Annotated in this window: 55 protein-coding genes and 1 tRNA gene (1 of these 56 only partly in view); 25 read left to right on the top strand and 31 right to left on the bottom strand. The window is 71.6% G+C overall.

What is annotated here, in order from left to right; all coding sequences use genetic code 11:
* The 4 genes in view from H8B08_RS13185 to H8B08_RS13170 are tightly spaced (at most 46 nt apart) and all read left to right on the top strand, a layout consistent with a single transcriptional unit that may run on beyond the window.
* Positions 1 to 143, top strand: the end of a protein-coding gene (locus H8B08_RS13185) for a class I adenylate-forming enzyme family protein (protein ID WP_255500828.1). 1576 nt of this gene lie to the left of the window's left edge; only the last 143 of its 1719 coding nucleotides appear in the window; its start codon lies off the left edge, out of view; it ends in the stop codon at positions 141 to 143.
* Entirely contained in the window at positions 140 to 1315 is a 1176-nt protein-coding gene (locus H8B08_RS13180) for a TetR/AcrR family transcriptional regulator (RefSeq protein WP_255500827.1), read from the top strand. Before H8B08_RS13185 ends, H8B08_RS13180 begins: the two co-directional genes overlap by 4 nt.
* 28 nt (positions 1316 to 1343) lie before the next feature.
* The gene (locus H8B08_RS13175) at positions 1344 to 2360 is read left to right on the top strand and encodes an LLM class flavin-dependent oxidoreductase (RefSeq protein ID WP_370545473.1); all 1017 of its coding nucleotides are present in this window, start codon (positions 1344 to 1346) and stop codon (positions 2358 to 2360) included.
* Positions 2361 to 2406: 46 nt separating this feature from the next.
* Positions 2407 to 3246 (top strand): aldo/keto reductase, encoded by an 840-nt coding sequence (locus H8B08_RS13170; RefSeq protein ID WP_187450655.1) that lies wholly within the window; start codon positions 2407 to 2409, stop codon positions 3244 to 3246.
* Here H8B08_RS13170 and H8B08_RS13165 read toward each other — a convergent pair.
* Complete coding sequence (locus H8B08_RS13165) at positions 3243 to 3530, bottom strand: UvrB/UvrC motif-containing protein (protein WP_187450654.1); 288 nt, start codon at positions 3528 to 3530, stop codon at positions 3243 to 3245. The genes H8B08_RS13170 and H8B08_RS13165 overlap by 4 nt on opposite strands.
* 64 nt (positions 3531 to 3594) lie before the next feature.
* On the opposite strand from H8B08_RS13165, the gene H8B08_RS13160 reads away from it, so the two are divergent.
* Positions 3595 to 4044 carry an SRPBCC domain-containing protein gene (locus tag H8B08_RS13160; protein ID WP_187450653.1) on the top strand — a complete coding sequence of 150 codons (450 nt, stop codon included), beginning with the start codon at positions 3595 to 3597 and terminating at the stop codon, positions 4042 to 4044.
* A 34-nt stretch (positions 4045 to 4078) separates the two neighbouring features.
* Here H8B08_RS13160 and H8B08_RS19275 read toward each other — a convergent pair whose 3' ends face one another.
* From H8B08_RS19275 to H8B08_RS13135, 6 genes are all read right to left on the bottom strand, one after another.
* Positions 4079 to 4213 carry a hypothetical protein gene (locus tag H8B08_RS19275; protein WP_255500826.1) on the bottom strand — a complete coding sequence of 45 codons (135 nt, stop codon included), beginning with the start codon at positions 4211 to 4213 and terminating at the stop codon, positions 4079 to 4081.
* An 89-nt stretch (positions 4214 to 4302) separates the two neighbouring features.
* Complete coding sequence (locus tag H8B08_RS13155; protein WP_187450652.1) at positions 4303 to 6153, bottom strand: hypothetical protein; 1851 nt, start codon at positions 6151 to 6153, stop codon at positions 4303 to 4305.
* A gap of 4 nt (positions 6154 to 6157) precedes the next feature.
* Entirely contained in the window at positions 6158 to 7072 is a 915-nt protein-coding gene (locus H8B08_RS13150) for a beta-xylosidase (RefSeq protein ID WP_187450651.1), read from the bottom strand.
* Positions 7069 to 7833: a TIGR04290 family methyltransferase gene (locus tag H8B08_RS13145; protein WP_187450650.1), complete on the bottom strand. Its 765-nt coding sequence runs from the start codon at positions 7831 to 7833 to the stop codon at positions 7069 to 7071. The genes H8B08_RS13150 and H8B08_RS13145 overlap by 4 nt, the downstream gene beginning before the upstream one ends.
* Positions 7830 to 8423, bottom strand: coding sequence for a histidine phosphatase family protein (locus H8B08_RS13140; protein ID WP_187450649.1), 594 nt, complete (start codon positions 8421 to 8423; stop codon positions 7830 to 7832). Before H8B08_RS13140 ends, H8B08_RS13145 begins: the two co-directional genes overlap by 4 nt.
* Positions 8420 to 9523 carry an inositol-3-phosphate synthase gene (locus tag H8B08_RS13135; protein ID WP_187450648.1) on the bottom strand — a complete coding sequence of 368 codons (1104 nt, stop codon included), beginning with the start codon at positions 9521 to 9523 and terminating at the stop codon, positions 8420 to 8422. Before H8B08_RS13135 ends, H8B08_RS13140 begins: the two co-directional genes overlap by 4 nt.
* A gap of 283 nt (positions 9524 to 9806) precedes the next feature.
* Between H8B08_RS13135 and H8B08_RS13130 the strand changes: the two genes are divergently transcribed.
* The 8 genes from H8B08_RS13130 (at position 9807) to H8B08_RS13095 (ending at position 17319) form a co-directional block, all read left to right on the top strand.
* Positions 9807 to 10880: an SDR family NAD(P)-dependent oxidoreductase gene (locus tag H8B08_RS13130; RefSeq protein WP_187450647.1), complete on the top strand. Its 1074-nt coding sequence runs from the start codon at positions 9807 to 9809 to the stop codon at positions 10878 to 10880.
* A gap of 47 nt (positions 10881 to 10927) precedes the next feature.
* The gene (locus H8B08_RS13125) at positions 10928 to 12031 is read left to right on the top strand and encodes a glycosyltransferase family 4 protein (RefSeq protein WP_370545472.1); all 1104 of its coding nucleotides are present in this window, start codon (positions 10928 to 10930) and stop codon (positions 12029 to 12031) included.
* Positions 12028 to 13140, top strand: a complete 1113-nt coding sequence (locus H8B08_RS13120; RefSeq protein ID WP_187450646.1) for a glycosyltransferase — start codon at positions 12028 to 12030, stop codon at positions 13138 to 13140. The genes H8B08_RS13125 and H8B08_RS13120 overlap by 4 nt, the downstream gene beginning before the upstream one ends.
* A complete protein-coding gene (locus tag H8B08_RS13115) occupies positions 13141 to 14238 on the top strand; it encodes a glycosyltransferase (protein ID WP_187450645.1) in 1098 nt (365 codons plus the stop codon).
* Entirely contained in the window at positions 14235 to 15344 is a 1110-nt protein-coding gene (locus tag H8B08_RS13110) for a glycosyltransferase (RefSeq protein WP_187450644.1), read from the top strand. The genes H8B08_RS13115 and H8B08_RS13110 overlap by 4 nt, the downstream gene beginning before the upstream one ends.
* Positions 15345 to 15402: 58 nt before the next feature.
* Positions 15403 to 15993 carry a DUF1003 domain-containing protein gene (locus H8B08_RS13105; protein ID WP_187450643.1) on the top strand — a complete coding sequence of 197 codons (591 nt, stop codon included), beginning with the start codon at positions 15403 to 15405 and terminating at the stop codon, positions 15991 to 15993.
* A 152-nt stretch (positions 15994 to 16145) separates the two neighbouring features.
* Complete coding sequence (locus tag H8B08_RS13100) at positions 16146 to 16331, top strand: hypothetical protein (RefSeq protein WP_187450642.1); 186 nt, start codon at positions 16146 to 16148, stop codon at positions 16329 to 16331.
* Between the two features lies 1 nt (position 16332).
* On the top strand, positions 16333 to 17319 hold the full coding sequence (locus H8B08_RS13095; RefSeq protein WP_187450641.1) for a GNAT family N-acetyltransferase: 987 nt from the start codon (positions 16333 to 16335) through the stop codon (positions 17317 to 17319).
* On the opposite strand, the gene H8B08_RS13090 is transcribed toward H8B08_RS13095, so the two are convergent.
* Genes H8B08_RS13090 through H8B08_RS13080 form a run of 3 tightly spaced genes read right to left on the bottom strand, consistent with a single transcriptional unit; the run spans position 17306 to position 19984 of the window.
* Positions 17306 to 18115: a hypothetical protein gene (locus tag H8B08_RS13090; RefSeq protein WP_187450640.1), complete on the bottom strand. Its 810-nt coding sequence runs from the start codon at positions 18113 to 18115 to the stop codon at positions 17306 to 17308. The genes H8B08_RS13095 and H8B08_RS13090 overlap by 14 nt on opposite strands.
* Entirely contained in the window at positions 18105 to 19151 is a 1047-nt protein-coding gene (locus H8B08_RS13085; protein WP_187450639.1) for a glycosyltransferase, read from the bottom strand. Before H8B08_RS13085 ends, H8B08_RS13090 begins: the two co-directional genes overlap by 11 nt.
* Complete coding sequence (locus H8B08_RS13080; RefSeq protein WP_187450638.1) at positions 19148 to 19984, bottom strand: PIG-L family deacetylase; 837 nt, start codon at positions 19982 to 19984, stop codon at positions 19148 to 19150. Before H8B08_RS13080 ends, H8B08_RS13085 begins: the two co-directional genes overlap by 4 nt.
* A 144-nt stretch (positions 19985 to 20128) precedes the next feature.
* Here H8B08_RS13080 and H8B08_RS13075 point away from each other — a divergent pair, with 144 nt between their 5' ends.
* Complete coding sequence (locus H8B08_RS13075) at positions 20129 to 21520, top strand: phosphomannomutase/phosphoglucomutase (RefSeq protein WP_187450637.1); 1392 nt, start codon at positions 20129 to 20131, stop codon at positions 21518 to 21520.
* On the opposite strand, the gene H8B08_RS13070 is transcribed toward H8B08_RS13075, so the two are convergent.
* Positions 21517 to 22248, bottom strand: a complete 732-nt coding sequence (locus H8B08_RS13070; protein ID WP_187450636.1) for a sugar phosphate nucleotidyltransferase — start codon at positions 22246 to 22248, stop codon at positions 21517 to 21519. The two genes, H8B08_RS13075 and H8B08_RS13070, sit on opposite strands and share 4 nt — an antisense overlap.
* Before the next feature lie 3 nt (positions 22249 to 22251).
* On the bottom strand, positions 22252 to 23352 hold the full coding sequence (locus H8B08_RS13065; RefSeq protein WP_187450635.1) for a glycosyltransferase: 1101 nt from the start codon (positions 23350 to 23352) through the stop codon (positions 22252 to 22254).
* A gap of 123 nt (positions 23353 to 23475) precedes the next feature.
* Between H8B08_RS13065 and H8B08_RS13060 the strand changes: the two genes are divergently transcribed.
* Entirely contained in the window at positions 23476 to 24363 is an 888-nt protein-coding gene (locus H8B08_RS13060; RefSeq protein WP_187450634.1) for a DUF6807 family protein, read from the top strand.
* Positions 24364 to 24379: 16 nt separating this feature from the next.
* Here the strand turns inward: H8B08_RS13060 and map are convergent, their stop codons facing one another.
* The 9 genes from map to uxaC all read right to left on the bottom strand — a co-directional run bounded on the left by map (position 24380) and on the right by uxaC (position 35876).
* The gene (gene map / locus H8B08_RS13055; RefSeq protein WP_187450633.1) at positions 24380 to 25150 is read right to left on the bottom strand and encodes a type I methionyl aminopeptidase; all 771 of its coding nucleotides are present in this window, start codon (positions 25148 to 25150) and stop codon (positions 24380 to 24382) included.
* Positions 25147 to 25359: a ParD-like family protein gene (locus H8B08_RS13050; RefSeq protein ID WP_187450632.1), complete on the bottom strand. Its 213-nt coding sequence runs from the start codon at positions 25357 to 25359 to the stop codon at positions 25147 to 25149. Before H8B08_RS13050 ends, map begins: the two co-directional genes overlap by 4 nt.
* Before the next feature lie 113 nt (positions 25360 to 25472).
* Positions 25473 to 25730, bottom strand: a complete 258-nt coding sequence (locus tag H8B08_RS13045; protein WP_163260607.1) for a helix-turn-helix domain-containing protein — start codon at positions 25728 to 25730, stop codon at positions 25473 to 25475.
* 10 nt (positions 25731 to 25740) lie between these two features.
* The gene (locus H8B08_RS13040; protein ID WP_187450631.1) at positions 25741 to 26766 is read right to left on the bottom strand and encodes a sugar kinase; all 1026 of its coding nucleotides are present in this window, start codon (positions 26764 to 26766) and stop codon (positions 25741 to 25743) included.
* Positions 26767 to 26876: 110 nt separating this feature from the next.
* On the bottom strand, positions 26877 to 29876 hold the full coding sequence (locus tag H8B08_RS13035; protein WP_187450630.1) for a TonB-dependent receptor: 3000 nt from the start codon (positions 29874 to 29876) through the stop codon (positions 26877 to 26879).
* A gap of 243 nt (positions 29877 to 30119) precedes the next feature.
* Complete coding sequence (gene ppc / locus H8B08_RS13030; RefSeq protein ID WP_370545470.1) at positions 30120 to 32735, bottom strand: phosphoenolpyruvate carboxylase; 2616 nt, start codon at positions 32733 to 32735, stop codon at positions 30120 to 30122.
* A 65-nt stretch (positions 32736 to 32800) separates the two neighbouring features.
* The gene (gene kduD / locus H8B08_RS13025; RefSeq protein ID WP_187450628.1) at positions 32801 to 33556 is read right to left on the bottom strand and encodes a 2-dehydro-3-deoxy-D-gluconate 5-dehydrogenase KduD; all 756 of its coding nucleotides are present in this window, start codon (positions 33554 to 33556) and stop codon (positions 32801 to 32803) included.
* 8 nt (positions 33557 to 33564) lie between these two features.
* Positions 33565 to 34413 (bottom strand): 5-dehydro-4-deoxy-D-glucuronate isomerase, encoded by an 849-nt coding sequence (kduI, locus tag H8B08_RS13020; RefSeq protein WP_187450627.1) that lies wholly within the window; start codon positions 34411 to 34413, stop codon positions 33565 to 33567.
* Between the two features lie 11 nt (positions 34414 to 34424).
* Positions 34425 to 35876, bottom strand: coding sequence for a glucuronate isomerase (gene uxaC, locus H8B08_RS13015; protein ID WP_187450626.1), 1452 nt, complete (start codon positions 35874 to 35876; stop codon positions 34425 to 34427).
* A gap of 153 nt (positions 35877 to 36029) precedes the next feature.
* On the opposite strand from uxaC, the gene H8B08_RS13010 reads away from it, so the two are divergent.
* Positions 36030 to 36422 carry a hypothetical protein gene (locus H8B08_RS13010; RefSeq protein WP_187450625.1) on the top strand — a complete coding sequence of 131 codons (393 nt, stop codon included), beginning with the start codon at positions 36030 to 36032 and terminating at the stop codon, positions 36420 to 36422.
* A gap of 2 nt (positions 36423 to 36424) precedes the next feature.
* Here the strand turns inward: H8B08_RS13010 and H8B08_RS13005 are convergent, their stop codons facing one another.
* Positions 36425 to 37498 (bottom strand): LacI family DNA-binding transcriptional regulator, encoded by a 1074-nt coding sequence (locus H8B08_RS13005; protein ID WP_187450708.1) that lies wholly within the window; start codon positions 37496 to 37498, stop codon positions 36425 to 36427.
* 116 nt (positions 37499 to 37614) lie between these two features.
* On the opposite strand from H8B08_RS13005, the gene H8B08_RS13000 reads away from it, so the two are divergent.
* Genes H8B08_RS13000 through H8B08_RS12985 form a run of 4 tightly spaced genes read left to right on the top strand, consistent with a single transcriptional unit; the run spans position 37615 to position 42823 of the window.
* Positions 37615 to 39108, top strand: a complete 1494-nt coding sequence (locus tag H8B08_RS13000; protein ID WP_187450624.1) for a UxaA family hydrolase — start codon at positions 37615 to 37617, stop codon at positions 39106 to 39108.
* A complete protein-coding gene (locus tag H8B08_RS12995; protein WP_370545469.1) occupies positions 39105 to 40541 on the top strand; it encodes a mannitol dehydrogenase family protein in 1437 nt (478 codons plus the stop codon). The genes H8B08_RS13000 and H8B08_RS12995 overlap by 4 nt, the downstream gene beginning before the upstream one ends.
* Before the next feature lie 12 nt (positions 40542 to 40553).
* The gene (locus tag H8B08_RS12990; protein ID WP_187450623.1) at positions 40554 to 42149 is read left to right on the top strand and encodes a family 43 glycosylhydrolase; all 1596 of its coding nucleotides are present in this window, start codon (positions 40554 to 40556) and stop codon (positions 42147 to 42149) included.
* Positions 42150 to 42205: 56 nt separating this feature from the next.
* Entirely contained in the window at positions 42206 to 42823 is a 618-nt protein-coding gene (locus H8B08_RS12985) for a hypothetical protein (RefSeq protein WP_187450622.1), read from the top strand.
* A gap of 75 nt (positions 42824 to 42898) precedes the next feature.
* On the opposite strand, the gene H8B08_RS12980 is transcribed toward H8B08_RS12985, so the two are convergent.
* The 3 genes from H8B08_RS12980 to H8B08_RS12970 form a co-directional block, all read right to left on the bottom strand.
* Positions 42899 to 43216 carry a hypothetical protein gene (locus tag H8B08_RS12980; RefSeq protein ID WP_222934466.1) on the bottom strand — a complete coding sequence of 106 codons (318 nt, stop codon included), beginning with the start codon at positions 43214 to 43216 and terminating at the stop codon, positions 42899 to 42901.
* 78 nt (positions 43217 to 43294) lie between these two features.
* Positions 43295 to 44620 carry a polysaccharide lyase family 1 protein gene (locus tag H8B08_RS12975; RefSeq protein WP_222934465.1) on the bottom strand — a complete coding sequence of 442 codons (1326 nt, stop codon included), beginning with the start codon at positions 44618 to 44620 and terminating at the stop codon, positions 43295 to 43297.
* Positions 44617 to 45996, bottom strand: a complete 1380-nt coding sequence (locus H8B08_RS12970) for a pectate lyase (protein ID WP_187450621.1) — start codon at positions 45994 to 45996, stop codon at positions 44617 to 44619. Before H8B08_RS12970 ends, H8B08_RS12975 begins: the two co-directional genes overlap by 4 nt.
* Positions 45997 to 46149: 153 nt before the next feature.
* On the opposite strand from H8B08_RS12970, the gene H8B08_RS12965 reads away from it, so the two are divergent.
* The 3 genes from H8B08_RS12965 to H8B08_RS12955 all read left to right on the top strand — a co-directional run bounded on the left by H8B08_RS12965 (position 46150) and on the right by H8B08_RS12955 (position 48821).
* The gene (locus H8B08_RS12965; RefSeq protein WP_187450620.1) at positions 46150 to 46998 is read left to right on the top strand and encodes a 2-keto-4-pentenoate hydratase; all 849 of its coding nucleotides are present in this window, start codon (positions 46150 to 46152) and stop codon (positions 46996 to 46998) included.
* A 78-nt stretch (positions 46999 to 47076) separates the two neighbouring features.
* A complete protein-coding gene (locus tag H8B08_RS12960; protein ID WP_255500825.1) occupies positions 47077 to 48378 on the top strand; it encodes an MFS transporter in 1302 nt (433 codons plus the stop codon).
* Positions 48379 to 48524: 146 nt separating this feature from the next.
* Positions 48525 to 48821, top strand: a complete 297-nt coding sequence (locus H8B08_RS12955; protein WP_187450619.1) for an antibiotic biosynthesis monooxygenase — start codon at positions 48525 to 48527, stop codon at positions 48819 to 48821.
* A 21-nt stretch (positions 48822 to 48842) separates the two neighbouring features.
* Here the strand turns inward: H8B08_RS12955 and H8B08_RS12950 are convergent, their stop codons facing one another.
* A complete protein-coding gene (locus H8B08_RS12950; protein WP_222934464.1) occupies positions 48843 to 50084 on the bottom strand; it encodes a patatin-like phospholipase family protein in 1242 nt (413 codons plus the stop codon).
* Between the two features lie 177 nt (positions 50085 to 50261).
* Between H8B08_RS12950 and H8B08_RS12945 the strand changes: the two genes are divergently transcribed.
* Together H8B08_RS12945 and H8B08_RS12940 are read left to right on the top strand one after the other, a co-directional pair.
* On the top strand, positions 50262 to 50825 hold the full coding sequence (locus H8B08_RS12945; protein ID WP_187450618.1) for a YSC84-related protein: 564 nt from the start codon (positions 50262 to 50264) through the stop codon (positions 50823 to 50825).
* Between the two features lie 18 nt (positions 50826 to 50843).
* Positions 50844 to 51494 (top strand): DUF4337 family protein, encoded by a 651-nt coding sequence (locus H8B08_RS12940; RefSeq protein ID WP_187450617.1) that lies wholly within the window; start codon positions 50844 to 50846, stop codon positions 51492 to 51494.
* Here the strand turns inward: H8B08_RS12940 and H8B08_RS12935 are convergent.
* The 5 genes from H8B08_RS12935 to H8B08_RS12915 form a co-directional block, all read right to left on the bottom strand.
* A complete protein-coding gene (locus H8B08_RS12935; RefSeq protein WP_187450616.1) occupies positions 51491 to 52006 on the bottom strand; it encodes a DUF4136 domain-containing protein in 516 nt (171 codons plus the stop codon). The genes H8B08_RS12940 and H8B08_RS12935 overlap by 4 nt on opposite strands.
* Positions 52007 to 52115: 109 nt before the next feature.
* Positions 52116 to 54686: a BTAD domain-containing putative transcriptional regulator gene (locus H8B08_RS12930; protein WP_187450615.1), complete on the bottom strand. Its 2571-nt coding sequence runs from the start codon at positions 54684 to 54686 to the stop codon at positions 52116 to 52118.
* A 148-nt stretch (positions 54687 to 54834) separates the two neighbouring features.
* Positions 54835 to 55491: a hypothetical protein gene (locus H8B08_RS12925; protein WP_187450614.1), complete on the bottom strand. Its 657-nt coding sequence runs from the start codon at positions 55489 to 55491 to the stop codon at positions 54835 to 54837.
* 227 nt (positions 55492 to 55718) lie between these two features.
* Positions 55719 to 55880, bottom strand: a complete 162-nt coding sequence (locus tag H8B08_RS12920; RefSeq protein ID WP_187450613.1) for a hypothetical protein — start codon at positions 55878 to 55880, stop codon at positions 55719 to 55721.
* Positions 55881 to 55977: 97 nt separating this feature from the next.
* Positions 55978 to 56054: transfer RNA gene (locus tag H8B08_RS12915), tRNA-Met, on the bottom strand.
* Positions 56055 to 56169: the final 115 nt, after the last annotated feature.

Below are 56169 nucleotides of genomic sequence, written 5' to 3'. Positions count from 1 at the left end.
ACGAGGCGGCCATGCGCGCCTTCGTGGGCGAGCGGCTGGCGGCCTTCAAGGTGCCGGTGCGGGTGCTGTTCTGGGACGAGCCGCTGCCGCGCAACGCCAACGGCAAGATCCTCAAGCCTGAACTCCAGAAGCTGTTCCTTTGACCACGCGTTACGCCCGCCGCAAGGACGAGGTGGTCGCCGCCGCGACCGCCGTGCTGAACCGCAAGGGCGTGAAAGGCATGACCCTGGCGGAAGTGGCCGACAGCGTCGGCCTGATCACCAGCGGCGTGACCTACTACTTCCGCAAGAAGGAAGACCTGGCGGTCGCCTGCTTCCTGAACGCGATCGAGCGGTTCGACGTCCTGATCGCCGAGGCGGCCAGGGGAGCCGATCCACAGGCGCGCGTGCGTCGGTTCCTGGAGCTGTGGCTGGCGCTGCAGATGGACGTCCGCGCCGGCCGCGCCGCGCCGATCGCCAACTTCAGCGACATGCGCGCGCTCAGCCCCGAGCACGAAGCCGCGACGCTGGGGCCGTTCAACGCCATGGTCCACCGGCTGGGCGATCTGATGCGCACGCCGGACCGCGACTGGAGCAAGCGCGAGCTGAACGCGCGGGCCAACATCCTGCTGGAGCAGGCCCTGTGGTCGGAGATCTGGCTCAACGCCTACGATCCCGAGGACCTGCCCCGGGTGGTCGAGCGCATGTTCGACGTGCTGGCCTTCGGCCTGGCCCCGGCCGGCGCGACGGTGGAAGCGACGCCCGCCCCGCCCCCGGCCGAGACCGAGGACGAGACCTTCCTGATCGCCGCCACCCGGCTGATCAACGCCCAGGGCTATCGCGGCGCATCGGTCGAGCGGATCTCGGCCAGCCTGAACCTGACCAAGGGCGCCTTCTACCACCACAACGAGGCCAAGGACGACCTGGTGGTCGACTGCTTCGCGCGCACCTACGAGGTGATGCGCCAGGAGCAGCACGCCGCCTCCGGCCCGAACGGCTGGGCCCGGCTGTGCGCGGCGGTGTCGGGCCTGATCGCCTTCCAGCTGTCCGAGCGCGGGCCCTTGTTACGCACCTCGGCCCTGACCGTGGTGCCCGAAGCCATCCGCGAGCAGATCGTCGCCCGCTCCGACCGCATCGGCCGGCGCTTCGCAGCCATGATCAGCGACGGCATAGCCGACGGCTCGATCCGCCCGGTCGATCCGGTCATCGCCGCCCAGATGCTGAACGCCTCCGTCAACGCGGTGGGCGAACTGCCGAGGCTGGCGCCGAACGTGACCGCCGAGGCGGCCCAGAGCCTCTACGGCATTCCGGTCCTCACCGGACTTCTGCGCGCCTGACCCTTCGGTGAAGCTGGAGGGCGCCTATATGCCCGCCATGTCCCAGAGCGTCCCCCTCTCCGTCCTCGACCTGGCCCCGATCGCCGAAGGCTCGACCGCCTCGCAGGCCCTGGCCAACAGCCTCGACCTCGCCCGCCACGCCGAGCGGCTGGGCTATCGCCGGTTCTGGCTGGCCGAGCACCACAACATGACCGGCATCGCCAGCGCCGCGACGGCGGTGGTGATCGGCCACGTGGCGGCCGGCACCTCGAGCATCCGCGTCGGCGCGGGCGGGATCATGCTGCCCAACCACGCGCCGCTGGTCATCGCCGAGCAGTTCGGGACCCTGGCCGCCCTCCACCCCGGCCGCATCGACCTGGGGCTCGGCCGCGCGCCCGGCACCGACATGGCCACCGCCCGGGCGCTCCGCCGCACCCTGACCGGCGGGGCCGACAGCTTCCCCGAGGACGTGGTCGAGCTGCTCTCCTACTTCGAGCCGGCCCGCCCCGACCAGCGGGTCGTGGCGGTGCCCGGCGCGGGCCAGGACGTCGAGGTGTGGATTCTCGGCTCCAGCACCTTCGGCGCGCAGTTGGCCGCCATGCTGGGCCTGCCCTACGCCTTCGCCTCGCACTTCGCGCCGCAGCAGATGATGCAGGCCTTGGAGCTCTATCGCCGCACCTTCCGCCCCTCGGCGCGGCTGGACCGGCCCCACGCCATGGTCGGCCTGAACGTGTTCGCGGCCGACACGGACGAAGAGGCGCAGACCCTGTTCAGCTCGCTGCAGCAGGCCTTCGTGAACCTGCGCTCCGGGCGACCGGGGCCTCTGCCCGCGCCGGACCCGGGCTTCGGGGCCCGCATGGGCGCCGAAGACAAGGCCATGCTGGCGAGCGCGCTGTCATGCTCGGTGGTGGGGTCGCCCGAGACCGTGCGGACCGGGATTGCGGCCTTCGCCGAGCGCACCGGCGCCGACGAGATCATCGTCACGGCGCAGATCTTCGACCACGCCGCCCGGCTGCGCTCGTTCGAGATCGTCGCCGGGGCCAGAGACGCCCTGGCCCGGGCCTGAGGCGTACAGGCGGGGAACTCTGCGCCGGGCAAAAGTGTCTGAATGGATGCAGCATCGTCCGTTCGGCCCCACCCGCGTTTCCGTGCCGGTCGTGGGCCAAGGCACTTGGTATATCGACGCCGGCGATCGCGGTGTGGCGGTCAGGACGCTGCGCCGTGGGCTCGATATGGGCATGACCCACGTCGACACGGCCGAGATGTACGGCGACGCCGAACTGGTGATCAGCGAGGCGATCGCCGACCGGCGCGACGAGGTGTTCCTGGTCGACAAGGTGCTGCCGCAAAACGCCTCGCACGAGGGGGCGCGGGCCGCCTGCGAACGGTCGCTGCGCCGGCTGGGGACCGACCGGCTGGACTGCTACCTGCTGCACTGGCGCGGCCCGTACCCGCTAGCGGAGACCTTCGCCGCCTTCGAGGCGCTGAAGCGGGCCGGGGCGATCCGCGCCTGGGGCGTCAGCAACTTCGACGTGGACGATCTGGAGGAGGCCCTGGCCATCGCCGGGCCGGGCGAGATCGCCTGCAATCAGGTGCTCTATCACCTTCAGGAGCGCGCCATCGAACACGCGGTGCTGCCCTGGTGCGAGGAGAACGGCGTAGCGGTGGTGGCCTACAGCCCCTTCGGCCACGGCGGCTTTCCAGGCGCCAACACGCCGGGCGGACGGCTGCTGCAGGAGATCGCCGCGGCGCACGGCGCGACCCCGCGCCAGGTCGCCCTGGCCTTCCTGACCCGACATCGGTCGGTGTTCGCCATCCCGAAGGCGTCCAACCCGGCCCACGTCGAGGAGAACGCCGGGGCCGGCGACCTCGTGCTCGACGACGACGAGGTCGCCCGCATCGACGCGGCCTTCCCGCGCGGCCCGCGCCCGCGCAGCCTGCCGATGATCTAGCCCTTGCGCCGGCGTCCCTTGCGGACCCTGGTCATCAGGTCGGGCTTGGGCGGCGGGGTCCAGCCGTCGGGCTGCACGTAGGTCTCCTGGCTGGTGCCCAGGCCCATCTTGCCGGGGGCCTGCCGCCTCAGGCGCGAGCCTTCCGGCGCCTCGCCCCGGTCGTCGCGGCGCAGCCAGGCGATCTCGTCTCGCAACCGAGCGGCCGCCTCGAAGTCCTCGTCTTCCACGGCGCGGGCCATGCGGGCTTCGAGCTTGGCGATCTCTTCGTCGTAGGCGTCGGACATGGGGTGGAGGTAGACCGGCGGGCGCCTCGGCGCCAGTCTCCCGTCCGCACCAGGGAGCGTTCCGATGCCCGCAGCCCCGATCGAGGTCCGCGTCAGCCGCCGGTTCGAGGCCCCGGCCGACCGGGTGTTCGACGCCTGGCTCGATCCCGCCACGGTCGGAGGCTGGCTGTTCGCCACCGAGACGGGCCGGATGGTGCGGGTGGAGATCGATCCGCGGGTCGGCGGGCGCTACCTGATCGTCGACCGCCGCGGCGAGGAGGACGTCGCCCACACCGGCGAGTACCTGGAGATCGACCGGGCGGGCCCGCTGGTCTTCACCTTCGGGGTCGAGAAGTACTCGGAGAACTTCGACCGGGTGATCGTCGAGATCGCGCCGCGCGAGGCGGGGTGCGAACTGACCCTGGTGCAGGAGATGGCGCCCGAATTCGCCGAATACGCCGAGCGCACGCGCGCTGGCTGGGCGAAGATCCTGGAAGGCCTGGCCCGGGCGCTGGGCGAGCCCTCGAACGGGTGACGACGCGGCCTCAAGCCGCGCCGTCCAAGCCGGTTCAGCGGTCCCGGCGTTCCTGATCCGGACGCTGGCGCTGCTGCTCCTGGCCGGGGCGGCCGCCGGCCTGACGTTCGTCCTGGCGCTGCTGGCCGGGAGCCTGACGCGGTTGGTTGCGATCCTGCTGGTTGGGCATGTCACTCACTCCGAAGCGTCCCGAAAGCTCGGGGACCGGACCTAAAGACGTAGGGAAGACCTCCGTTCCGGCCTGCATACGATTCCGGATCAGGGTGCGATACGGCGCTCCAGCGTGGCCGCATAGCGGCCGGCGAGTGCGGCGGGACGGCCGTCGTCGGCGTCGGCCGCGAGGGTCCACAGGCCCAGTTGGAAGGCCAGGTAGCAGGGCGTGAGCATCGCGTAGAGCGCCCGCCCCTCCCCCGTGTCGTAGCCGCAGAGCGCGAGCAGCCGGCCGACGTCGTCCTCCGACAGGTCGAACTCGACCGCCGCGCCGGCCAGGTCCCAAGCCAGGTCCTGGGCGCCGACCAGATCGTGACCGCCGGCGTGGTCGAGGGCGTCGGTCTTGAGCAAGCGGCCTTCGGGGGCGAGCAGCCACTCCCAGCGGTGCAGGCGGCCGTCGATCAGGATGGGCCGGGCGGCATGCTGCAGTTCGGCCAGCTCGGCGTCGGTCCAGGCCAGCCGCGCGACCGCACGGGAGCCGAGCGCCTCCTCGGCGTTCACGCGGGCCATGCGCGCGAGTTCGATCAGCGAAGCGCCGGGCGCGTCGGCGGGAAACGCGTTCGCGCGGAAGCTCAGATAGGCGGCCAGGCTTTCGACCGGCACGGTCTCGCCCTCGCGGAGGGGCCGCGCGTCGTCGCGCCAGCGCTCGGCCAGGAAGCCGTGGCGCAGATCCACCGGCTCCACGCCGCAGCCGGCGTGATGGAGCGCGCGCGCGCGGTCGAGCTTGGCCCGGTCCTCGCGGCCGAGGCCGGCGAACTTGAGCAAGTACGCGCCCCGGTCGGTGCGTAGCAGGTACTTGCGTCGCTCCAGGCCGGCGTGGGCCGGCGGCCAAGAGGCCTCGTCGGCAAACCAGCGCGCGCGCCAGGCGCCCGCCGACAGGTCCTCCAGGGGCGCGAGCGGCTCGCCCGTTCGGTCGGCGAACCATTCCGCCAGCGGCGGCACGGCGCCGTGCGCGCGGCCCGTCAGGTCGTCGAAGTCGGCCGTCAGCCGCCGCGCTTCGGTCCAGCGGCGGAGGTGGGCAGGATCGGCTTCGGGGCCCGGATCGCCCGCGTGGCTGGGCAGGAAGACGATGCGCGAGGCCGGCACGCCCTCGGCCTCCAGCCAGTCGGCCGCCGCGCCGAACGAACTGCCCGACAGGCCGGGGCCCTCGTCGGCGATCGCCCAGGCGGCCGCGGGGGCGGCCACGCTGGCGCGCAGGCGGGCCGACGCGCGGATCTCGCGGCGGAAGGGATGGCCGACCGGGCGCAGGGAGAACGGCGCCTTCCCGCCCGCGCCGACCGCGGCCATGGCGGCGAGCCCGGCGCCGATGCTGCGCAGGCCGACGACCCGGGTGGCTGACGGCAGGGTGCGGGCGGCTTCGAGGTAGGCTTCCGGATAGAGGGCGTAGAAGGCGTGGCCTTCGGCCTGCTTGGTGCGGATGACGGTGCCGGGCAGGAGGCGGGCGAGCGCTCCAAGATCTCCCCCCACTGGGGGGAGGAGCCGCGAAGCGGCGATGGGGGGCTCCAGCTTGGCGCGACGGCCGCCGGTCGCGCCGAAGGTGTTTGCCAGGCTGAGATCGGGCGCTCCGCTGGAGCCCCCCATCGCCGCCCTCGCGGGCGGCTCCTCCCCCCAGTGGGGGGAGATCTTGGAGTTCCACGACCGCGCCACCTCGCGGGCCGCCTCCATCACCACCGCCATGGCCGCTCCCTGCAACGGCGTGAGGTCGTCCTCGCCGGCCGCCTCGAACTCCAGGTCGGCCAGACCCTGGGCCAGTTCGGAGGCTTCCACGAACGCCCCGACCAACGCGCTGTGGCGGATCAGGCCGGGCGGCAGGCGGGCGGCCGCGGCCCAGGCGGCTTCGATCCCGTCGAGCTTGGCGCGCGGGTCCTCGATCCGGGCCCGGTCGCCGTAGACCAGCACGCGCTCACTCCGCGGCGGTCAGGGCGCCTTCGGAGGAGCCGTAGCGGCGGACCATGGCGGCGCAGAACTCGGCGAACTCTTCCGGCGCGCGCGGGGCGCTGGTGTGGTGCGGGGCGATGCCGCGCTCCTCCGGCGTGAAGCAGAAGGTGACCGTCACGGCGAAGTCGGACAGCGCGTCCATCTGCCGGTCGAACCAGCTGAGCGCGTTCGGGCGCAGGCTGTCGGCCCAGGACAGGCCGGTGCGCAGGTGCTTCACGCCCAGCCGCTTCAGCCAGGCCACGGCCTCGTCCAGCCGGTGATCCTCGAAGTGGAACCACTGGCACAAGCCCATCTCGGCGGCGTACGGCGCGTAGGCCTCCAGCGCGCCCTTCGGCGAGCCGTCCTCGCGCAGCAGGCCCATGTGGAAGTGACGGTAGTAGGAGGAGCCTTCCGCCTCCTTGTGGCGCGTGGTCGCCTCCCACGCCTTGGGCAGGTCGTAGAGGCTGTACCAGTGGATCCGGGGCGCGCGGCCCACCAGCAGCTCGGCGGTGCGCTTCACGCCCCAGACCTGCACTTCCTCCGCACCGAAGGAGGACACGCCGGCCTCGGTCACCCAGACCGGCTTGTCGGTGACGGCGCGGATCTCGTCCAGCTTCTGCGGCCAGTCGTGGATCGACCACAGGTTCCAGTCGAGCGGAAAGCCGTGCACGCCGACCGCGTCGACCTCATCGAGCACCCCGTAGCCGTCGAGCAGTTGCAGATAGCCGGGATCGATCGGCGACAGGCCGCCCAGCACGCGGGTCACGCGCGGATTTTCGGCCCGGATCGCCTGGCCGGCCAGGCGCGCCATCGCGGCGAAGCGCGACCAGTCCGGGTCGATCTCCGGGTCCCAATGCGACTTGTTGTTCGGCTCGTTCCAGATCTTGGCGGCCTCGATCACGCACGCGCCTCCCCCCGGGCGGGATAAACGGCGCCGTCGGGCGTCGGACGCTCCGCGCGGCGGCAGACGAACACTTCGGCTTCGGGATGCTCCAGAACCTCGAAGCCCGAACTGCGCAACATGGCCTCGGTGCAGGCCGCGTTCGGGGCCCACCAGTTGGTCCAGTCGCCGGCGTAGGCCTGCTCGATGAAGTGCAGCTTGGGCCAGGCCGGCGTGTCGAACTGCGCCTTCTCCCAGAAATCGTAGTCGGGCCGCACCGGCGCCGTCGCGGTCGCGCCGCGCTGCATCGACTGCAGGATCATCAGGTCGCCGGCGACGTGGTCGTGGATCAGGTCCAGCGCCAGCAAGGGATGGCGCAGGTGGTAGAGCACGCCCAGGAACAGGACGAGGTCGAACCGCTCCTCCAGCTTCGCGACGTCGTAGACCGACAGGTTCCTGAACTCGATCTCCTGGCCGGTCACCTCGGCGGCGAAGCGCGCCTGGGCCAGGTAGCGCTCGTCGGTGTCGAGGCCGACCACCCGTTCTGCCCCGCGACGCTTCATCTCGATCGCGTAGAAGCCGCCGTTGCAGCCGATGTCGAGCACGGTCTTGCCGGTCAGGTCGGCCGGCACGGCATGCGCGAAGGTCTTCCACTTCACGTTCGGATAGTCGTGCAGGAAGTGGTCGGGCGCGGTCGGCACGCCTTCCAGCTCGATGTTGTGGAACCACTCGCCCAGGTCAGCCAGGCGCGCGCGCACCTCCTCGGGGGTGTACCGTCTCATGCGCAGACCCCGTTCAGGTCGTGAACCTTCATGCCCCAGTCGCCGACCACGAGCGTGCTGACCGAGGCCGGGGCGATATCGAAGCGCTGCAGGCCGTCCAGCGACAGCTGCAGCGCCGTGGCCACCGCCGCCTTGATGACGTCGCCGTGGCTGACCACCGCGACGGTCTGGTTGGGATGGCGGTCGCGCAGACGCCCCAGCGCACGGGCGACGCGGGCCTGCACCTCGGTCATGGCCTCGCCGCCCGGGGCGCGGGCCCCTGCCCTGGCCTGGTTCCACAGGTCCCACTCGGGGCCGGCCAGCTCGTCGAAGGCGCGCCCGGCCCAGTCGCCGACGTCCACTTCGTTGAGGTCGGGATCCAGTTGCGGCGTCAGGCCGTGCGGCGCCGCCAGGGCTTCGGCGGTCTCGCGGGTGCGCTCCAGCGGGCTGGAATAGACCGCGGCCAGGTCGCGATCGGCGAGCCGGCGGCCCAGGGCCTGCGCCTCGCGCCTTCCCTGGTCGCTCAGGGTCACCCCGGCCATGCGCCCGCACAGCACCCGGCCCAGCCGGTCGTGGGAGGCGTGCCGCACGAGCAGCACGGTCGCCGTCACGAGGCCAGCCGCGGCGCCGCCTGGTCGACGCCGGCGATGAAGCTGAGCGTGCGCTCGTGCGCCTCCACGTCGGTGAACTGCTGCGGCGGCGACTTCATGTACCAGCTGGACGGCCCGATCAGCGGGCCGGCGACCTTGCGGTCCAGGGCCAGCTTGGCGCAGCGCACCGCGTCGATCACCACGCCGGCGGAGTTGGGGCTGTCCCAGACCTCCAGCTTGAGCTCCAGGTTGATCGGCGCGCCGCCGAAGGTGGTGCCCTCCAGCCGGACGTGCGCCCACTTGCGGTCCTGCAGCCAGGGCACGAAGTCGCTGGGCCCGACGTGGATGTCCCCGGCGGCCAGCGGCGTGTCCATCTGGCTGGTGACGGCCTGGGTCTTGGACAGCTTCTTCGATTCCAGCCGCTCGCGCTCCAGCATGTTCAGGAAGTCGGAGTTGCCGCCGAAGTTCAGCTGGTAGGTGCGGTCCAGCCGCACGCCGCGCTCGCGCAGCAGGTTGACCAGCAGGCGGTGGACGATGGTGGCGCCCACCTGGCTTTTTACGTCGTCGCCCACCACCGGCAGGCCGCGCTGGGTGAAGCGCCGCGCCCAGGCGGGATCGGAGGCGATGAACACCGGGATGCAGTTGACGAAGGCGCAGCCGGCCTCCAGCGCCTGCTCGGCGTAGAATTCGGTGGCCTTCTGCGAGCCGACCGGCAGGTAGGAGACCAGCACGTCGACGCCGTTGCGGCGCAGGGTCTCGGCCACGTCGACGGGTGGCGCGTCGGCCTCCTCGATCTCGCCGGACAGGTAGCGGCCCAGGCCGTCCAGGGTCGGCCCGCGTTCGACCCGCGCGCCCAGCGGCGCAGGCGTGGCGAACTTCAGAGTGTTGTTCGGTTCGGCGAAGACCGCCTCTGCCACGTCGCGCCCGACCTTGGCGGCGCTGACGTCGAAGCCGACCGCGACCTCGACGTCCTCGATGCGATAGCCGCCCAGCTCGACGTTCATAAGGCCCGGCGGCGGCGCGTCGGCATCGGCGCCCGCGTAGTACGACAGTCCCTGCACGAAGGACGAGGCGCAGTTACCCACGCCGACGATCCCGACCCGGAGTTTGCGACCGCCCACTGCACGCTCCTCAAGCGGCGCCGTCACGAAAGCGACCGCGCCGAGGATTGTAGATGGACGCAAAAGTAGCTTCGCCAGAGTTTTGTTCCGAAATCCCCGATTAAGACGCCGACTAACCTTCGCAGAAAAGCAGAAAGACGCTGAGTTCGAAACCTTACAAAGCAAAGCCGGGAGGAACTTTCTAGAAGATGCTCGCGTTCGCCCCTCCGGACCGCCGCCGCAGAGCGACGGCCAGTGCAATCAGCAGCCCGCGTACCGCCGCGGGCGGGTCGGGAGGACTTGCATGGATCGCCTCACTCGGCCGGTGTTGGTCACCGGGGGCGCGGGCTTCATCGGATCGAACCTGAGCGACAGGCTGGCCCGCGAGGGCCATGACGTCCTGGTGTTCGACAACCTGGGCCGCCCGGGAGTGGAGCTGAACCTGGCCGACCTGCAGGCCAGGCATCCGAACCGCGTGCGGGTGCGGGTCGGCGACCTGCGCGACCCCGACGCCGTCGACCAGGCCGTGGCCCAGGCGGGCGCGATCTTCCACTTCGCCGCCCAGGTGGCGGTGACCACCAGCCTCGAGGATCCGGAGACCGACTTCGACGTCAACCTGGCCGGAACGGTGGGCCTGCTGGAGGCGGTGCGCCGTCACGGCGGGCGAACGCCGGTGATGTTCGCCAGCACCAACAAGGTCTACGGCGACCTGGCCGACCTGGTGCTGGAGTCCCGACCCGACGGCTACGCGCCGCTTGATCCGCGCCTGCGCGAGCGCGGCGTGGGCGAGGACCGGCCGCTGAACTTCCACACCCCTTACGGCTGCTCCAAGGGGGCGGCCGACCAGTACGTGCTGGACTACGCCCGCAGCTACGACCTGCCGGCCTGCGTGCTGCGCATGAGCTGCATCTACGGCCCCCGCCAGATGGGCGCCGAGGAACAGGGCTGGGTCGCGCATTTCCTCAAGCAGGCGCTGGCCGGCCGGCCGATCCGCATCTTCGGCGACGGGCGCCAGGTGCGCGACGTGCTGGACGTCTCCGACGCGGTCGACGCCTGGATCTCCGCCTGGCGGCGGATCGATCGGGTGAAGGGCCGCGCCTTCAACCTGGGCGGCGGGCCGGTCAACGCCGTCAGCCTGCGCCAGGTGATCGACCATATCGAGACCCTGCTGGGCCGCTCCGTCGAGGTCGAATTCCTGGACTGGCGGCCCGGCGACCAGCGCTGGTTCGTCAGCGACCCCAGCGCCGCGCGGCTGGCCCTGGGCCTGCCCGAGCCGACCCCGTGGCGCGACGGCCTGGCCGGCCTTGCCGAGTGGCTGCGAGGGCGGGAGCCGGACGACGCGGACCTGCCCCTCGCGATCGGAGGCGCCGCCCGATGACCCAGCGCACCCCCGCGCGTCAGTATCTCCAATCCGGCGGAGGCGGCGTGAACACTCCCGTACCGAACCGCGTGCTAATGACCGCCGACGCCGTCGGCGGGGTCTGGACCTACGCGCTCGACCTGGCGCGCGCGTTGGGCGAGGCCGGCGCGACCACCGTGCTGGCCGTGCTGGGGCCCGCGCCCACCGAGGATCAGGCCAGCGCCGCGCGCGCCGTGCCGGGTTTGGTCATGCTGGACACCGGACTGCCGCTCGACTGGACCGCCACCACGTCCGCCGACCTGCGCGAAGCGGGGCAGGCCCTGGCGGCGCTGGCCCGCGAACGGGCGGTGGACCTCGTGCACCTGAACAGCCCGGCGCTCGCCGCCGAGGCCGAATTCGCCGCCCCGGTGGTCGGCGCCTGCCACTCGTGCCTGGCCACCTGGTGGGACGCGGTGCGCCAGGGCCCGCCGCCGGTCGACTTCGCCTGGCGCATCGCCGCCCAGGGCGCCGGCTACCGCGCCTGCGCCGCCCTGGTGGCCCCGACCAAGGCCTTCGCCGACGCCACCGCCCGCGCCTACGGCGTGGCGGCGCCGACCGTGGTCCGCAACGGTCGCGCGCCGTGCGCCCGGCCGGCCGCCAAGGCCGACCACCGCTTCGTCATCGCGTCGGGGCGGCTGTGGGACGACGCCAAGGGCGCGGCCGTGCTGAACGCCGCCGCGGCGCTGACCCCCGCCCCGGTGTTCGCGGCAGGGCCGCTGCAGGGTCCGACCGGCGGCGAGGCGCAGTTGCAGCGGCTGCGCACCCTGGGCCGGCTGGATCCGGACGAGCTGGCCGGCTGGCTGGCCGGCGCGCCGGTGTTCGCCTCGGCCGCCCTCTACGAGCCGTTCGGCCTGGGCGTGCTGGAGGCGGCCCAGGCGGGCTGCGCCCTGGTGCTGTCCGACATCCCCACCCACCGCGAGCTGTGGGACGAGGCGGCGCGGTTCGTGCCGCCGGGCGACGCCCGCGCGCTCGCCGACGCGCTGCAGGAGGTGCTGGACGACCCGGAGCTGGCCGCCGAGCTCCGGGCCGCCGCGCAGGTCCGCGCGGCCGATTACACGGTCGAGGCGATGAGCGCGGGCGTGCTGGAGGTCTATCGCCAGGTTCTGGGCGCCGGGAGGGCCGCAGCGTGAAGATCGTCTACTTCACCCACTCCCTGGCCTCCTGCTGGAACCACGGCAACGCCCACTTCCTGCGCGGCGTGCTGCGCGAGCTGATCCGTCGCGGCCACCAGGTCGAGGCCTATGAGCCGAAGGGCGCCTGGAGCCGGGCCAACCTGCTGGCCGACCACGGCGAGGCGGGACTGGAGGCTTATCGCGCCGCCTATCCGGAGCTGTCCTCGACCATCTACGGGCCGGTGTTCGATCCGGAAGACGTCTGTGACGGGGCGGATCTGGTGATCGTGCACGAGTGGAACGATCCCGCCCTGGTCGCCGCGGTCGGCCAGGTGAAGCGGCGCGGCGGGCGCTTCACCCTGCTGTTCCACGACACTCACCACCGCGCGGTCAGCAACCCGGAGGCGATCGGCATGTTCGACCTCTCCGGCTACGACGGGGTGCTGGCCTTCGGCGAAAGCCTGGCCGAGGTCTACCGCCGCCAGGGCTGGGACGGCCGCACCTTCACCTGGCACGAGGCGGCCGACACCGCCCTGTTCCGCCCGCCAGAACACGCGGGCGAGCGAGCCGGCCTGGTCTGGATCGGAAATTGGGGCGACGGGGAACGAACGGCGGAGCTCGAAGCTTATCTGTTCGCTCCGGCCAAGGCGGCCGGCCTGCCGCTGGAGGTCTACGGAGTGCGCTATCCGGACGAGGCGCAGGCGACGCTCTCGAATTACGGCGTCGCCTGGCGGGGATGGTTGCCCAACGCCCGCGCGCCGGAAGTGTTCGCCCGCAGCCTGGCCACGGTGCACGTCCCGCGCCGCTTCTACGCCGAGTCCTTGCCCGGCATCCCGACCATTCGCGTGTTCGAGGCCCTGGCCTGCGGCGTACCGCTGGTCAGCGCCCCCTGGGAGGACAGCGAGGCGCTGTTCCGCCCGGACGACTACCTCAGCGTACGCGACGGGGCCGAGGCCGCCGACGCGCTGCGCAGCCTGCGCGACGATCCCGACCTGCGCGCCGGCCTGGCCGCGCGCGGGCTGGAGACCGTGCGCGCCCGCCACACCTGCGCCCACCGCGTCGACGAGCTCATGGCCATCACCGAGCGCCTGACCGCGTCGACCCCGACCGTCGAGGAGCCCGCCTGAATGAAGCTCGCCTTCTACGGATCGAGCCTGTTGTCCGCGTACTGGAACGGCGCGGCCACCTATTACCGCGGCCTGCTGTCCGAACTGGCCGCCCGCGGCTGGAGCGCCACCTTCTACGAACCCGACGCCTTCGACCGACAGGCGCATCGCGACATCGACCCGCCGCCCTGGGCCGAGGTGGTGGTCTATCCCGCCACCCGTGAAGGCGTGCGCGCGGTCACCGCCGAAGCGGCCGAGGCCGACGTGGTCATCAAGGCCAGCGGCGTGGGCGTGTTCGACGAGGAGCTGCTGGACCAGGTGCTGGCCGCGGCGCGCCCGGACGCGGTGCGGATCTTCTGGGATGTCGACGCGCCGGCCACCCTGGCCGAGATGCGGGCCGATCCCGACCACCCGCTGCGTCGCCGGCTGGGCGACCTCGACCTGGTGCTGACCTACGGCGGCGGCCCGCCGGTGGTGAAGGCCTATGAAGAGCTGGGCGCGCGGCTGTGCCGGCCGATCTACAACGCCCTGACTCCGTCCGAGCACCGCCCGGTGGCGCCGGACCCGCGCTTCGCCGCCGACCTGAACTTCCTGGCCAACCGCCTGCCTGACCGCGAGGCGCGGGTGGAGGCCTTCTTCCTGGCCGCCGCCGCCCTGTCGCCCGAGCGCCGCTTCCTGCTGGCCGGGGCCGGCTGGGAAGACAAGGTGGTGCCGGCCAACGTCACCCGCCTGGGCCACCTCGGCACCGCCGACCACAACGCCTTCAACGCCTCGGCGCTCGCCGTGCTGAACGTGGCGCGCGACAGCATGGCCGAGGTCGGCTGGTCGCCGGCCACCCGGGTGTTCGAGGCGTCGGGGGCCGGCGCCTGCCTGATCACCGACGCCTGGGAAGGGCTGGAGCACTTCCTGACGCCGGACCGCGAGGTGCTGATCGCCCGCGACGGCGCGGACGTGATCGAGCACCTGCGCGAGCTCACGCCGCTGCGCGCCCGCGCGGTCGGCCGGGCGGCGCGGCGGCGGATCCTGACCGAGCACACCTACGCCAAGCGCGCGGCCGAGGCCGACGCTCTCCTGAAATACGCCCACGAGGCCAGACGAGAACGGAGCGTCCACGCGTGACCGGAGCCCCCCTCGACATCGTCGTCTTCGGCCTGAGCCTGTCCTCTTCCTGGGGCAACGGCCACGCCACCACCTGGCGGGCCCTGCTGAAGGCCTTCGCCGCCCGCGGGCACGAGGTGCTGTTCCTGGAGCGCGAGGCGCCCTGGTACGCCGCCCATCGCGACCTGGAGGCCCCGGACTGGGGCGAGCTGGCCTTCTATTCGGACCTGAGCCAGCTGGAGGCCTGGCGCGAGCGGGTGGCCAACGCCGACGCGGTGATCGTCGGCTCCTACGTGCCCGACGGCGCGGCGGTCGGGCGCTGGGTCCAGCGCACCGCCAAGGGCGCCCCCTGCTTCTACGACATCGACACGCCGGTCACCCTGGCCAAGCTGGAGCGCGGCGAAGCCGACTACCTGACGCCGGACCTGATCCCCGGCTATCGGCGCTACTTCTCCTTCACCGGCGGCCCGACGCTCGAACGGCTGGAACGGCGCTACGGCTCGCCGGCGGCGCGGGCGCTGTACTGCTCGGCCGACGAGGAGATCTACCGCCCGACCCCCGCCCCGGCCCGCTGGGACCTGAGCTACATCGGCACCTACAGCGCCGATCGCCAGCCGCTGGTCGAGGCGCTGCTTGTCGAGCCGGCCCGGCGCGCCCCGGCGCTGCGCTGCGTGGTCGCCGGCCCGCAGTATCCCCCGGACCTCGACTGGCCCGACAACGTGCAGCTGATCCGCCACGTGCCGCCGGCCGACCACCCGGCCTTCTACGCCGCCAGCCGCTACACCCTGAACCTGACCCGCCGCGACATGGCCCGGGCCGGCTGGAGCCCCAGCGTGCGCCTGTTCGAGGCGGCCGCCTGCGGCACGCCGATCATCTCCGACACCTGGGAGGGGCTGGACGACCTGTTCACCCCGGGCGAGGACATCTTCACCGCCCGCACCGCCGACGACGTTCTGGACGCCCTGCTGTCGACCGAGGACGTCCGTCAGCGGGTCGGCGCGCACGGTCGCAAGCGCATCCTCGACGCCCACACCGCCGCCCACCGCGCCTACACGCTCGAGGTCGAACTGCGGGCGGCGGCGGCCCAGCCGCAGGCGGCCCCGGCCCAGGTGCTGAAGCTGGCCTGACCGCCGGGAACGCACGCGCGGCCCGCCCGTTCGCCAATGGCCTCTCGCCGGGAAGGCCATGTCGAGCGAAGACGTTCCTCCACGCCCCGAGCTGACCCGCTCGCCCGACCTCGCGTCGATCCTGCACCGCAACATCGGGGTTCTGCACGAGCGCCGGCGGCGCGAGGCGGCGTCGGAGTCGCGCGAGACGCGGCTCGCGCGCGCGATCACCGACTTCACCGGCAGCATGGCGTTCGTCTACGTGCACCTGGCCATGTGCGGCGCGTGGATCGTCGTGAACCTCGGCTGGGTGCCGGGACTGCCGCGGTTCGATCCCACCTTCGTGATCCTGGCCATGGTCGCCTCGGTGGAGGCGATCTTCCTGTCCACCTTCGTGCTGATCTCCCAGAACCGCATGATGGCCGACGCGGAACGTCGCAACGAACTCGACCTGCAGATCAATCTCTTGGCCGAGCACGAGATCACCCGCCTGATCGCCCTGGTGACCGACATCGCCGACAAGCTCGGGATCGAAGCCGCGCGCGATCCCGAACTGCGCGAGTTGAGCCGCGACGTGGCGCCTGAAGCGGTGCTGGACGAGATTTCCAGCGAGCAGGACCACGACCACGAGGCCGCGCGCCGATCGCCGCCGCCCAGCCCGCCGTCATGATCCGCCTAGCCTGTGGCCTCCTCCCGAGGTCGAGGCCGCCGGGGCCTTCGTCAACCGCTGGACCAAGCCGCCCTGCGCTCACCGCCTGATCCCGCACGGACCCGCTCGAACCCCGCTCTCCGGCGCCAGTTGAGGGACCGGAGAGAGACGCCATGGGCATTCAGAACAACAACGAACACCAGCACCTCAGTCCGGGCGACGCCGCGCCGGAAGGGACCCCGGGCACCGGCGAAGACCTCTGCCGCGCCTGCCGCGGCACCGGCCGGCTGCCGCTGGGCGATCCCTGCCCGACCTGCGAGGGCACCGGCATCGTCATCGAGGGGATCGGCGGCGGCTGAGGTGGGCCTTCAGGTCGAGGAGATCCGCACGCTGGACGGTCTGGCCGCGCTGGAGCCCGAGTGGCGCGCGCTGTGGGAGCGCCTGCCCGACGCCGGCCCCTTCCAGTCGCCCGCCTGGCTCCTGCCCTGGACCGAACGGTTCGGGACGTCAGGCCTGTGGGTGCTGGCCCTGCGCGGCGGCGACGGCCGGCTGGACGGGGTCGCCCCCTTCTTCATCTACGCCGACCCGCAGTCCGGGGCCCGGCAGGCGACCCTGCTCGGCAACGGCGTGAGCGATCGGCTGGACGCGCCGGGGGCCTGCGGACAGACGGTGTTCGAGCACCTGGCCCGGCGCTCGGACCTGTGGGACGCCTGCGATTTCCGCGACCTGCCGACAGGCTCGGCCCTGCTCGAACCGGCCGCCCTCGCGGGCTGGCGCGACACGGTCGAGGCCGAAGAGCCCGCGCCCGGCCTTCTCCTGCCGGACACCACCGACGCTCTGATCTCCGGCCTCACCAAGCGCCTGCGGGGCAACCTGTCCAACGCCCGACGCCGGGCCAAGCGCCTGGGCACAGTGAACGTCACCACCGCCACCGAGGCGACGCTGGCGGAAGACTTCGACACCCTGCTGCGCCTGCACGCGGCCCGCTGGGCCGGCGAAAGCGGCGCGGGCCTGTCCGACCCGCAGGTCCAGGACTTTCACCGGGCGGTCGCCCGCGCCTTCCTGGCCGAGGGGTGGCTACGCCTCTACCTGCTGCAGATCGACGGCCGGGCGGCGGCCGCGTTCTACGGCTTCCAGCTCCGCGGCCGGGCCTACGCCTACATCGGCGGCTTCGATCCCGAGTTCGCCGAGGCCAGCCCTGGCGCCCTGATCATGCGTCACGCGATCGAGCAGGCCGTGCGCGAGGGCTGCGTCTCCTTCGAATTCCTGCGCGGCCGCGAGCCCTACAAGTACGCATGGGGCGCGGTGGACCAGCCACAGTACCGCCGGCGGCTCATGCGGCGCTAAGGCCGGCGCGGCGGCGCATTTCGGGCAGCAGGTCGCGCCAGTGCTCCAGCCGCACCTCGGTGGCCGGGCGGTCGTACCACCGCCACGGCAGGTCGCGCGCGTTCAGCCCCACGAAGTGCGCGCCGCAGCGGCCGGGCTGAGGCTGATGCGGATGGAAGGGCGAGCAGATGCTGACCTCCTCGGTGGTCACCACCAGCGGCGGCCGGTCCAACGACAGGGCGGCGATCTGCAGGCCCTGCTCGTCCAGCTCGGAGTGCAGCACCTCGGGCTTCATCGCCAGCACCCGGCCCAGCGCTTCGCCCAGGTCGAACCCCGGCGGGGTGCCGCGGATGCCGGAATTGCGCGGCTCGGGCCCGCACAGGTCGGCGAAGCGGCCGTGCGCGGGCTTCACGTCGGCGGCGATGACCCGCGCGTGCGGATCGCCTTCCTCGAGCCAGCGCCGGACCGCCTCCGGCGCCTCCCAGAGGATGACGTCGTTGTCGAGCGCCAGTTCGTGCCGGTCGGGAAAGACGTGGAGCGGCGCGAACTTCCAGGCCGTGCCCTCGGCCATGCCGGCCCCGAGGTAGGGCGCGAGCACGTCGGGCGGGAGCTTCGGCGCGGAGAGCCAGGCGACCTCGTCCGGCACGTCGCCGGTGCGCCGGGCCGCCTCGGCCGGGCTCATGCCGTTGACCACCACCGCATAGGCGGTCTCGCGTCCGAACAGGCGCACGGCGCTGGCTACGGAGATCTGCAGGGCCTCGAAGCCCGCCGGGCTGACGTCGCCTATCGTCCAGCGCACGCCGAGCCTAGCCGGCACGAACCCGCTCCGCGGCGAGACGGCGGTAGAGGGCCAGGTAGGCGTCCGTCATGGCGCGGGCCGAGAAGCGCGCGCGGGCGGTCTCGCGGCAGTCGTCCGGATCCAGGTCGTCGACCCGGTTCAGCGCCTGGGCCATGTCGTGGACGTCCTTGACCAGAAAGCCGGTCCGGCCGTGCTCGACCACCTCAGGCAAGGCGCCGCGGGGGAAGGCGATCACCGGCGTGCCGGCGGCCAGCGCCTCGCGCGCGACAAGCGAGGAGGTCTCCTCACACAGGCTGGGGACCAGCAGACAGCGCGCCGCGGCGAGCAGTCGGCGCTTGTAGGCGCCCGCAACCGGCCCGGCCCAGCGGCGGGCGCGGTCCAGCCGTGGCGCGATCTCCTGCTCGAAGTAGGCGCGGTGAGCGGCGTAGGGAAACACCTCGCCGGCCAGCACCATCGGCCGGCCCGCGGCCTTGGCGGCGTCCAGCGCCAGGTGGAACCCCTTCTCCGGGCAGATCCGCCCAAGCGCGAAGGCGAAGCCGCGCTTGCGGTCGGGCGAGAAGGCGTCGACCTCCACGCCGTTCTCGATCGGAGGCAGCATGCGCGCGTCCACCGTGTCGCCGGCCTGCCGACGCGAAACCGGCACCAGCCAGGTGTTGGGCCGCACGGGCCTGAGCGCCGCCGGCGCATACCAGTCGAGCGGCAGGTGCAGGGTGGCCACCACCGGCGGCCCGGCCTCGGGCAAATAGGCGTCGAAGTCGATCCCGTGCAGGTGGACGACATCGGGACGCACCTCCGCGACAGCCTCGGCCAGGATCGCGCGCAAACGCTCGTGCACGGCGCGCCGCGCCGCCCCGTCGACCTCGCCCTTCACGCGGGGCAGCGGAATGAGCTCGCCGGCCGGCTGCGAGCCCTCGACGGCCACAACGACCGAGCGTCCGCCCGCCTCGACCACCGCCCGGTCCAGCCGGGTCAGGATCTGCTCGGCTCCGCCGACCGGGTCGGGGCCGACCGGGGCGAAGGGATAGGCGACGCTGAGGACGGTGGGACCGGTCATGGCGCGAGCTCCAGGTCGGCCAGCGCCGCGCGCGCATGGCCCCGCCAGACCTCGCCCGTGATGGCCCAGCCGAACTCGTCGTAGAGGCAGCCGCCCGGCGGCGGCGGGCGGGTGAAGTCGTAGTCGGGCGCGCTCCGCCAGCGCTCCACGCCCTGCGGAAACCAGGCGGCCACGTCGCCTTGCGTACGAAAGGCCGCCAGCGCCCGAGCCTTGCGCCGCCGGTCGTCCGTCGAGAGCACCGCCAGCGTCTCCGGCCGCCCCGGATCTGCGTGGAAAGCTCCCGCGACCCGGCCCTGCGGACCGCGGTGGTAGGAGGCGAACTCGTAGCGTCGGGGCGCCGCCCGTCCGGCCCGGGCCAGCAGGCGCACGGCGGCGGCCGCCGCAAAGGCGGCGGCGTCGTGGTCCGGGTGGCCGCCTTCGTAGGGATGGGTGAACACCGCCTCCCGGTCGGCGAGGTCTTCCGCGAGCCGCCGGGCCAGCTCGGCGAGGCGGCGCACCGTGGTCTGGTCGGACACGTCGTAGGCCCGGCGCTCGGGCTCGGCGCCGGCCGCTTCGAGGGCGGCGTCCAGTTCGCGCCGGCGCGCTTCGGCGTAAGCCGGGGGGCAATCAAAGCCCGCGCGCCGCGCGTCGGCGCCGTCCAGCGGCGCGCCGTCGGTCAAATGGATGATCCGGAGGTCCGGCATGCGGTCCAGCCGGCCGCCCAGGCCCAGGATCTCGTCGTCGGGATGGGCGGCGACCAGGGCGATCCGGTCGGCCACGACCGCCCCGGCGGCGAGCCGGTCGAGCAGGCTGTCGGAGGATGCGGCTGGTTCGAGCCGGGCGGGACGCGTCACGGGAAACCTCTGGCGGCGCCGGCTCACAAGAAGCGGGCGGCCGTGACGGTTCCGGCGCCGTGTTCCGGAACTCGCGTCGCGCGCCTGAGGTTGGCGGCCCGACCCCGGCGGCGGCTGTTCCCGCGCGTACGGTGCGGAGGCGTCATGGACGATCGCGCGGCGGCCCCCTTCCCATCCCGAACGGCCCGGATCGCGCCGGAGGCGGTGCGCGCCTACGACGTACGCGGCGTGGTCGACCGGCACTTCGGCGAAGCGGAAGCGCAGGCGCTGGGGCGCTCCTACGCGCAGGCCGCGCGCGAACTGGGCCTGGTGCGGATCGGCGTGGCGCGCGACGGGCGCACCTCGTCGCCCAGGCTGGAACGGGCGCTGGTCGCCGGTCTGGTCGAGGGCGGGATGGAGGTCGAGCGCGTGGGCCTGGGGCCGACGCCCATGCTGGCCTTCGCGGTGCACGCACGCGGCCTGGACGGCGGGGTGATGGTCACCGCCTCGCACAACCCGGCCGAGGAGAACGGCTTCAAGCTGATGATGGGCGGCGAGCGGGTGCACGGCTCGGCGCTCAAGGCCCTGGTCGCCAAGCCCGGCCGCGAAGCGCCGGGCGGCCGCGCCTGCGAGGCCGAGGTGATGCCGGCCTATGTCGCGGCTCTCCTGGAAGCCGCCGCGGCGGTGCGCCCGCTGAAGGTCGCGTGGGATTGCGGCAACGGCTCGACCGGGCCGGCCGTCCAGCGGCTGGTCGCGCGGCTGCCCGGCGAGCACCGGGTGATCCACGCCGAGGTGGACGGGCGGTTTCCCAACCATCATCCGGACCCAGCGGTGGAGGCCAACCTGGCCGACCTGGCCGAGCTGGTCGTGCGCGAGGGCTGCGACCTTGGGCTGGCCTTCGACGGCGACGGCGACCGCATCGGCGTGGTCGACGCCAAGGGCCGGACGGTGTGGGCCGACCAGCTCTTGCTGTTCCTGGCGCAGGACCTGCTCGCGGGCCGGCCGGGCGCGACGGTGGTCGCCGACGTCAAGTGCAGCCGGGTGGTGTTCGACGGCGTGGCGCGCGCGGGCGGTCGGGCCGAGATGGCGCCATCCGGTTATGTGCTGGTGCGCGAGGCCATGCGCCGCCACGGCGCGGCCCTGGCCGGCGAGCTGAGCGGCCACGTGTTCTTCGGCGCCGACTGGAACGGGGTCGACGACGCGCTCTACGCCGCCGTGCGGGTGCTCGTCGCCGTCTCGCAGGGCCGCGACCTGACCGCCTTCCGCGACGGCCTGCCGCCGGCCTTCTCCACGCCGGAGCTGCGCCTGCCCTGCCCCGAGCCGCGCAAGGCGGCGGTGGTGGCCGCGGTGGCCGCGCGCCTGAACGGGGCCGGCGCGGAGGTCGACCCGGCGCTGGGCCTGCGCATCGACACCGCCGACGGCTGGTGGCTGCTACGCGCCTCAGGCACCGAGGCCAAGCTGACCTGCCGCTGCGAAGCTGACAGCCCGGAAGGCCTGGAACGAGTGCGCGCGGAGCTGGCGGGGCACCTGGCGGCGTGTGGGATGACCCTGAGCTAGGCCTCCTGAGTGTCCGACAGCAAACTAAGCGCCTCGCGGTATCCATGCAGGGTGCCGACGTCGACGTAGCGGGCGCCGGCGGGGACGCCGACCGCCTCGCCGCCGCCGGCGATCCAGGCGTTGATCAGGCCGCCGAAGTATTCGTCCTCGCGGTCGCGCTCCAGCCACAGGGCGTGCAGGGCGTGGAACACCCGTCCGGGCATCTTGAAGGCGCCCCAGACCCAGCGGGTCTGGGCGTCGGGCGACTTCACCTGGATCTCGCGCACCCGCCCGTCGGCGTCGGTCAGCACCGCGTCGAAGTTCTCGGGCCGGTCGACCGGGAACAGCAGGAAGGCCAGGCGGTCGTCGGGCAGGCGCGCCAGAGCGTCCTCCGGGAACCAGACGGTGTCGGGCAGGCCCACCGCCACCGGCTCGTCCGGATGGATCAGCGGCAGGGCCCGGAACACCGCGTCGCACAGGCCCGCCGGCGCGGGCTGGACCACATAGGCGAGATCGAGCTGGCCAACCCGGGCGCCGTAGTAGCGCAGGATGTCGGTCTTGCCCGGCGCGATGACGAAGCAGACCTTGGTCGCCCCGCCCCGCTCCAGGCGGTCCAGCAGGTATTCGCTGGCGGCGCGGGGGCGCTCGGCGGCGCCCTCGCGGCGCACGCCGACGGGCAGCAGCTCCTTGGAGAAGGCCAGCGGCTGGATGCGGGTGCCCTGGCCGGCGGCGGGAACGATGCCCCACATGCTCTAAAGCCCCCTCGCCAGGCCGGTCTCGGCCGCCGGCCCGGTGGTGCGCGACGACAGCAGGGTCAACAGCTCATGCGCTCGGCGGCTGGAGGTGTGCTCGTCCAGCACCCGTTCGCGGGCGCGGCGCCCGACCTTGGCCAGCTCGGTCTCGCCCAGGTCCAGCGCGGCCAGGGCGTCGTCGGCGTCGTTCGCGATCAGGATCTCCCGCCCCGGCGTGAAGAAGCTGTCCAGCCCCTCCCAGGCGTCGCTCAGCACCGGCGTGCCGCAGGCGGCCGCCTCGAACAGCCGCCCCGACGGGCACCAGCCCATGGCCGCCATGTCGCGACGCGTGGCGTTCAGGGTCAGGGCCGAGGAGGAAAAGAAGGCCGCGTGGTCCGGCGGGGCGACGTGGTCCATGAACCAGATATTGTCCGACCACGGAAAGTCGGCGCCGTAGCCCGAGCCGCCCAGCACGAAACGCAGGTCGGGCCGGCGCTGGGCCGGCTCGGCGAACAGGGTCTTCACCGTCGCCTGGCGGTCGCCGGCGAAGGTGCCCAGGTAGGACAGCGCGCAGCGGAAGCGCTCGCGCGGCGCGGTCGGCCGGTGGGTCTGGGGGTCGACGTGGCCGTACAGCGGCGCGGTGCGGCGCGCGCCCAGCCGCCGCTTGAGCTCGGTCAGGGCCCGCCCCCCGGTGTAGCTCAGCACCAGGTCGAAAGCGTCCAGGCCTTGCGCGGGCAGGTAGTCGACCGCCTCCCCGGCCTCCAGGCGCGAGAGGGTGACCGGGGTGTCCATGTCGTAGAACAGGGCCTGCACCGCCCGCTCGCAGACCAGGTCCGACGCCGCCCGCGCGTCGGGGCAATACGACGTGACCATCGCCGCGTCGGCGTCGCGCACGTGCCGCTCGGCCAGGCCCCGCACGCTGTCCCAGTCGGAATAGAGGATCAGCTCGGCCCCGGGCGGCTCGGCCAGGTCGCGGTGCTGGGCGTACCAGGAAACGTCGCGCTCGAAGAACACCACCTTGCAGCCGCGCGCGGCCAGGGCGCGGACCAGCCCCCGCCACAATGTGGCGTGGCCGTTGCCCCAGGACGAACTGATGGTCAGGCCGAAAACGACAAGCTTCATGCGCGACTCCCGTCCGAGAACAGGCGAGACCGGGGCGCGAGTTCCGCGTCTCGTGAGGGCTGGCTCCCGCCGCGCGAACGGCTATGCTGAAAATGACACCGGTTACCGCGCGAGATGCCGCCCATGCGCCCAAAGAGCTTCATCGCCGCCCTGCTCGCGGCCTCCGCCCTGTTCGCCGCCCCGGCTTGGGCCGGCGGCCCGCTGCATGCGGAGATCGGGCCGTCGGGCGTGCAGATCCTGGACGAGGCGCAACCGGTGCTGTTCTACCGCACCGCCCCGGTCGATGCGGCGGCCGAGCCCTGGCGGCTGAACTACGTCCAGCCGCTGTACGCGCCCGACGGCACGGTGCTGACCGAGGACCGGCCGGCCGACCACCTGCACCAGCGCGGCGTCTACTGGGCCTGGCGGCGGATCCTGAAGGACGGCGTCCAGATCGGCGACACCTGGGTGATGAAGGACGTCACCTTCCAGTCCAAGGGCGTGGAGTACGCGCCCCAGCCGGACGGCTCGGTGCGGCTGACCGTGAAGACCGACTGGGTTTCGACCGCCGGCGGCGAACACACCCTGCTGTTCGCCGAGACCACCGTGGTCACCGTGCCGAAGCTGAAGAAGGGCGCGCGCAAGCTGGCCTTCGACACCACCCTGACCGCGCTTCAGCCCGGCCTGGCGCTGGCCGGCACCGACGACGAGAAGGAGTACAGCGGCTTCTCGGTGCGCTTCGTGCACAACGACAAGCTGAGCTTCGCTTCCGACGGCAAGGCGGTCGAGCCGACCAACGCCGTGCTGGCCGCCGGCGAGGCCCTGACCTTCGCCTGGCCGAAAGAAGAGGGCCTGCCGAACTGGAAGGTCACCCTCGCCTGTCGCGCCCAGGGCGCGCCGTTGAACAGGTGGGTGCTGCGCCGCGAGCTCAGCATGCAGACCTGCGCCTTCCCCGGCCGCACGCCCTACGCCGTGCCGGTCGACCGGCCGCTGCGGCTGCAAGCGGAGCTGACGATCGCGCCGGCGGGGTGAGCGGGGGCGCACCCGCCTACGCCGCCGCCCTGCCCTCCTCCGGCCGCAGGGTCAGAACGCGCACGCCGTCGCGGGTGACCGCGACCGTGTGTTCGAACTGGGCGGAGAGCTTTCCGTCGCTGGTGACCACCGTCCAGCCGTCGTCTTCGGTGCGGACCGCGCGGCGGCCCTGGTTCAGCATGGGTTCGATGGTGAAGACCATGCCCTCGCGCAGGGTGAGGCCCGTGCCCGGCCGTCCGAAGTGCAGCACCTGCGGCGCCTCGTGCATCTCGCGCCCGATGCCGTGGCCGCAGTAGTCGCGCACGACCGAATAGCCGTTGCGCTTGGCGTGGCGCTCGACGGCATGGCCGATGTCGCCCAGCTTCGCGCCCGGGCGCACGGCGCGGATGCCCTGCCACATGGCCTCGTAGGTGGCGCGGACCAGCCGCCGGGCCACGGGGGCCACGTCGCCGATCAGGTAGGTCTTGCTGGAGTCGGCGATGAAGCCGTGCTTCTCCAGCGTGATGTCGAAGTTGACGATGTCGCCGTCCCGCAGGACCTCGTCTGCGGACGGCACGCCGTGGCAGACGACCTCGTTGCACGAACTGTTCAGCACGAAGCCGTAGCCGTACTGGCCCTTGCTGGCCGGCCGGGCGCCCAGCCGCCCGACGATGAAGGCCTCGACCAGGTCGTTGACCTGCAGCGTGCTCAGGCCCGCCAGCGGCAGGGCGTCGAGGTGCGCGAACACCGAGGCCAGCAGGCGCCCCGCGTCGGCCATCAGCTCGACCTCGGCCGGGGTCTTGGTCATGGGACGGCCGGCGCGAGATCCGGCGCGTCGACGCCGGCCGCCTTCAGCTCGCGCGCGACCAGCTCCTGGAAGGTGAGCTCCGGGTTCAGCTCGCAGAGCATGCCGATCCTGATCCAGAACGCCGCCTGGCCGTTGATCGACCGGTAGGACGCCTTGCTGGCCCGGCGCAGCTGCTCGTGCAGCTCGTCCTCGATGTTCACGATGCCCACGGGCCGCCCTCGAATATACGAAACGTATATTCGACATATAGCCGCGCTCCGGGCGCGACAAGGGGCGACGCGTTCGCGGCAGGAAGCCGGTCAGGCGGCGGTCCCCTGCGCGATCAGATCTCGATTTCGCGGGGCAGCCTGGCGACCACGCGGGCCAGCAGTTCGGACTCGTCGTAGCCGAGCGCGCGCGAGACGGCGCAGAACTCCAGCACGTCGAGGCGGCGGCCGCGGCGTTCGACCTTGGCGATGAAGGACTTCACCTTGGCGAGCCGCGACGCCAGCTCGGCCTGGCTGACCTTCTTGGCGCGCCTTGCGGCGACCAGGTCCTCGATGAGGAGGCGGTAGGCGTCGGTGAATACGGACTTGGGCATGGGGAAGTGCTCAGCGCCGGACGTCGAGGCCGCCGCCGGCGAGGAGCGCCTCGACCTCGGCGGCGCCGACCAGATTGAAATCGCCGGGGACGGCGTGCTTCAGGCAACCGGCCGCGACCCCGAAGTCGAGGGCGGCGCGGTCGTCCATCCCCGACAGCAGGCCGTGCATCAGGCCGGCCGCGAAGGCGTCGCCGCCGCCGATGCGGTCGACCACGCCGGTCAGGTGGAAGGATCCGGTACGCACCTCCCCGCCCCCGCGGGTGAACATGACGCCCGACAGCTCGTGGTGGTCGACGCCGTGGGTGGTCCGGAAGGTCGAGGCCATGCGCCGCAGATGCGGGAAGGCGTCGAAGGCGGCCTCGGCGGCGGCTCTCCGGCGCGCGGCCGCGTCCTCGTCGGTGAAGGCGCGGCCCAGCACCAGCGCGATGTCGCGGTCGTCGACGAAGGCGAGGTCGGCGCCCGACATCAGCTCCTTCAGCACCGCCGGCCCGTCGCCCTTCCACGCGGCCCAGAGCTTGGCGCGGTAGTTGCCGTCGAAGGAGACCTTCACGCCCTGGCGACGGGCGGCGGCCACGGCGTTCAGCGCCGCGGCGGCGGAGTTCGGACCGACCGCCGGCGTCACGCCCGACAGGTGCAGCCATTGAACACCAGCCAGCTCGCGGTCCCAGTCGATCAGGTCGGCCGGGGCCTCGGCGAAGGCCGAGCCCGCACGGTCGTAGGTGATTTCGGCCGGGCGCAGCACCGCGCCGGGCTGGAGGAAGTAGAGGCCCATGCGCCCCTCGGCGAAGCGCAGGCCGGAGACATCCACGCCATAGCGGCGCAGTTCGTCCAGAGCGGCGCGGCCCAGGGCGTTGTCGGGCAGCACGCTGGCGACCCCGGCGCGCCAGCCGAAGCGGGCCAGGGACACCGCCAGGTTCGCCTCCGCTCCTCCGAAGCAGACCTCCAGCCGCTTGGACTGGAGCAGAAGCTCGGCTCCCGGCGCCGTGAGGCGGATCAGCACCTCGCCGAAGCAGACGACGTCTCGGGACGGGTTCACGCGAAGCGCTCCTCGAAAGAACGGCCCAGACTGACGGGCCGCGGGCAAAAAGTAAGGGGCGTCAGGACGAACCCGACGCCCCCTCTCGTTTCAGGAGGAAACGGGTACGCTTAGTACTTGTAACGGAAGCCGAAGTAGTACTGGCGACCGGTGTGGTGATAGACGGACGTGCTTTCGCGCGTTTCGTCGCCCACCCACTGGGCGTTGAACTCGTCGGTCAGGTTCAGACCTTCGAACGTCACGGTGAAGTTGTCGGTGAACCGATACGAAGCCGACACGTCGACGTTGAAGGTGCCCTGCTTGCCTTCCAGGGAGTTGTTGTTACGCCCAGGAACGTTCTGCAGATAACCTTCGCGGGACGCCGCCGAGACGCGCGCGCTGAGCTTGTCGGTCTCGTAATACAGCGTCGCGTTGTAGGATTCCGGCGACAGGCTGGCCATGTCGTTGGTGATGACGGTCGTGCAGAGCGCGTTGGCGCAGTAGTCGATCTCGGACTCGACGTGCGTGTAGTTCAGTTGCACGCCCAGGCCGTCGAACGGGCCCGGCAGGAAGGTGAACGGCTGCTGGAAGCTGATCTCGTAGCCCTTCAGCGGCCCGCCTTCGGTGTTGAAGGCCGTGGTGTACTGGAAGGTCGAGTTGGCGGAGCACTTGGCCGGGTCGCCCGGGATCGGCCCCGGGCAGAACGCCGGGTCGAACGCGACCGGATCGATCGTGCTCAGCTGGGAGTACAGCAGGTCCTGGCGCTGCAGTTGGATGTAGGAGTCGATGTCCTTGTAGAACAGCGCCACCGAGAAGAGCGATTCCGGCGCGAAGTACCACTCGAAGCTGAGGTCGAGGGTGTTGGCGCGGAACGGCTCCAGCTCCACGTTGCCCTTGCTGGCGGTGTAGGTCGTGCCGGTGGTGGCCAGCGAGGTGGTCGGCACCAGGTAGTTGGTCCCGGCCAGGGTGTTGCCGATCTGCGGGCGCGCCATGACCTTCGCGGCGCCGAAGCGGACCACGATGTCGTCGGTCACGTCCAGGGCCAGGTTCAGCGACGGCAGGGTGTCGGTGTAGTCGTGCTTGCCCCACACCAGGGTGCCGCCGCCCTGCGAGCTGTAGCCCTCGGCGTAGATCTCGGTCTTCGCCTGGCGAATGCCGAAGTTGCCGCGCAGGCCCATGTCCCAGATCGGCAGGTCGGTGCGGAAGTCGACCTGGACGTAGGCGGCGAGGTCCTTCTCCTCGACGGAGCGGTTGCCGCCGCGGGCGTTGCCGTTGGTGATGCTGGTCAGGCGGAAGTCGCCGCCCGGCACGCCGGTGTCGCAGTTACAATAGATATTGTAGAGGTCCGCGATCGCGTTGAGGTCAGGACGCAGCCACGCCGTGTCGATGCCGGACGGCGCGCCCAGGTTGCGGCCGAAGCCGGTCAGCACGTTCGAGATGTCGGCCAGGGTCGTGCCGGCCGGCAGCGCCGGCACGGAGGTCTCCAGGGTCCGGCGGAAGTCGTACGAGTCCGACTGGAAGGTCTTGTAGTTCACGCCGGTCTTCAGCGTGACGTTGTCCTCGACATCCCAGGCCAGGTCGAACTGGGCGGTGCGGAAGGTGGTCTTCACCCCGTTCGGACGCAGGCGGATTTCCGAGGTCGGCAGGGCGGTGGCCGGCGCGCCGGCGCCGATCCACGACCAGGCGGTCGGATCGGTGACGTCGAAGCCGTAGTCGATCAGCGGCAGGTTGCTGTTCTGCCGGTAATCCCACGAATAGCCGTCGGTGTTCGTCCGGTCGAAGGTGACCGTGGTCTGGATCGGGTTGCTGAAGTCCGACACCGCCTGGCCGACATAGGCCTTGGCGTGCAGGCTGTCGGTGAAGTCGTGCTCCAGCGACAGGGTGTGCTGGGTGAACTCGGTCGACAGCTCGTCGTAGCGGGACTCCGAGCGCACGTCGACATTGTCGAACAGGCCGTAGACCAGCATGCCGTTGTCGACCGCGGCGTCCAGCACGTTGATCTGGGTCTTGCCGCCGGCCGAGGCGTTACGGCTGAACGACAGGGCCTCGAGGAAGTCTTCCTGACGGGTGGCGTCGAGCTTCGAATACAGCAGCTCGTAGCTGATCAGGGTGGAGTCGGCCGGGCGCCACTGCAGGGCGCCGGTGACGCCGAGGCGATCCTGCGAGTGGGTCAGACGCCCGTAACGCGGCAGGCGCGGGTGGAACACCGGCGACGCCGTGGTGCCGGTGGCCAGATCGTAGATCGCCTGGTTGCCGGGGGTGTTCGCCAGACGCGGGTTGCCGGTGGAGCAGTTGGTGGCGCTGGCCCCGTTGGAGCTGCCGGTCGGGTTGATCGGCACGTGGCCGACGGGGCTGCAGAAGCCGCCGCTGCTGGGACCGTTGTCCCAACGCACCGAGCTGTAACCCTCTTCGATCAGGTTGCGCTTGCCGTAGGCCACCGACAGCAGGGCGCCGAACTTGCCGTCCGCGAAGCGGTCGCTGATCAGGAAGGCCAGGCGCGGGTCGTATTCCTGCGACAGGTCGTTGTAGCCGTACTGGGCCGACCCGGCCATGGTGAAGTCTTTGTAGTCGAACGGACGCGAGGTCTGCAGGTCGACCGTAGCGCCGAGCGAGCCCTCTTCGGTCTCGGCCGCGGCGGTCTTCGAGATCTTGATGCTGTTGAAGAGATCCGACGCGAAGACGTTGAAGTCGAAGCCGCGGCCGCGGTTGGCGCCGCCGGAGCTGTCGGTGCCGCCGGTGGTGGCCTGGGCCTCCATGCCGTTGATGCGGGTGCGGGTGAAGTCGGCGCTCAGGCCGCGGACGGTGATCGAACGACCTTCGCCGGCGTCACGGTCGATCGCGACGCCCGGGACGCGCTGGATCGATTCCGCCAGGTTCAGGTCGGGGAAGTCGGCGATGTCTTCGGCCATGATGGCGTCGACGACACCGGTTTCCTGGCGCTTGACGTCGATGGCCTGGCGCAGGCTGCCGCGGAAGCCGGTGACCACCACTTCTTCGACGGAGCTCTCGGCGTCGTCGGCCGGCGCGCTCTGGGCCGCGGCCGCGCCGGCCACGCCCATGGCGGCGGCGATCACGGAAACGGCGACGCCGTATCGTAGCGCGCGCGCGCGCCGCTCAGTGAACTTGGACATATAAATCCCCCCTCGCGCCCGCCGTACGTGACTCGCACGCTCGACGGATGATGTTCCCGCATCACGTCTTAGAAAGACGTCGACGCTCGTCCCTGTGCCCCGCTCGTTCTGACACCGGTGTCAATCGGCGAGGCGTGTTCTTCTGACACCGGTATCAATCACCCTAACGCTTGAGTCTGGAAAGTGGCAAGAGCGGGGCCGTCGGGAAACGACCAGACTGTCACACAACCGCCACAGATGTGATCAACCGGTGTTACGCAGGCCCGCCGCGATCCCGTTGACCGTCAGCTGCACGCCCAGCGTCACGGCGGCCGACTCGTCGCCCCGGCGCCGCCGCGCCAGCAGCTCCAGTTGCAGGCCGTTCAAGGGATCCAGCACCGCCGCCCCCAGCTCGACCGACTCGGCCAGGTGCGGCTGGTTGTCGAGCAGGCGAGTCCCGCCCCGGGCCGCCAAGGCCAGCGCGCAGGCCTCGTCGTGCTCACGCCGGATCGTGTCGAAGATGCGCCTCGACGCCTCCTGGTCCGGGAACAGAGCCGCGTAACGGGCCGCCACGTCCATGTCGCTCTGGGCCAAGGCCTGCTCCATGTTGGAGAGCAGGCCGGCGAAGAACTCCGACTCGGCGGCGAGGTCGCCCAGCCGCGCGGTGGAGAGGCCCGAGCGCCGCACCCCTGTGGCGAAGCCGTACCAGCCCGGCAGCATGAACCGCGCCTGCGACCAGCTGAACACCCAGGGGATGGCCCGCAGGTGCTCGATCCTGCGCGACGCGCTGCGCGAGGCCGGGCGGCTGCCGATCTTCAGCCCCGCGATCTCGGCGATCGGGGTAGCGCTCCAGAAGAAGTCCTCGAAGGCCGGGTCGTCGTAGACCAGCGCCCGGTAGGCGGCGAAGGATTCCTGCGCCAGGCCGGCCAGGGCGGCGGACTGGGGCGCAGGCGCCCTCCCCTCCCCGCCGCGCGTCTGCGACGCCAGGGCCACGGCGGCGACCAGGCTGTCGAGATTGCGCCGGGCGGTGGGTGCGTCGCCGAACTTCCGGGCGATCATCTCGCCCTGCTCGGTCAGGCGCACACGCCCTCGCACCGAACCCGGCGGCTGGGCCAGCATGGCCTCGGACGCGGAGCCGCCGCCGCGGCCGACCGAGCCGCCGCGGCCATGGAACAGCTGCAGCCGCACGCCGGCGTCCGCGCAGGTTTGGGCCAGGCTCGAGGCCGCCTCCCACGCCGCCCGGCGCGAGGCGACATAGCCGCCGTCTTTGTTGGAGTCGGAATAGCCGATCATCACCTCCTGCACCGCCGCCTCGCCCAGCAGCGGGCGGGCGGCAGGCAGGGCCAGCCAGTCGGCGATGACCTGCGGCCCGCGGGCCAGGTCGTCGATGGTCTCGAACAGGGGCGCGACCCGCAGCGAGGCGGCCGGCTCGGTCCCGCCGACCACCAGGCCGGCCTGCTTGAACAGCACGTAGGGCTCGAGGATGTCGGAGACGCTCTCCGACTTGGAAACGATGTAGCCGCCCAGCGCCTGCGGGCCGAACCGGCGCAGGGCCTCGGCGGCGGCGTCGAACACCTTCAGCTCGCGCTCCGTCTCGTCGGAATAGCGGGCGAAGGGTGAGCGCAGCGGCCGCTCGTGGGCCAGCTCCTGCAGCAGCAGGCGCACCCGTTCGGGCTCGTCGAGGGTGCGGTAGTCGGGTCCCGGCGACGCCTTCTGGAGCAGTTCGGCGATCACCCGCTCGTGCACGTCGGCGTTCTGGCGCAGGTCCACCGACATCAGGTGGAATCCGCAGGCGCGCGCGATCTTCAGCAGGGTCTTCAGCGCCGCCCCGACCAGCCGCTCGCCGCCGTTGGCGACCAGCGAGGCGCGCACGGTCTCCAGGTCGGCGATGAAATCCTGCGGACCGTCGTAGGAGGGGCCGGCCACCTTCTCGCCGTACAGGCGCGCGCGGGTGGCGCTCAGACGCCGCTCCATCCCGCACAGGGCGCGCCGGTAGGGCTCGTCGGCGCGGTGGACGGAGTGCTCGCCGGAGCGCTCGGCCATGACCGCGACCTCCGGCGAGACGCTGATCAGGCCCGAACAGAAGGCCAGGTCCGAGGACAGCCGGCGCACCTCGGCGGCGTAGAAGTCGAGGATCAGACCGGCCTGGCGGCGCAGCGCCCGCTCAAGCGTGTCTGCGTCGACGCCCGGGTGGCCGTCGCGGTCGCCGCCCAGCCACGAGCCCAGTCGCAGGACCACCGGCAGGTCGTCGTCCTCCAGTTCGACCGCCCAGCGCTCGTACAGCTCGACCAGGGCCGGCAGGATCGAACGGCGCACGATCGAGAGGGTGTTGCGCACCTCGTCGTCGACGGTGATGCGCTCGGGCCGCTGCAGGCGGGTCTTCCACAGGATGGCGATCTCGCGGAACAGCTCGTCCTGGATGCGGCGGTCGACGTCGCGCGGATTGTGGTGGCGACGCAGCGACAGCAGGCGCGAGATCTCGCCCTCGCGGTCCAGCACGCTGCGCCGGCGCATTTCGCTGGGATGGGCGGTCAGCACCGGGACGACGTTCAGCCGCCCTAGCGCCTCAGTGATCTCCTCGGCCGAGACGCCCTCGCCCTTCAAGGCGGCGACCGCCGCCGGCAGGGACAGCGGCCGGTCGTTCGGACCGGCTTCGAATTCGGCGTGTCGCCTGCGGCCCGCGACGTCCTCGGCGACGGCGCCCAGGATCGCATGGCAGGCGAAGGCACGGGCCAGATAGACCGCGTCCTCTGCACTGAGCTGGTCGAAGCGGGCCTCGCCCTTGGCTGCGGCCGTACGCGCCCCGTCGACCAGGGCGGCGGCGGCCTCGCCGTCGAGATAGCGGATCGCCTCGCCGAGCAGGCCGGCGAGGAGGCTCACGTTCTGGCGCACGTGACGGCTGGTCGGCGGCGCCGACGTCTCCGCCCTCGCCGCCGACAATCCGGTCAACGCGCCAACCATCCCCCGTCCACCGGCAGAATGGTTCCGTGCACGTAGTCGGCGGCGCGCGAGGCCAGGAACACCGCCGCGCCGCCCAGGTCCGAGGGGTCGCCCCAGCGGCCGGCCGGGATGCGGGCGAGGATGTCGCGATTGCGGCTCTCGTCCTTGCGCAGGGCCTCGGTGTTGTTGGTCTCGAAGTAGCCCGGCGCGATGGCGTTGACGTTGACGCCCTTGGCCGCCCACTCGTTGGCCAAAAGCTTGGTCAGGCCGGCGATGCCGCTCTTGGAGGCGGTGTAGGACGGCACGCGGATGCCGCCCTGGAAGGACAGCATCGAGGCGATGTTGATGATCTTGCCGCCGCCGTTCTTCAGCATGTGACGGGCCGCCGCCTGAGACAGGAAGAAGGCCGTCTTCAGGTTGACGTCCATCACCGCGTCCCAGTCGGCCTCGGTGAAGTCGATGGCGTCGGCGCGGCGGATGATGCCGGCGTTGTTCACCAGGATGTCGAGGCCGCCCAACGTCTCCACCGTCTCGCGCACGATGCGCTCGACCGGCTCGATAGAGCCGAGATCGGCGGAGATGGCGTGGAAGCGCCGGCCGGCGGCCTTCACCGCGGCTTCAGTGTCGGCCGGCGGCGTACGGCCGACGGCGACGACGTCGGCGCCGGCTTTCGCCAGCGCCTCCGCCACGCCCTGGCCGAGGCCGGTGTTGGCGCCGGTGACGACGGCGACCTTGCCTTCCAGGCTGAAGGGGTTGCTCACGTCCACCCTCACTTCAGCTGACAGATGTCGAGGACGCACATGTCGGTGTAGTCGAGGTTCTCGCCGCCCATCGCCCAGATGAAGGCGTAGTTCGAGGTGCCCGAACCCATGTGGATCGACCAGGGCGGGCTGATCACCGCCTCGTCGTTGGCCATGACGATGTGACGGGCCTGGTCGGGCTCGCCCATGAAGTGGAACACCCGCTCGTCGGCCTTCAGGCCGAAGTAGAAATAGACCTCCGAGCGGCGGTCGTGGAGGTGCGGCGGCATGGTGTTCCAGACGCTGCCCGGCTTCAGGATCGTCAGGCCCAGCAGCAGCTGGCAGGACTTGCAGGTGGCCGGGACGATGTACTGGTAGATGGTCCGCTCGTTGGAGGTCTCCAGCGCGCCGCGTTCCAGCGGCACCGCCTGGTCGATGGAGATCTTCACCACCTCGTAGCGGGTGTGGGCCGGGGTCGAGACCAGGTAGAACTTGGCCGGGTTGACGGCGTCGTTCGACGAGAAAGTCACCTCGGCCGAGCCCATCGGGACGTACAGGCCGTCCTTCGGCTGCAGGTCGTAGACCACGCCGTCGACGCTGACCTTGCCCGCGCCGTCACCGACATTGACCACGCCCAGCTCGCGGCGCTCCAGGAACGGCTTGCCGGCGGCCGAGGCCGGCTCGGTCTGGGCCGGCAGGCTGAGGGTCTTCGACACCGGGGCGGCGCCGCCCAGCACCATGCGCTCGTTGTGGGTGTAGTTCAGGGCGATCGCGTCGGCGGCGAACAGGCCCTCCACCAGATAGCGCGCGCGCAGGTCGTCATTGCTGGCGCCCTGCATCATGTCGGGGTGGGTGGCGTGGTAGGTCTTGTTGAACACGAAGGGACTCCTCAGGCGGCGGGCGCGAGCGCGCCGGCCGGCGACGTCTGGTCGAGCTTGTAGGCCCGTTTGGGCAGGTTGTAGGCGAGGTCGACGGCGGTTTCCGCCGCTTCCTCGACCGTCATGCGGTGTTCCGACACCAGCCGCGCCAGGAAGGCGCAGTCGACGCGGCGGGCCAGGTCGTGGCGGGCCGGGATCGACAGGAAGGCGCGGGTGTCGTCGTTGAAGCCGACCGTGTTGTAGAAGCCGGCCGTCTCGGTGGTCTGCTCGCGGAAGCGGCGCATGCCCTCCGGGCTGTCGTGGAACCACCAGGCCGGGCCCAGCTTCAGGATCGGATAGTGGCCGGCAAGCGGCGCCAGTTCGCGGGCATAGCTGGTCTCGTCGAGCGTGAAGACGATCACCGACAGCTTGGGATCGTTGCCGAACCGGTCCAGCAGCGGCTTCAGCGCGCGCACGTATTCGGTCGGCTGCGGGATGTCGGCGCCCTTGTCGCGGCCGTAGGCCTCGAACAGCAGACGGTTGTGGTTGCGGAACGAGCCCGGGTGGATCTGCATGACCAGCCCGTCGTCCAGGCTCATGCGCGCCATCTCGGTCAGCATCTGGGCCCGGAACAGCTCCGCCTCGGCGGCGGTGAAGGTCCCGGCGGTGATCTTGTGGAACAGGGCCTGCGCCTCGGCGGGGGCCAGGTCGGCGGTGGTCGCGGTCGGGTGGCCGTGGTCGGTCGAGGTCGCGCCGGCGTCGATGAAGGCGGCGCGGCGGAGGCGGTGGGCGTCCAGATAGCCGCGCCAGCTCCACACGTCCTGGCCGGTGAGCTGGGCGAAGCGCTCCATGGCGTCGCCGAACTGCTCGTGCTCGGCGTCGATCACGGGATCGGGCCGGTAGGCGGTGATCACCTTGCCGCCCCAACCGCTGTCGCGGATGGCGTGGTGGTGCTTCAGGCTTTCCTGCGGACCTTCGGTCGTCGCCAGGGCCTCGATGTTGAAGCGCTCGAACAGGGCGCGCGGGCGGAAGGCGTCGGTCGCCAGCTTTTCGCCGATGGTGTCGAAGTAGAGATCGGCCGTGGCCTCGTCCAAGGCGATCTCGAAGCCGAACACCTCGGCGAACACGTAGTTCAGCCAAAGCCACGACGGCGTGCCGCGGAACAGCTTCATGTTCGACGCGAACAGCCGCCAGGCCTCGCGCGGATCGGCGCCCGAGGGCCCGCGCTTGGAGGGCACGCGCAGTTGCTCCAGCGGCACGCCCTGGCTGTAGAGCATGCGGTAGAGGTAGTGGTCGGGGGCCAGCAGCAGGTCCGCGGCGTTGCCGAACGACTCGTTCTCGCTGAACCAGGACGGATCGGTGTGGCCGTGCGGACTGATGATCGGCAGGCCTTTCACCGCCGCATACAGCTCGCGCGCAACGGCCCGCGCCGAAGGCTCGGCCGGGAACAGGCGGTCGTCATGAAGCACGAGCGGCTTGGCCATTTTGGTGCGCTTCCGGTGTTTCCTCGCCCCTTTGGTAACCGGTGTCATTGTGATTTGTAAACGGGAAAGCGGAACGTGCTCGCGGTCTTCGCGGCCGCGCCCGAACGATCCTCCCCGGCCCGCGTTACCTCTGACACACAGTAGGAGTGGCCGATGCGGCGCACCGCCGTGGCCTTGGCCGCACTGGCGGCCGTTTGGGGCACCACCCCCGCCTTCGCTCAGACCGACACCAGCGATCGCGATCTCAGTTGCATGGCCGTCATGGCCTTCGCCGTCGCGGCTTTGGACAATCCCCAGGAAGACAGTCTGCTGAGGATATACTTCGCCTACTACCTCGGCCGGCTGAACGCGCGGGATTCCAACGCGCAGTGGGCCGACCGGGGGATCGAGCGGTTGAAAGCCATGACCGGCGACCAGCTGAAGACGACCCTGCTGGTCTGCGCCGACACCGCCGACCGCGAGTTCAACACCGCCCTGCCCACCTCGGGCGGCGCGGGCGCCAGCAGCGACGGCGACGGCGGCGCGAGCGCCACCGGCTCGGCCTGACTTCAGGCCGGCGCCGGACCGGACGACTCGCGCACCACCAGGTAGGGCAGGATCGAATCCGGGTCGTAGCGACGGGCGCGGCCGTCGTCCTCGCCGCGGATGAGGCGATCGGCGGCGATGCGGCCCACGTCGGTGGTGGGGGCGTGCACCGTGGTCAGCGGCGGCCACAGGCGCGAGGCGATCTGGAAGTCGTCGAAGCCGACCACCGACAGGTCCTCGGGCACGCGCAAGCCGGCCTTGCGGGCGGCCTGCAGCACGCCCGAGGCCATCTCGTCGTTGCCAGTGAAGATGGCGGTCGGCCGGGGCGACAGGGCCAGCAGGGCCTCGCCGCAGGCCATGCCCGACTCGAAGGTGTAGGCGCCTTCCATCACGTAGGCGTCGGGCATGCCGACGCCGGCGGCGGCCAGGGCCTCGCAGAAGCCGCGCCGGCGCTCGTGGGCCGAGCGGAAGGTCAGCGGGCCGGAAATGTGGGCGATCACCTTGTGGCCGTGCGCCAGCAGGTGCTTGGCCGCCGCGGCGCCGCCCATGTGGTCGTGGGTGACGACCATGCTCTCGGCCTCGTCCAGCGGCACCGAGGCGATACGCACGTAGGGGCAGTCGATTTCGTTCAGCAGGGCGGCCAGGCGCTCGTCTTCGGAGACCGACGGCGGCAGCACCACGCCGAACAGCTTCTGGCGCTCCACGAAGGCGCGCATGTCGCTGAGGAAGTTGGGGTCCGAGCGCACCACCGGGCGGATGATCAGCTCGTAGCCGGAGCCCTTCAGGGCGTCGAGGATGCCCTGCTGCATGTTCACGACGTACTGCGGGTTCGGGTTGTCGTAGATCATCCCGATCAGGAACGAGCGCCGGAACGCCAGGCCGCGGGCCTGGGGATCGGGCACGTAGCCCAGCTCGTCGATCACCGCGTTGACCCGCGCGCGCGTCTCCTCCTTCACGAAGGGCGACTCGTTGATCACCCGCGACACCGTCTTCTTCGAGACGGCGGCCAGGCGCGCGATGTCGTTGATGGTCGGACGGCGGCGGTCGCGCTCGATCTCGGTCGAACCCTCGGCCGAGCCTGCGGCGGTCTTGCTGATGACGGTCACTTCGGCCCCGACGAATGCAACGGTCCTTACATAACCGCCCCTCCGCGTCCACGCCACTGGGCCGAACGACCGCTTGCGCGATTTATGACACCGGTTACCTTGAGCATATGTCCGCGTCCCCCGCCCTTCCCTCCGTGCACCGCGTCGCGCCCGGCGACGACGTGGCCACAGCGCTTCGCTCGCTCGAACCGGGCGAGAGCGTCCTTGTCGAGGGCCGCCCCATCGAGGTCCGCGCCGCCGTGCCGAAGGGGCACAAGCTTGCGGTGAACGCGGTCGCTGCCGGGACGGAGGTGAAGAAGTACGGCTGGCCGATCGGCCGGGCCACGCGGGCCATCGCCGCCGGCGACCATGTGCATACGCACAATCTGGCAACCGGGCTCGCGGGCGTGGACGCCTACGCCTGGACGCCGCCGGTCGCCACCACCGCGCCCGCCGCCACAGGCGAGTTCCTGGGCTATCGCCGCGCCAACGGGCGGGTCGGCACCCGCAACGAGATCTGGATCCTGTGCACCGTCGGCTGCGTGGCCAACACCGCCCGCCGGATCGCCGAAAAGGCCGGGCAGCGGTTCGCCGGGCGGGTCGACGGCGTCCACGCCTTCCCCCACCCGTTCGGCTGCTCGCAGCTGGGCGACGACCTCTCCCACACCCGCAAGCTGATCGCCGCCCTGGCCGCCCATCCGAACGCCGGCGGCGTGCTGATCCTGGGCCTGGGCTGCGAGAACAACCAGCTGGCCGTCCTGCTCGCCGAGGCTGACGTCGCGCCCGAGCGGCTGCGCGCCTTCAACACGCAACTTGCCGACGACGAGATCGAGGACGGCCTGGACGCCGTCGAGGCCCTGGTCGCCGTCGCCGAGCAGGACCGGCGCGAGCCCTGCCCCCTGTCGGACCTGGTGATCGGCCTGAAGTGCGGCGGCTCGGACGGCTTTTCCGGCCTGACCGCCAACCCGCTGGTCGGTCGTATCGCCGACCGGGTGGCCGAGGCCGGCGGCACGCCGGTGCTGACCGAAATCCCCGAGATCTTCGGAGCCGAGCGCCTGCTGATGGCGCGCGCCACGGACCGCGCCGTGTTCGACGGCGTCGTCGAGGTGGTCAACGACTTCAAGCGCTACTTCCTCGACCATGGCGAGCCGGTGTCGGAGAACCCCTCGCCCGGCAATGTCGAGGGCGGCATCACCACTCTGGAAGAGAAGTCGCTCGGCGCGGTGCAGAAGGCAGGAAGCGCGCCCCTGACCCAGGTGCTGCGCTACGGCGAGCGGATCAGCGGGCCGGGCCTGGCGCTCTTGGAGGCGCCGGGCAACGACGCGGTGTCCTCCACCGCCCTGACCGCCGCGGGCGCGACGGTGATCCTGTTCACCACCGGTCGCGGCACGCCGCTGGGCTTCCCCGCCCCGACCCTGAAGATCGCGTCGAACACAGCGCTGGCCGAGCGCAAGCCGCGCTGGATCGACTTCGACGCCGGCAGCGTGCTCAGCGACGGGCTGGAGGCCGCGACCGACGCGCTGATGGCCCTGGTGATCGACACCGCCTCGGGCCGCGAAACCCGCGCCGAGGCGAACGGCGAACGCGAGATCGCCGTCTGGAAACAAGGGGTGACGCTGTGAGCCGCCTTTCGTCAGCCGCCCTGCCCCAGCTCCGCGGCGCCGCCAAGCCCGCCTACGACCGCGACGCGACGGAGATCGGCGTCGTCCACTTCGGGCCCGGCGCCTTCCACCGCGCCCACCAGGCCTTCTATTTCGACGAACTCCTGGCCCGCGACCCGCGCTGGGCGATCTCGGCGGTGTCGCTGAAAAGCCCGGGCGTACGCGACGCTCTGGAGCCGCAGGACGGGCTCTACACCCTGGTCGAGCTGGAGGCGGAGACGAAGCTCCGGGTGATCGGCGCGATCCGCGAGGTGCTGGTCGCCCCCGAGACGCCCAGCCGCGTGCTGGCCCGCCTGGCCTCGCCGCACGTGCGGCTGGTCACCCTGACCATCACCGAGAAGGGCTACTGCCTGGATGGCGCGGGCGTGCTGGATTCCGCCCACCCGGACGTCTTCCACGACCTGACCGCGCCGGACGAGGCGCCGAAGAGCGCGATCGGCTGGCTGGTCGCGGGCCTGGCGCTGCGCCGGGCGGCCGGCTTGCCTGGCCTGACGGTGCTGAGCTGCGACAACCTCGCCGACAACGGCGTGCGGCTGCGAAACGCGGTACAGGCCTTCGCGGGCGCGCTCGACGCCGGCCTGGCCGCCTGGATCGAGGCGGAGTGCCGCTTCCCGCGCACCATGGTCGACAGCATCACCCCGGCCACCGACGACGCCCTGCGCGCCCGCGTGCTTGCGGCCACCGGCGTCGAGGACGCCTGGCCGATCCAGCGCGAGGCCTTCGTGCAATGGGTGGTCGAGGACGTCATGCGCCCGGACGCGCCGGACCTGGCCCCGGTGGGCGTGAGCCTGACCGACGACGTCGGCGGCTGGGAGCGGGCCAAGCTGCGCCTGCTGAACGGACCGCACTCGACCCTGGCCTACGCCGGCCTGCTGCGCGGCCACACCACCGTGGCGGAGGCGATGAACGATCCCGAGCTGGCCGGCTTCGTGCGGGCCATGATGCTCGAGGACATCGCGCCCACCCTGACGCCGCCGGCGGGCCTGGACCTTCACGCCTATGCCGAGGCGGTGCTGAAGCGCTTCCGCAACCCGGCCATCCGGCATCAGCTCGCCCAGATCGCCTGGGACGGCTCGCAGAAGCTGCCGTTTCGCATCCTGGGCACGATCGCCGACGCTCTGGGCGCCGGCCGCTCTGTCGATCGGCTGGTCGTGCCGCTGGCCGCCTGGATGCGCTTCGTCGAGATGCGCACGCGCGAGGGCGAGAAGATCGTCGACCCGCTGGCCGGGCCCCTGGCCGAGGTCGCCACGGCCGGCGGCGGGGTCGAGCGCTTCCTGGCGCTCACGAGCGTCTTCCCGTCGACGTTGGCCGCCGATCCGCGCTTCCGCCGTCCGCTCGAGGCCGCCTACGCGCGGCTGGGCGCGGACCCGACCACCGCCCTTTCCGCCGCCTGAGACTTCAGCCCGATGGTCGACCTCACCCGCCGCGGCTCGCTGGCCGCGCTGATCGCCGGCGGAGCCGCCGCCTCCGCACCCCCGGCCGGCGCTGCGACGCAGATCGCCGCGCCTTCGTGGGGCCAGGGCCCCGAAGGCCAGCGCAAGGCCGACCTCGGCGACGGGCGCTTCCTCAATCCGATCCTGGCCGGCGACCACCCGGACCCCACCATCGTGCGCGACGGCGACGAGTGGTGGATGACCTTCTCCTCGTTCGACGCGTATCCGGGCCTGGTGCTCTGGCGCTCGCGCGACCTGGTCAACTGGACGCCCGTGACCGCCGCCCTGAAGACGCCGATCGGCTCGGTGTGGGCGCCGGAACTGGTCAAGCACGCCGGCCGCTGGTTCCTCTACATTCCCGCGCGCCGTCCCGAGGGACGCTCGATCTACGTCATCACCGCCGACCACCCGTCAGGTCCCTGGAGCGAACCGGTCGACCTGCACCTGCCGGACCACATCGACCCCGGCCACGCGGTGGGCGAGGACGGCTCGCGCTGGCTGTTCCTGAGCGGCGGCGACCGCATCCGCCTGGCCGACGACGGCCTGTCCACGGCAGGCGCGGTCGAGCACGTCTACGATCCCTGGCGCTATCCGGACGACTGGGACGTGGAGAGCTTCTCGCCCGAGGGGCCGAAGGTGCTGCGCCGGGGCGACTGGTTCTACCTGGTCACCGCGGTCGGCGGCACGGCCGGCCCGCCGACCGGCCACATGGTCATCGCCGCGCGTTCGCGCTCGATCCACGGGCCGTGGGAGCACCATCCGGACAACCCGATCGTCCGCACCCGGCGCAACTCCGAGAAGTGGTGGTCGCGCGGCCACGCCACCCTGGTCGAAGGGCCGGGCGGCGGCTGGTGGATGGTCTACCACGGCTACGAGAACGGCTTCTGGACGCTGGGCCGCCAGTGCCTGCTGGATCCGGTCGAGTGGACCGCCGACGGCTGGTTCCGGGCCAAGGGCGGCGACCTGTCCAAGCCCTTGCCCAAGCCGAAGGGCGGGAGCGCCCTGACCCACGGCCTGGCCTTGTCCGACGACTTCTCGACCGACAAGCTGGGCGTGCAGTGGGGCTTCTACGATCCCGCGCCCGGCGAGGCGGCGCGCCTGACGCGCCAGGACGGCGCGCTGGTGATGGCGGCCAAGGGCGCCCAGCCCCGGGACTGCTCGCCGCTGGCCTGCGTCGCCGGCGATCCGGCCTACCAGATGGAGGTCGAGCTGGAGGTCGAGCCCGGCGTGCAGGCCGGCGTGCTCTTGTTCTACAGCCGTCGGCTCTATTGCGGCCTGGGCTGGACCGGCGAGCGGTTCGTCATGCACCGCTACGGCCTGGAGCGGAACGCCCGCGCGCCGGAGGGCTACGGCCGCAAGATCTGGCTGCGCCTGACCAACGACCGCCACGTGGTGACCCTCCACCACAGCGGAGACGGCCGCACCTGGAAGAAGTTCGACGTCCAGATGGAGGTGTCGGGCTATCACCACAACACGGCCGGCGACTTCCTCAGCCTGCGCCCGGCCCTGTTCGCGGCGGGGAGCGGCCAGGCGCGCTTCCGGGACGTACGGTATCGGGCGCTGGGCTAGAGGCGCCCCGCCGTTAACGGCTATGCTCCCGGCCTCGTCGAAGAGGGGGTTGCGCCATGCCGGGGAAGATCGTTCTGCTGACCGCCGCCTGGTTGAGCGCGCTGGCCGCGCCGGCGGGCGCCTACGAAGCCGCGCCGAAGCCGGTCGTCAGCACCGCCGACGAGTGCGCCATCCTCGCCGCCGTCGCCCAGGGCGAGCTGACCGTGCGCACCGAGGCCGGGGCGATCCGGCTGCCCGAGCCGCGCCGCGACCTCGAGCCGGCGGCCAGCCGGGCCGAGCGGCACGCCGCCTACGCCGAGAAGCTGAAGGGCTGGGATCCGAAGGACGTCGAAAGCCTGGAGCAGTGGGTCGCCCGCGACGTCGCGGTGTACGAGGACCTGGGCCTGTCGCAGGCGCGGGCCGCCGAGCTGGCCGCCGCCGACGGCGCCGCCCGCCCCGCCTACCGGCTCGCCTGCGACTGGCGCGCGCACGGAATTTCCTTCGATCCGGACGAGGCGCAGCCCAACCAGTGGCTGACCTTCACCCGGCCGCTGACCACCGCCGACGGCCGTCTCGCGGTGGCGTGGATCAGCTACGGCTACACCCCGACCTTCGCCCGCGAGGAAGCCTGCCTACTCGAAAAGGTCGACGGCGCGTGGCGCTTCAAAGCCTGCCGAGCGACGTTGATGTCGTAGGCCGGCGCCCGGCCGTAGGCTTGATGGCGGCTATCTCGAACGTCCGCTTTCGACCCAAAGCGGACATTATTAGGCTCAGGCTGGATTAACCGTCGCGGTCTCATCAATGATGAATTGCGCGTGGTTCTCGCGACACCACTGCTCCAAGTCATTCTTAAGTTCGGGCCAAAGATCGATCGCCCAATCCGGTGCCTTGCCGCGCCAAGCTTGCTCAGTCGGCAGATACGCGGAGAGAACTCCCATCGGCAGCTCCAGAACGAAAGAGCCGCCTGGCCCAGTGACCACGAGTTCTTCCTTCCATCGCGGTTTGAACTGAAACGTTCGCCCGCGACCCGCGCCTTTCCCTGATCGGCGAGGGCGATCTCGCCCGAGAATCCAATCGAAGACACTCATCACGTCGCCCCATCGCTAGCGGCGGCAACGCTAGCGTTCGGAATGTCCGCTCACCACCCAAAGCTGACATTCGCCCCCTCACTCCACCGCCGTCAGCACCTCGGGCCGCTTCGGGCTCATGTCGGCGAGGTTCCAGTCGGCCTCACGGAACGCGCGCCGGGTCTCCGCATACGCCGGATAGCCGCCGACCTCCTGCTCGCTGTCGATGATCTGGCCGGTCCCTTCGGCCGCCTCGCGCACGATGCGGGCGTCGACGGCGTCACGGTCCCACGGGCGGGCTCCGGCCTCGCGCAGCACGGCCGCCTTCACCGCCGACGCCGACAGGGCCTTGAAGCCGGCCGGCCAGACCGGGGCTTCGGTCGCCTCGATCAGGCCCGGCGTGCTGTCGCCGAACCGCCCGAAGACGGCCAGCGGCGCGCCGGTGCGGTCCAGCCCCAGGTTGTCGCGGGCGAAGAGCTCCAGCTCGCCCTCGCCGCCCAGCTGGAACAGGGCCAGGCCGTCCAGCGTCGAGGGGCCGGCCTGCACCACGTTGCCGACCACCGCGAGGCGCCCGCGCTGGAACGGGTGTTCGCCCCACTCCTTGGCGTGCAGGTTGTAGTGCACGGCCCGCTTGCCCGGGTCGTAGATGAAGTTGTTGGTCACCACGCCCTCAGTCCCGCCCTTGAACAGCGGATTGCGCTCGCGGTTGTGGGAGTAGAGGTTGCCGACGACCAGGGCCTCGGTGACGTTGTCGTGGATCAGGCTGCCCTTGGAATGCTCGCCCTTGGAATGGGTGGCGTTCGACAGCCCCTCGGCCACGATGTTGTTGGAGAAGGTGATCCCGCGCGAGGTCGCCGCGCGCCAGGCGTCCGGATCGGCGCCGTCGAAGCGCGGGCCGGAGGCCGACAGGTTCTCGTCCGTGGCCCAGGTCAGGCTGCAGTGGTCGACGATCACGTCGTGCGCGCGGTCGCAGGCCAGCGCATCACATTCCCAGCCGCTCTTCTTGGCCTGGCCGGCCTCGCCGGGGCGCACGCGGATATGACGGATCACCACGTCGTGGGTCGAGACGCCGACGCCGCCGCGGATCAGGGTGATGCCCGGCGACGGCGCGGTCTGACCGGCGATGGTCAGGAAGGGCTCGTTGATCTTGATGTTGCGGCGGTCGAGGTCGATCACCCCGCCGACCTCGAAGACCACGATGCGCGGCCCCTTCTCGGCGACGGCGGCCCGCAACGAGCCCGGGCCGTCACTGGCGAGCGTGGTGACGCGGATGATGCGACCGCCGCGGCCGCCCGGCGTGCGCGCGGCCCAGCCGAGCGCGCCGGGGAAGGCCGGAGCCGCCTGCGCCAGCGCCGGACCGACGCCGGCCGCGAGCGCGAGCGACGCGCCGCCCATCAGGACGGCGCGCCGGTCGAACCGGCTCACGTGCCCTTCCGCACGGCCGGACGGTCGAGGACCTCGGGCCGCTTGGGTGTCATGTCGTTCAGGTTCCAGTCGTCCGCGTTGAACGGCTTGTAGGTCGGCACCTGCACCGGATAGCCGCCGACCTGCTTCTCGTGGTCGATGATCTGGCCGCGGCCTTCGGCGACCTCGGCGATCAGCAGCACGTCGTACATGTCGCGGTCCCAGGGGCGGGCGCCGGCGTTGCGCAACACCGAGACCTGCACGTCGGTCGCCGGCATCGGGTTCAGCCCATCCCACCAGACCGGCGGCTTCTTGGCCTGGACGATCTTGGCCGACGAGGTGGTGTAGCTGCCGAACATGCGCAGCGGTTCGCCGACCTGGTCCACGGCGATGTTGTCCTTGCCGTAGTACTCCAGGTCGCCGGAGCCGCCGATCATCAGGAAGGCCAGCCGGTCGGTCGGGGTCGACGGGCCGGCGCGCAGCACGTTGCCGACCGCGGTCATCTTGCCGACCTCGTAGGCGTGGTCCTGCCACTCCTCGGGAGCCAGGTTGTAGTGGATGGCGCGCTGGCCCGGATCGTAGATCAGGTTGTTGGCGATCACCCCATGCACCCCGCCCTTGAACAGCGGATTACGCTCGTAGTTATGGGCGTAGAGGTTGCCGACGATCAGCAGGTCCGAGACGTTGTCGTGGATCAGGCTGCCCTTGGAGTGCTCGCCCTTGGCGTGGGCGGAGTAGGCCAGCCCCTCGCCGATGATGTTGTTGGAGAAGGTGATCGCGTGGCTGGTGCCGGCGCGCCAGTCGTCCGGGGTCGAGCCGGTGAAGCGCGGGCCCGAGGCCGACAGGTTCTCGTCGGTGGCCCAGGTCAGGGTGCAGTGGTCGACGATGACGTTGTAGGCCCCGCCAGTGGAGACGCCGTCCTCGTCCCAGCCGCTCATCCAGCCCTGCTCGGCGCTGCCGGGGCGGATGCGGATGTGCTGGACGATCACGTCGTGGGCGTTGATGTCCATGCCGCCGCGAATGACCGTGATCCCCGGCGAGGGCGCGGTCTGGCCGGCGATGGTGATGAACGGATCGGAGATCTTCAGGGTCTTGCGCCCCAGGTCGATCACCCCGCCGACCTCGAACACGACGATGCGCGGGCCCTTGGCCTCGATCGCCGCCCGAAGCGAGCCCGGGCCGTCGCCGGCCAGGGTGGTCACCTTGATGATCCGTCCGCCGCGTCCGCCCGGCGTCTGGGCCGCCCAACCCTGGGCGCCCGGGAAGGCCAGTTGAGTCGCGGGAGCGGCCGTCTGCGGCGCGGCGGCGGTGGGAGCCGCGGCGGCGGCCGGCACGGCCAGGCCGAGCGCGCAGAGCGCCGCGACCGCGGCGAAGGTCTTTCCAGTCAAAGCTTTCACTCCCCGACTCCGGTCTTTTTTCACCACGATCTCCGGACGGCGGGAAGCGCCGGCGGGCCGCAGTTTGCTCGGTGCATTTGAAAATGACACCGGTTTCCTCTAGACACAACAACACGGCCGCATAAGACGCGCCGAAGTCAGGGGAGTAACGGGGTGGGTGTTCAAACGGCCGAAAAGACGGCGTCGGCGCCGGCCGACACGGCGGCGCGATTCGTAGCGGCGCGCCTGAAGGCGACCGCCCTGCCCGACTTCCCCGGCGACGTGCCGGCGGACCTGGAGACCGGCTACGCCTCCCAGGAAGCCGCCATCGGCCTGTGGCCTGACGAGCTGGCCGGCTGGAAGGTCGGCCGCATCGCCGACGCCCTGCAGAACAAGTACGGCCAGGCCCGTCTGGCCGGCCCGATCTTCCGCCGCGCCGTCTGGGTCGCTAACGGCGAGGCGGTCGCGTTCCCGGTGTTCGCCGGCGGCTTCGCCGCGGTCGAGGCCGAGTTCGTCTTCCGCATCGGCGTCGACGCGCCGGCCGACAAGGTCGAGTGGACCACCGAGGAGGTCGCCGACCTGGTCGGGGCCCTGCACGCGGGGATCGAGACCGCCGGCAGCCCGCTGGCCACCATCAACGACCTGGGCCCGACCGTGGTCGTCTCCGACTTCGGCAACAACGCCGGCCTGATCCTGGGCCCGAGCGTGGACGACTGGCGCGCGCGCCTGGACGGCCTGACCTGCGAGACCTTCGTGGACGGCGTCTCGGTCGGCCGCGGCGGCGCGGCCTCCCTGCCCGGCGGCCCGCTGGGCGCGCTGAAATTCCTGGCTCGCCACTGCGCGCTGCGCGGCCGCCCGCTGAAGGCCGGCCAGCTGATCTCGACCGGCGCGGCCACCGGCATCCACGACGTGGTCGCCGGCCAGACCGGCCGGGTCGAGTTCGCCGGGTGCGGCGATATCGCCTGCGTCGCCGTGACGGCCCAGGCTCATACTCAAGACACCAAGAACGTCCGCACCGCCTGACGGCGGAAAGACGGACACGAACGAACGGGAAGAAGCGCTCGGCCCCGGAGCGGGGCCGTCAAGGACCGGGAGGGTTCATTGAGCGTCGAGACACAGGTCGGCGTCGCCGCAGGCGTCGCCGCCCCCAGCGAGCGCGTCGGACGCTATCGCTGGGTGATCGTCGGCCTGCTGTTCACCGCCATGGTGATCAACTACGTCGACCGCCAGACGATCGGCCTGCTGAAGGGCGACCTGACCAACGCGTTCGGCTGGAGCGAGACCGACTACGCCGACGTCGTCTTCTATTTCCAGGCCACCTACGCGGTGGCCTACCTGGCCTTCGGTCGGATCGTCGACAAGATCGGCGCCCGCTGGGGCTTCGGCCTGGCCTTCCTGATCTGGCAGGTGGCGCACATCGCCTGCGCCGGCGCCCGCTCGCTCAACCAGTTCATCTTCGCCCGCATGGTGCTGGGCGTCGGCGAAGGCGGCGGCTTCCCGGGCGGCATCAAGGCGGTGGCCGAGTGGTTCCCCAAGAAGGAACGCGCCTTCGCCACCGGCCTGTTCAACGCCGGCACCAACATCGGCGCCGTCGTCACTCCGCTGGTGATCCCGTGGATCGTCACCGACCTGGCGCTGGGCTGGCAGGGCGCCTTCATCGTCACCGGCGTGGCCGGCCTGATCTGGCTGCCGATCTGGCTGATGGTCTACCGCCACCCGAGCAAGCACGCGAAGGTCTCCAGCGCGGAGCTGGCCTACATCCAGAGCGACCCGGCCGACCCGGCCGAGAAGGTCTCCTGGTTCAAGCTGCTGACCGTGAGGGAGACCTGGGCCTACGCGCTGGGCAAGTTCCTGATCGACCCGATCTGGTGGATGTTCCTGTTCTGGCTGCCGGATTTCCTGGGCAAGCGTCACGGCCTGGACCTGAAGAACTTCGGCCCGCCGCTGGTGGCCATCTACCTGATGTCCGACGTCGGCAGCGTCGCCGGCGGTTGGCTGTCCTCGACCCTCATGAAGTTCGGCCTCAGCCTGAACAGCGCGCGCAAGTACGCCATGCTGCTGTGCGCCCTGTGCGCCGTGCCGGTGGCCTTCGCGGCCGAGGCGTCGAGCCTGTGGGTCGCGGTCGGCATCATCGGTCTGGCCACCGCCGCCCACCAGGGCTTCTCGGCCAACCTCTACACCCTGCCCAGCGACGTGTTCCCGCGGAAGGCGGTGGGCTCGGTGATCGGCATCGGCGGCATGATCGGCGCCTTGGGCGGCATGGCCATGTCGAAGTTCGTCGGCGCCATGCTGGAGCAGAACTTCGGCTACACGCCGATGTTCATCATCGCCGCCACGACCTACCTGGTGGCGCTGGCGGTGGTGCACTGGCTGACGCCGCGCTACGCCCCGGCGAAGATCTGAGACCGCCGGCGAAAGCTGGAAACGAGAACGCCGCCGCAGTCCCTGCGGCGGCGTTTTTCATGGGAACGGAAACCGCGCACGCCGGGTCGTACGACCGGCTCGCAAGACGCCCCGCCCCCGGGGCGCCATGGCCGCGGAGATCCGCCATGACCGCCTTCAACGTCGTGCGCTTTCACGTGAAGCCCGGACGCGACCAGGAGTTTCTGCAGGCCCACGCCAACGTGAAGCGCGATTGGCCGGGCATGCAGCACGCCAACCTGATCAAGACCGGCGAGCACGCCTACTGCATCGTCGGCGAGTGGGACGACATGGAGGCCCTGGCCGCCGGCCGCCCGCAGATGATCGCCACGCTGGACAGCTTCCGCGACACGCTTGAGGACCTGGGCGGCGGACTGGGCGTCACCGATCCGGTGTCGGGGCCGGTGGTGCTGGAGCTGAAATAGCCTCCCGCTGTTATTCGGCCCTCAGCCCGGCGGGCCGTAGTCCGGCGGGTACTTCGCCCAGGGATAGCCGTTCACCGCCATGGCGTGCCCGTAGTCGAACAGGGCGCGCATGTAGTGCGTGTCGAACTGGGTGGTGTGCGGCATGTCGAACTCGCGCGGAATGTAGGCCAGGTTGTAGTTCAGGCCGTCGCGCTTGGCGGTCAGATAGATGCGGTCCAGGTCGCCTATGCCCTGGGTCGCGATCAGCGAGGAGACCGCCCGGTCGGCGATGCTGAGGGTGCGCCGGTCGACGCTGGCCCACTCCGGGTCCAAGCGGGCATTGCGGATGATGTAGAGGTTGCGCGTGCGGGCGGCGTTCTCCTCCTTCGAGAACTGACCCAGATTGAAGGCCGGCGGATAGAGGAACACCTGCCGCGTGGCGCCGCCGTCGACGTGCATCTCCTGGTAGCGCTTCCCGTCGACGGTGACGTCGATCATCACCGGCGGGAAGGCGCCGGGAATGGACGCGGACGCCACCATGATGCGGCGGAACAGGTCCAGAGCCTTGGGATCCTTGCTGGCGGCGATGGCGGTCATGTTCCAGACCACCGGCTCGCGGGAATCGAGATCCGTCGTGCCGATCATGAGCAGCCGCCCCTTGGCGTACTCGGCGGCGATCTCGTCCAGAAGGGCCCGGTTGACGTAGCGGTCGACCAGCTTGTGCATCGGGGCCGTGCTGGCCATGGCGTCGCTGAACAGGGCCGCCGTAAAGAACCGCTTGCTGAAGATGTCCTTGGCCGAGACGTCGGTGTAGGTCTCCTTCAGCACGTGGTCGTACTTCGGCCCCAGAAAGGCGAAGGGCGCGATCAGGGCGCCGGTGCTGACCCCGGTCACGCCCTTGAATTCGGGCCGGTCGCCCCGCTCGGTCCAGCCGACCAGCAGGCCGGCTCCGAAGGCGCCGTCGTCACCGCCGCCGGAGACCGCCAGGAAGGCGACCGGCGGCAGGGGTTTTCCCGCCTGGCCCGACTGGGCCAGCCAGGCCTTCTCCCGCTCGAAGGACGTCAGCGCCTCCTGCCGGAAGGCCGCGTCGTCGCGGGAGGGGAAGTAGCGGGCGTTCGGCACGGCGGTCTGCGCCTGCGCCGTCAGGGCGGTCGGCACGGCCGGCAGGCGCGCGGGCGAGGCGCAGGCGGCCACCGCCGCCACCACCAGGGCGGCCAGCATACGGCCGCCGAGGCGCGCCACGGGCATGCGTCCATCGCGACGATCGGCGGTCGGGGCAGGCATGCGCGAACTCCTGATCAGGGAACGCCTTCGACGGAAGAACTCGGGAGTTTGGCGCGCGTTGCGGCCCCAGGCGGCGCGCGCGCCGCGCTCAGGGCGCGCCGCGTGCGGGGTCAGGTCTTTTGCGGATATGCCGCCCCCCGCCCCCATGCTCCGGTGCGCGCTACACAGGAGGCCGTCATGATCCGCACGCCCGGCTGGACCTCACGGCGCGAGACCCTCGCCGGTCTCGTGCTGGCCGCCGCCGCAACACCGGCCCTGGCGCGCCAGAGCGGCGTCAGCCCGGAGCTGCCGGCGCAGGCGAAGGCCGCGCTCGACAAGCTGCTGGAGAGCAATCCGGCCGCGCGCAAGGTCTACGGCCAGGCCGCGGCGGTGCTGGTGTTCCCCAAGATCACCAAGGGCGGCTTCGTGGTCGGCGGCTCGACCGGCGAAGGGGTGCTCTACGCGCGCAACCAGCCCGGCGGCTACTACCGCTGGACCTCCGCCTCGTACGGCCTGCAGATCGGCGAGGAGACCTACAGCTACGCCCTGTTCTTCATGACCGACGAGGCGCTGGCCTACCTGCAGAAGACCGACGGCTGGGAGGTGGGCACCGGCCCGACCCTGGTGGTCGCCGACGAGACCTACGCCAAGGAGGTCTCGACCATGAACCTGGACAAGGGTGTCTACGTGTTCATCTACGGCCAGAAGGGCCTGATGGCCGGCGGCGGCGTCCAGGGCGCGAAGATCACGCGGATCCAGTAAGGCTCAGGTGACCGCGCCATGCCCGAAGCGGCGACCGAGGCCGACGCAGCCGCCAGGCGGCGATCGGAAATCATGGAGATCGTCGCCGCGGTGGTGCTGGCCACCGCCGGCCTGCTAACCGCCTGGGCCGGCTACCAAGCGTCGCGCTGGGACGGCGAGCAGTTGGCCCACTACACCCGCGCCGACGAACTGCGCGTGGACGCGTCCGAGGCGTCGGCCCACGCCGGCCAGATGATGATCGTCGACGTGCTGGTGTTCGACGACTGGCTGCACGCCGAAGCGGCCGGCGACGACGCCCGCGCCGAGTTCTACCGCCAGCGGTTCCGCCCCGAGTTCGCAAGGGACTTCGAAGCCTGGCGCGCGGCGCGCGCGCGCTCGCCCCAGACGGCGCCGCCGACCCCGTTCACCGAGCCGGCCTACCGGCAGGCCGCCCAGACGGAATCCGCCGCCCTCGTCCGCCAGGCCCGCGACGAGTTCGCCGCCGGCCGCTCCGCGAAGGCGACCGCGGACCGGTTCGTGCTGGCCTCCGTGCTGCTGGCCAGCGCCCTGTTCTTCGGCGGCATATCGCAGGTGACCCGGCGCCACTGGGTGCGGGCCGTCATGCTGGTCCTGGGCCTGTTCGGCTGTATCGGAGGCCTGGCGGCGATCCTGACCCTGCCGCGGATTTAGTCGCCGGCGGCGCTGGCGGCCGGCGGCGGCGCCACGCGGGGCGGCAGGCTCGCCATGGTCTGGACCACCACGCCGGTGATCTTTGACGGATCGGGGTTGTTGCCGAGGATCTGCTTGGCCGAGCCGTGCCAGATCGCCTGCTTGGTGCGGGCGTCGAACACGTCGATGTTCAGCACGCCCTCGGTGTACTGCTCGACGTCCAGGCCCAGGCCCCAGGCGCCGTAGCTCTGGATGTCGGTCTCCTGGTGGGCGCCCATGTTGAACATCACGATCAGGCTGCCGGGCGTGGCCTTGGTGTAGCCCTTGGCCGCCATCTGGCCGTCGATGGCGTCTTTCACGCGCTGGCCCAGCACCGGGTCCACGCCGGCCGGCATGGTCGAGGCGGCCCACTGGTAGGTGCTGTACTGGCTGAAGTTGACGCCGGGGGCGACGTCGGAGCTGACCTGGGGCGTGGAGGCGCAGGCGCCGAGCGCGAGCGCGAGCAGGGCCGAGGCGAACAGGCGGCGGTGCATGGGCGGCTCTCCTCCGATCCCCCGAGCGGACGATGGTGGGGCGTGCGGCCGCGCGCGTCGATGCGGTGAACCCCCGAGGCGGCGAGGCGAGAACCCCGAGGCGGACGCCTCAGCGGCTGCGCCCGAGCTCGGCGGTCATGACGTTCATTTCCGTCTCGCGGCGCGTCAGGATCAGGCCGCCCGACGGACGCACGGCGAAGCTCGCCACCTGGAACAGGCCGGCGGAGTCGGCCACCGCGGTCTCGCGTCCGCTCGCCAGGTCGCGGCGGCTGATCCGGTCCTGCTGGCCGGTGGGGGCGCGGCGGGCGAAGTAGAGCGATCCGCCGACGATGTCCCAGTTCATCCAGTCGGCCGGCTGCAGCGCGGCCTCGAACATCCGGGCCGGCCCCTTGGCCAAGCGGTCTTCGACGGGGATGCGCCAGATCCCCGCCCGGCTGTCCAGCATGACGAACAGGGCGCGGCCTTGCGGGTCGAGGCGCACTGCGCGCGGCCCGTCGCGGGTCACCGCCTCGGCCGGGCCGCCGACGTCGGCGCGCACGCGCCAGATCCGCCAGGCCCCCGACCGCCTCGACGCGAAATAGACGTGCCGGCCGTCGGCGGACCAGACCGGCGAGGCGTCCTCAGCGGCGTCCGACGTCAGGCGCAACAGGGCGCCGGCCCGGTCGGCCACATAGACGTCCCCGCCCCCCTGCCGCGCCACGACGAACACGACCCGGGCGCCGTCCGGCGACCACCGCGGCTCGGTGATCGTGACCCTGCGGAACCCGGTCAGCGGACGCTGCACGCCGCCCGACGAGAGCCACAGCTGCTCCTCCCCCGAGCGGTCGGAAACGTAGGCCAGCGCCCCGTCCGAGGCCGCGGCGGGAAACCACTCGGAAGACTGCGAGCTGACCGGCGCGGTCGCGCCGATCCGCTCCGGCTCGACCGAGGGCCGGGCCTTGTCGACGAGGTAGGTCTGATCGCGGACGACCTCGAACGCCAGAAGGTCGCGATCACGCGACGACGAGAGCGAGCGGAACTCCAGCAGCCCGCTCGAGACCCGGCGCGCCTCGCCGCCGGACAGGGGCGCCCACCACAGCCCCGTGTCGCTGGTGCGGTTGGAGGAGAACAGCAGCCCCTTGCCGGTCCGGTCCCAGGTCAGCCCCCAGATTCGGTCCCCCTCGTGGGTGATCTGACGGTCTTCGCCGGTCGAAAGGTCGACCACGTGCACGTCCGACGCCGCCCAGGTCTCGCGCCGCAGGAAGGCGAGCTTGCGGCCGTCGCGGGAGATCGCCGGCTCGTCGTCGCCCCAAAGGCCGTCCGGGCTTTGGGTGATGGCGCGGACCTGTCCGGTGGCGAGCTCCAGCCGGAAGATCGCGCTGGAGCGGCCCGGCGCGGGCTTGTCCGAGAAATAGAGGGCGCGCCCGTCGGCCGCCCACGCCAACCGGGAGTCGGCCACGGCCTTGCAGCGCCCGACGAGGCGCTCGGGGCCGTCGGGCATGCGGTAGGTGTAGATCCGGCACAGGTCGCCCTCGGCCGGCGAGCGTCGCGCGAAGGCGATCGAGGTCCCGTCAGGCGACCAGGCGGCGTTCTCGTCCACCCCGGCGTCGCTGGTCAGACGCACGGGGCGGCCGCCGCGCAGCGCCAACAGGTACAGGTCCTGGTTCCCGGGCGTGAGCTGGTGGGAGCTGTAGACCAGGAAATTTCCGTCGGGCGACAGGGCCGGCCGGTGGAAATTCGAGCGCGCCGACAGGACGCGCGTCAGGGACTCGATCGCCGGGACGCGAGGCGCCCGGGCGGACGCCGCAAAGCCGATCACGCCGAGCACGGCGACGGCGGCCACGGCGGCGGCGAGCGCGCGCGTGCGCACCGGCCAGGACGCGCGGCGTGCGCTGGGGGCTTCGGGCGCGACGAAGGCGTCGGTTTCGTCCGGGCCCGCCGCCTCCGTCTCCGGTTCCGGACGCGTCTTCCGGCGTCCGGTCCGGATCTCGTTGAACAGCTGCAGGGTCTCGGGTTCGGGCGCCACGCCGAGCTCGCGGCCGATGTGCGAGGCGAAGTCGCGATAGTGCGCCAGCGCCGCCGCCGGGCGGCCCTGGCGCACGTGCAGGCGCATCAGCACCCGGTGGGCGCGCTCCTCGAACGGGTCGAAGGCGATCACGCGCAGGGCCGCCTGCGCGGCGGCTTCGGCGGACGCGCCCGTGGCCAGCAGGCGCTCCAGGGCGGTCGCCATGAGCCCGGACGCCAGGTTGCGCAGGCGTTGGCGCTCGCGCAGCATCCAGATCTCGAACTCGGATGCGTCGCGGATAGCGAAGTCCTGCAGGAAGTCGCCGTGATAGAGGTCGACGGCGTCGCCGGCCCGGTCGGGGTCGTGCTCGGCCTCGGCCGCCGCGCGCTCGAACGCGTCCAGGTCGACGCTAAGGACGCCGGCGACGACGCGCACGTAGTCGCCGTCACGCTCAAGAATGCCCGCCGCGCCGTGCCGCTCGCTCTCCCGGCGCAGCAGCGACAACGCCTTGCGCAGGTTCGTCGCCGCCTGGGGCGCGTCCACCTCGGCCCAGAGCAGGGCGGCCAGCCGCTCGCGCGAGGCGCGGCGCTCAGGCTGGCGGACCAGATAGGCCAGGAGGGCGAGCGCCTTTCGGGTGGCGGGCGTAGCCGGCGCGCCTGAGGGCGCGCGCAGTTCGCAGCGCCCCAGCAGACTCAAACTCCAGACCGGATCCCCCACCCTCGCCGGCTCCCACGCCCGTCCGGCGGCGAGCCGACGTAAAGCGTCGCGCGCGAAACCTCCGCCGGAGCGGACCGCGCCGGCCATTGGTACGCGAGTCAGGGAGTGAGGGGTAGTCGGCGCGCCGTCAGGCCGCGCGACGTGGCAGGTTCAGCCGCAGCGCCGGGTCCGTCAGGGCCCGCCGGATCAGATCCGCCTGGCGGCTTTCGCCGGTCTTGGCGAACAGGCTGCGCAGGTGGGTGCGCGCCGTGGAGACGCCGACGCCGACACGCTCGGCGTAGTCGGACAGCCGCTCGCCCTCGACCAGGGCGACCAGCAGCCGGGCCTCGGCCGGCGTCAGCTCGTAGGCCTGCCGCAGATGGTCGCCGGCGAGCGGCTGCGGCGGCCCGGCGCTGATCAGGACGGCCAGCGCCTCGCCCGTGTCGCCCGCCTCCAGCGGCGTCACCAGCATCGCCGTCCCGTCCGCCTCGTCGTCGGCGGCGCGCAGGCGCACGGTCGACGTCGCGCGCCGCTCGACCGCCCCGGCGAGGGCCGCTCGGAACGCAGCCGTGTCGCGGCCGGCGCCGATCACGCGCCCGTCCAGGACGGTGAACCCGGAGCGCAGGAGGTCCCGTCCCCGCTCGTTCACCGCCCGCACGCCCCCGCGGGCGTCGGTCACGATCAGCGCCACGCCCACGTGCTCCAGCGCCTGCAGGCTGGCCAGGGCGAGCCAGTCGTCCCCCCGCGGCCGATGCGTGGTCACAACGCCCAGCTCGCCGCTCCGGATTACGGGCGCCACGCTCATTGCATTCTCTCCCAACCGCGCGCGCCGACGGCCGCGTCGGGGACCGAGGTGCCCCGGCGACCGCTCCGCCGGCGTGACCGGGAGCGTGAAAAGTCCGTGAAATCGACCGCTTGGCCGCGAACGCCGGGGACCGCGCCTGCCTCCCCTCCATTCGGAGGCGGTCCCACGGCGCAGCTGGGGACACTCGGCCCGAGCGGCCGGCCGTTTCCATTTCTGTCTGCTATGTCTCAGGCCGCCGCGTGCAGCAGGGGATCGGACATCAAGCGGCGGATCAGCTCCGCCTGCCGCTGCTCGCGGGCCATGTGCCCCGAAAGCCGCTGGAGCAGCGCGATGTCGCCTGCTTCATGGACGCCGCCCCCCCTCCGTTCGGAGGGGACGCGCAGGCGCATGCGGCGGCCGTTTCAGCCCATTGGCGGGCCCGTTTGCGTCAGCCGGGCCCGGAAACGCGAACAGCCCCGCTTATGAGGCGGGGCTGTTCGGGAAGTTTGGGTGCGGGGACAGGATTTGAACCTGTGACCTTCAGGTTATGAGCCTGACGAGCTACCGGGCTGCTCCACCCCGCGGCAAACTTTAAGCGGAAGTGATCGTGAGGAAGGGTTTGTGAACTTGAAGGATTCGTCCGTCTTGTAGACCTGGCGGCGACCTACTCTCCCGCGTCTTAAGACGAAGTACCATCGG

The organism is Caulobacter sp. 17J80-11 (genome assembly GCF_014349105.1).
Lineage (GTDB): Bacteria > Pseudomonadota > Alphaproteobacteria > Caulobacterales > Caulobacteraceae > 17J80-11.
This window is presented reverse-complemented; position numbering and strand designations above follow the sequence as displayed.

Excerpts from the sequence above, each read along its gene's own strand:
- H8B08_RS13175 (WP_370545473.1), top strand. The coding sequence starts at position 1,344 with ATGCCCGCCATGTCCCAGAGCGTCCCCCTCTCCGTCCTCGACCTGGCC.
- H8B08_RS13170 (WP_187450655.1), top strand. The coding sequence starts at position 2,407 with ATGCAGCATCGTCCGTTCGGCCCCACCCGCGTTTCCGTGCCGGTCGTG.
- H8B08_RS13165 (WP_187450654.1), bottom strand. The coding sequence starts at position 3,530 with ATGTCCGACGCCTACGACGAAGAGATCGCCAAGCTCGAAGCCCGCATG.
- H8B08_RS13160 (WP_187450653.1), top strand. The coding sequence starts at position 3,595 with ATGCCCGCAGCCCCGATCGAGGTCCGCGTCAGCCGCCGGTTCGAGGCC.
- H8B08_RS19275 (WP_255500826.1), bottom strand. The coding sequence starts at position 4,213 with ATGCCCAACCAGCAGGATCGCAACCAACCGCGTCAGGCTCCCGGCCAG.
- H8B08_RS13145 (WP_187450650.1), bottom strand. The coding sequence starts at position 7,833 with ATGAGACGGTACACCCCCGAGGAGGTGCGCGCGCGCCTGGCTGACCTG.
- H8B08_RS13130 (WP_187450647.1), top strand. The coding sequence starts at position 9,807 with ATGGATCGCCTCACTCGGCCGGTGTTGGTCACCGGGGGCGCGGGCTTC.
- H8B08_RS13115 (WP_187450645.1), top strand. The coding sequence starts at position 13,141 with ATGAAGCTCGCCTTCTACGGATCGAGCCTGTTGTCCGCGTACTGGAAC.
- H8B08_RS13105 (WP_187450643.1), top strand. The coding sequence starts at position 15,403 with ATGTCGAGCGAAGACGTTCCTCCACGCCCCGAGCTGACCCGCTCGCCC.
- H8B08_RS13100 (WP_187450642.1), top strand. The coding sequence starts at position 16,146 with ATGGGCATTCAGAACAACAACGAACACCAGCACCTCAGTCCGGGCGAC.
- H8B08_RS13085 (WP_187450639.1), bottom strand. The coding sequence starts at position 19,151 with ATGACCGGTCCCACCGTCCTCAGCGTCGCCTATCCCTTCGCCCCGGTC.
- H8B08_RS13075 (WP_187450637.1), top strand. The coding sequence starts at position 20,129 with ATGGACGATCGCGCGGCGGCCCCCTTCCCATCCCGAACGGCCCGGATC.
- H8B08_RS13070 (WP_187450636.1), bottom strand. The coding sequence starts at position 22,248 with ATGTGGGGCATCGTTCCCGCCGCCGGCCAGGGCACCCGCATCCAGCCG.
- H8B08_RS13065 (WP_187450635.1), bottom strand. The coding sequence starts at position 23,352 with ATGAAGCTTGTCGTTTTCGGCCTGACCATCAGTTCGTCCTGGGGCAAC.
- H8B08_RS13060 (WP_187450634.1), top strand. The coding sequence starts at position 23,476 with ATGCGCCCAAAGAGCTTCATCGCCGCCCTGCTCGCGGCCTCCGCCCTG.
- map (WP_187450633.1), bottom strand. The coding sequence starts at position 25,150 with ATGACCAAGACCCCGGCCGAGGTCGAGCTGATGGCCGACGCGGGGCGC.
- H8B08_RS13045 (WP_163260607.1), bottom strand. The coding sequence starts at position 25,730 with ATGCCCAAGTCCGTATTCACCGACGCCTACCGCCTCCTCATCGAGGAC.
- H8B08_RS13035 (WP_187450630.1), bottom strand. The coding sequence starts at position 29,876 with ATGTCCAAGTTCACTGAGCGGCGCGCGCGCGCGCTACGATACGGCGTC.
- uxaC (WP_187450626.1), bottom strand. The coding sequence starts at position 35,876 with ATGGCCAAGCCGCTCGTGCTTCATGACGACCGCCTGTTCCCGGCCGAG.
- H8B08_RS13010 (WP_187450625.1), top strand. The coding sequence starts at position 36,030 with ATGCGGCGCACCGCCGTGGCCTTGGCCGCACTGGCGGCCGTTTGGGGC.
- H8B08_RS13000 (WP_187450624.1), top strand. The coding sequence starts at position 37,615 with ATGTCCGCGTCCCCCGCCCTTCCCTCCGTGCACCGCGTCGCGCCCGGC.
- H8B08_RS12990 (WP_187450623.1), top strand. The coding sequence starts at position 40,554 with ATGGTCGACCTCACCCGCCGCGGCTCGCTGGCCGCGCTGATCGCCGGC.
- H8B08_RS12985 (WP_187450622.1), top strand. The coding sequence starts at position 42,206 with ATGCCGGGGAAGATCGTTCTGCTGACCGCCGCCTGGTTGAGCGCGCTG.
- H8B08_RS12980 (WP_222934466.1), bottom strand. The coding sequence starts at position 43,216 with ATGAGTGTCTTCGATTGGATTCTCGGGCGAGATCGCCCTCGCCGATCA.
- H8B08_RS12955 (WP_187450619.1), top strand. The coding sequence starts at position 48,525 with ATGACCGCCTTCAACGTCGTGCGCTTTCACGTGAAGCCCGGACGCGAC.
- H8B08_RS12950 (WP_222934464.1), bottom strand. The coding sequence starts at position 50,084 with ATGCCTGCCCCGACCGCCGATCGTCGCGATGGACGCATGCCCGTGGCG.
- H8B08_RS12945 (WP_187450618.1), top strand. The coding sequence starts at position 50,262 with ATGATCCGCACGCCCGGCTGGACCTCACGGCGCGAGACCCTCGCCGGT.
- H8B08_RS12940 (WP_187450617.1), top strand. The coding sequence starts at position 50,844 with ATGCCCGAAGCGGCGACCGAGGCCGACGCAGCCGCCAGGCGGCGATCG.
- H8B08_RS12935 (WP_187450616.1), bottom strand. The coding sequence starts at position 52,006 with ATGCACCGCCGCCTGTTCGCCTCGGCCCTGCTCGCGCTCGCGCTCGGC.
- H8B08_RS12925 (WP_187450614.1), bottom strand. The coding sequence starts at position 55,491 with ATGAGCGTGGCGCCCGTAATCCGGAGCGGCGAGCTGGGCGTTGTGACC.
- H8B08_RS12920 (WP_187450613.1), bottom strand. The coding sequence starts at position 55,880 with ATGCGCCTGCGCGTCCCCTCCGAACGGAGGGGGGGCGGCGTCCATGAA.